The following is a 57,671-nucleotide window of genomic DNA, read 5'->3' on the forward strand; positions in this document are numbered from 1 at the left end:
ATCGCATTACGCTTGCTCAGGCCTTGATGACCACAGGGGATGTAAACAACTTAGAACGTGCACAATCTATCTTATTGGGCTTGCTAAACGACAATCCAGCAAATGATAATCTTGCGTTGATGATGGCGGTGGTCTCTGCTCAACTTGGCGACCTTGAAAATACTCAGCGTTTTTATAAGCAAGTTGAAGGCAAGTTGCCAGCAGATAGCGACATGGCGCAGCGTTTAGTTGCGCGTATAAAAGAGCTACAAGGGAATGCCAGTGTAATGGCAGCACTACAAAATACAGCTGCTGAAATTACTGATACATCAACAGCGCAAAATGCCAGTAGCGAAGCGAAAAATGCTAGTAGCGAAGCTCAAAGTGATAGCAGCGAAGCGCAAACCGGCTTTAATATTACGGTGAATTTATCTGACGACGCTAATACAAAAGCGCCTAAAGAGGGTTTTCTGATAGTTTTCGCTCAAGACGCAAACTCTGACAACAAAATGCCCGCTGCTGTAGTTAAACTGCCCATAGAAGACTTCCCTGTTTCCGTTACTCTAACCACAGAGAACGCAATGATGCCACAATTCACGCTAGCAACACTGTCTGATGTGGTGGTTACCGCAAGGCTATCTAAAGATGGTAATGTGGCAGTTGCAAAAGGCGAATGGCAAGGCAGTGTGAGCGCAAGCGTTACTGCCAACGAAATATCTTCACTAAGCGTTATTATTGATAAGGAATTATAAGTATGGAACTGTCTAAATCACTCGCCACTGGGTTGATTATTGCCGCAAGTCTTTTAGGTGGCTGTGCGAGTAACCATACTCAAGATCAGGCTCAAGCGTATTCTCAAGACACTGGGGCGAGCGCGGCTGTAGTGGATACTTCAGACCCCCGCGACCCGTTCGAGCCGGTTAACCGTGAAATCTGGGATTTTAACTGGGATGTGTTGGATGCCTATATCTTACGCCCAATAACGGTTACCTACGTGACGGTAATGCCTCAGCCTGCGCGAACTGGTTTGGTGAACATCACGGACAACCTACAAGAGCCTGCTAACTTTTTGAATAATATGTTTCAAGGTAAGGTTGATGATGGCTTAGATAGCATGGCACGTTTTTTAATTAACACCACGGTAGGGTTAGTTGGCACGTTTGATGTTGCGTCTAAAATTGGTATTGAGCGTAAACGTGAGCAGTTTGGTGAGACTCTGGCTGTGTGGGGATTAGATACCGGGCCTTTCTTAATGCTGCCGTTTTTAGGCCCAAGCGATCCGCGAAGCTTTACCGGTGATTATGTCGACGGTTTTGCCTTTCCAATGTCGTTACTTGAAGGTTCTGTAAACTTAGCGCGTATTGGTATTTCGGTACTTGAAACAAGAGCCCAATTACTTGATCAAGAAGCGCAGCTAGAGCAGTCTGTTGATGACTATGCTTTTGTGAAAAATGCTTATTTTGAGAATCTAGAATTTCGCGTTACTGACGGTAAAAGCGGCGATAAAGCCATTGATGATGAGCAGCTAGACGACTTTGCTGATTTTGAAGCGATGTTGGAAGGCAATGACTTTGATAGCTATGAAGAAGCGTCAGAAGAAGCAGTCGAAGAGTCTATAGATTCAGAAGATGCGTCAGCTGATGACAGTGAGAAAACTAAGCTAAAAGAAAAAGACGCCAAGTCGGAAGATGGCAAATAGAGAAAGAGTAATAAATAAAACGATGTTGGATAAAGTTCGGGGCAGGGTTTAGTTATTATTATCTAATCTCACCTTCAACGTCACTCCAGCCATATATGCGCCGCATAAAAAAGCCATGCTCAACAGCATGGCTTTTTAGTTCTGGAAAGTTGAACAGACCTATCGGCAGCGTTCAAATGCAAAACTAGTCCTTTGGATAGCCCATTGGGTTTTGCGACTGCCAATTCCATGTGTCTGCACACATGTCTTCTAAGCCTTTTTCAGCATGCCAATTGAGTTCTGTGGCTGCCTTAGTAGGATCGGCGTAACAGGCTGCCACATCACCGCTTCTACGCGGAGCAATTTTATAAGGTACAGTTTTACCCGAGCCTTTTTCGAAAGCTTTGATCATTTCGATTACTGAATAGCCCTGACCTGTTCCAAGGTTGTACTTATCTAAGCCCATATTGAGGTTCAAGCGATCAAGTGCTTTCAAGTGACCGTTGGCTAGATCGACAACATGGATATAGTCTCGAACACCTGTGCCATCAATTGTATCGTAGTCGTCACCAAACACGCTTAGTTGCTCTAGCTTACCGGTAGCAACCTGAGAGATATAAGGCATTAAGTTGTTCGGAATACCGTTGGGATCTTCACCGATTTGGCCAGACTCGTGTGCGCCCACCGGGTTGAAGTAGCGAAGTAATACAATGTTCCAGTCATTATCGGACACATAGAGATCACTAAGCATATGTTCAACCATAAGCTTCGACATACCGTAAGGGTTTGTCGGGTGGCCTGTCGCCATATCTTCACGTAGGGGTAGTGAAGCAGGATCGCCGTAAACCGTAGCAGAAGAACTAAACACAATGTTCTTTACGTTGTGCTTTTGCATGGCTTTACATAACGTTAGTGTGCCATAAACATTATTTTCATAGTAAGAAAGCGGCTTTTGCACAGACTCGCCAACGGCTTTTAAGCCCGCAAAGTGAATAACGGCATAAATGTTATGCTCGCTGAATATGTCATCTAACACGGCGGTATCGCGAATGTCACCTTGAACAAACGTAACCGTCTTGCCTGTTAATGCTTCTACGCGACGAAGTGATTCAGCACTTGCGTTTGCAAGGTTATCCAATACTACAACACCGTAGTTTTGTTCAAGTAACTGTAAAACTGTGTGACTACCTATATAGCCTGCACCACCAGTGACTAAGATGGTCTTCATGCATTCTCCTTGCTAGACGGTTGCGCAATGTATTTAGCGCAGATGGAATATTGAATAGGTTTTACAACCAATGGATAAACTAAAAATACCACAAAAGCCCACAGTAACGAGGTCCAATTTGACGCGGTTTGAAGAATAAGTGCGAATACGGGGACAATGACGAGTAATTTTAGAACATTCAGTAAGGTTTTCTCTGGTACAGAAAGGCGCTTTGCGGCCTGGTCGAGCAATTTAACGCGCTCTGTCAATGGAAGACCTTGTAAGGCAGGAATGTCTCTTGTAGAAAAATAAAACTTCATAGGTTTATGAAAAGCCCTTAATAAAAAACCGCCGGAACGTTACGTTGCGGCGGTTATTGTAGGGTAATTGGTCAGCACTTAAAACATGCTAACAATAAATTACGCTTTTTGTTCAATGCCTGCTTTTTCCCAGAAGCGAGATTTAAAGCTCATTAAACCAATCACGATAGCAATGGCAATGCTAAATAGGGCAATTTGAAGATACAGGTCTGGCATTTGCTCTACGTTCTCAGGGTCGAAGTTACCTGAAAGTAAACCAGCAATGATGTTACCAATAGAGTAAGTCAGTACGAATACCCCCATCATTTGCCCTGCGAAACGCTTAGGCGATAGCTTACTTACTGCACTTAGTGCAACCGGGCTCAGGCACAGCTCACCAACAGTGTGTAAGAAGTAAGTGGTAACAAGCCACATAGGCGCAACTTTAAGGCCTTGTGCAGCATATTGAGACGCCATAAACATTACCAAGAAGCCCGACGCCATAATAACGATACCAATGGCACACTTAATTGTGTACGACGGGTCGATCATTCGTTTCGCAAGGTTAATCCAAAGAGCAGCGAAGAAAGGCGACAAAATAATGATAAATAGCGAGTTTGAAAGCTGGAACCATACCGTTGGGATAGCGTCCATCCCAAACCAAGAGGTAAGTAGCGAGCCGCTTTCAAGTACGCGGTCGGTGTAGTTCTGAGCGAATAAGTTGAGTGAAGAGCCAGCTTGTTCGAAACCAGACCAGAAACACGCTGAAGCAACACACACTAAAAACAGCGCCCACATGCGCTTCTTCTCGTTGTCGCTTAGCTGACCTTTGAAATAAATAAAACCAAAGTAAGCGAAGAAAATAATGGTAAATACAACGGCAACTTGTTGAGCAAGAGCTACAGGCTCAATAACGATAGTGCCCATGTGCGCAAGCACAATTACCACAACAGCAAGTGCAACCACAGCCCATACGCCCATCCATGCGCGCTGTTTAGCTGCACCTTGATATGGATTTGCAGGAGCAACAGAATCAGCCGATAACGAACGGTTGCTGAAGTAATACTGAATTAGGCCGATTGCCATACCAATGGCAGCTGCTCCAAATGCGTAGTGCCAGCCCCAATTTTCCTGTAAATAACCGGTAACTAAATAGGCAATAAGTGAACCGATATTTATGCCCATGTAGTACAGTGCATAACCACTGTCACGACGGCCATCGTCGTCACCATATTGCTGGCCAACCATTGCTGAAATGTTAGGTTTAAGTAAGCCAGTACCTGAAGCAACAAGGATAAGGCCGACAAAGAAAAGGTTTTGCAAGTCTATGGCGAGTACCACGTGGCCTGCGAAGATAATAATACCTCCGTACCATACGGCGTTCTTACCACCAATTAAGCGGTCCGCTAACCAGCCGCCCGGTAAACCTAGGAAATATACCGCACCTGTGTATAGGCCGTAGATAGCGCCAGCGGTTGCAACAGTAAAACCTAAGCCTTGTGTCTGTAAGCTCGCGGTCATGAAAAGAACGAGTAGCGCGCGCATTCCGTAATAACTCATGCGCTCCCACATTTCTGTAAAGAATAGCGTTCTTAGGCCCCCTGGATGGCCGAAAAAGCTAGTATCGTTAGATGGTTTCATAATTATATTTTAATTCCATATTGCTTATGGTTGTTATTGTAGAGCACTTATAGGATAGGCTCTTTGATAGTAGTCCGTAAGGCGGATAGCTTCTTATACTAGAGCTTGCTTAAAGACACAAGATTTGGGCGACAAACTTCATTAAAGCTGTGTCAATCGGCTAAGTCTTGTACGACTTAGCCGATTGAATAATGATTTGCTAAAGAGATGGAAGCACTAAAGCTCGCGGATAGTAGCTACTATAATTCGCACTATTCCATAGATAAGCAACAATGAAACACCAAACAGTACAAGGTTGTAAATTACGGTGGGGTAAGCATTGTCATCTGGAAGGGTAGGCGATTCTACTGTTACCAAATGTTGTAGTTTTTGATATGCCTCTACTCGCGCATTTTCTAAAGTAATCAGCGATGAAGAGTACGCTTGAATGGCCAATTGAAGCTGAACCTGAAGGTTACTGTATAGCGCCATAAGCTCACTTACAGACAGTGCCTCACTTTCTCCTTCAGCAGTACTAATTCGCTCCTTCTGCTTTTCTACTTCTTTTTGTAGTGCAGCTATTTCACGCTTAATGTTAATCACTTCTGGCGCGACGTTAGACATCATGGTCGACATAGTGCTCAGCTCAGCTTTTTTCTGGGCGAGGGTTGCCTCTAATGAAAAAGCGATTTGCTGAAACGCTGCACCTTCGGCAGTAGGGTCGAGCACGTTGTATTTGGATTGAAAGGCTAAAATTTCAGTTTTTGCTTGTTGAAGCTTTTGTTCAACAATCTCATGTTCACCTTTCGCAAAAGTAAGCTTTGATTTCGCTAAGTTGTTATTGATGTTATTAATAAACTCTTCCGCTTTATCAACAATAGCTTGGTTTATTATTTGCGCATATTCAGCGTCGAAAGCGCGAGTTCGCAAACTAATGACAGAAGACGCCGAATCCACGCTAACGTCAATATGGTCTAGATAGAACTGGTAAAAGTCTTCTTGCTTATGTGAAGACGACAAACCGCTAAACATATCAGCTTTGTCCGACATGTAGTGCTCACGAAGCCCTATGGTTTTATCGAGATACTTAATCATGTCGGCAGATTGAATGTAAGCTTCAACAAGCTGACTTTCTGTACCACCTGACGCGCCTGAAACACCGGCTGCCATAAGCAGGGATGAAGGGTCGAAGCTGCTGCCGCCGTCACTTGACTTAACAATAAGTTGGCTTTTACTTTCGTACTGTGGCGCAGCCCATAGAACAAGGTATACGGCGTAAAGTACCCATGGAAGTACAAGCAAGAGCATCTTGTGCTTGCTGAGAAGGGCATTGAGCTGTGTAAGAGATTTTTCCACTGTGATTTGAACCTATTTAAGTGATTTCTTATTGTCTGCATCCTGCGTATAAACGTCGATGCCTTCTTCGAGATCGTGATAATAAGTAAGTTTGCCTTCATCTATGATAACGGCAGACGTACAGAACTCGCGGATTTGGTCGAGTTCATGGCTAACCATAATAACGCCCGCTTGTTCACTTTTTTCTTTTAGCGACAAACGTGCTTTTTTTCTGAATAGCGGATCGCCCACCGAGGTTGCTTCATCGATAAGGTAAATATCAAAATTGATATTCATACAGCACGCAAACACGAGTTTGGCGCGCATACCTGAGGAGTATGTGCGCACGGGAAGGTCGAAGCGTTTACCTAACTCGGCAAACTCTTGCACTCGCTCTTCGTATTCTGTAAGCGATTTGACGTTGTTAATTCGGCCCACAAAACGCGTATTTTCTCGCCCTGTCATTTGTGGGTGAACACCTGTTTGAAGCGCTACAGGCCAAGACATAGATTTGTTGGTTAAAACGCGCCCTTTGTCAGGGTATTCACTTTTCGCTAGCATTCGGAAAAGGGTGGATTTACCTGCACCGTTTTTACCTAAAATTGCGACATTATTTTCCGTTGGGAAATCAAAATTCAAATTTTTGAAAATATATTGGGGGCCCATTTTACTGGGGTAGCTCTTAGTTAAATTCTCAATTCTTATCATCGTGACAACACCTTCTTCCATGTGATGTGATACATCGAAAGACTTAGAAAGAGAAAAATAATGGTAATCTCAATTACAAAACCTAATGAAACACCATTAGTGCCATAGGATTCGAAACAAGCGTAACGAGCTAGTTCATTAAAATGAACAAGAGGGTTCCAAGTTAAGTACGGCCAATATTCTTCGGGTAAGTCTTGAAGGCTGAAAAAAACGCATGAAATAAACATTAGTGGGCGGGTAAGCATTGATTTTATCTTATCCACTTCCGGCACGAATGCGGCAGCGATAGCAAAAATCATCCCTATGGATATTGAAAATACCCACAAAAGAAGAAACAGAGATATCAGCAGCAACGGGTCATTTACCGTAAAGGTCTCGCCCATCAGGTAAAGCGCAAGACATAGTAATGCGACAACCACTACCTTTACTGAAAACTCGAGGAAGCCCGCTGTGAGTATCGCTGAAATAGGTTGAACCTGTCTGAACGCATAGAGCGGCTTATTTCTGCGCACAGAAGTTGATACTGACTGGAGGCATGTAGTTAAAGACTGCAGCCCGACCATTCCGATCATCATAAACAGAAAAAGAGGAATAGAGTGGATATCATCGCCGCTGATCAGTCCACGAAGGTATGACAGCGCGAAGATAAAGGCAAAGGGCTCTAAAAATGCCCATCCCAAACCAAATTTATCGTTAAATTTACTTTGAAGCTCGCGCAGGAAAAGCGCGAATATCACGCCTCTCCATGCGTAGAGCTGGTCTTTAAACGTTACCATGTTTAATTAGTAGCTACGTTGGCTGCAATAGCAATTTGATAAACAATTTGAGTAATGTCTTTAACTGCTTGCAGTAGCTTGGTATCGATAGCAGGCAATACGATGATCTGATCGCCTGGTTCTAACTTACTATCGTTGCTTGCTAGGAATGAGCTGTTGATGCTAGTAAAGGTAACATTACCATTCTTACGAACAATAAGGATTCGTTCGTCTTCAGCACGTTCAGTGAAACCGCCCGCCCAAGCAACATAATCTTCAGTCGTGGCTTCTGGGTTAAAGACTACTGACTGAGGAAGTAACACTTCACCACCTACGTGCACTAAGTCAGTTACCTCTGGGATGACAATGGTGTCATTCGGTTCTAGCAGAATGTTTGCGATATCACCATTTTCAGAAACTACGACTCTGCCTTGAGGCTCAATTTGGCGAGCACGTGCGATAAAGTCAGCGACAAGCTGAGCTTCTTGGGCACGGATGGCTCCTTCACCCGTAGAGCTAATGGGAGCGGTATACATGCTCCGCTCAAGACGCTGAAGACCTTCTTCGATGATTTCTTTTTGCTTTACAGCAACGCTTTCTCTTAACAGATAAATGTTCTGGGTATCAGAAAGGGCTGTATCTGATTCGATGTGATCTAGTACATCGATAAGGCGTGTGCCTTTATCAACCATAATCTGAGAGGCACCAGCAAATGCGCCAGCCACATTAATGCGATAGATTTGGGGCTCGTGGTCAGCAAGGTATTCAACCGTGTCGCCTGCACTTAGTTCAAGTGAAGCAAATTCATCCAAACTCAAGTAGCGAGCAAACTGTTTGTTATTTCGAATACCAGATACCGAAGCATGGGAGGAAAACTCACCTGGTCGCGCAAAGTAATTCACCACGCCGCCGTTCAATTCTTCGTTAAGAAACTCAAAGGTGAAGCTATTTCGAGCGCCTGTTTCAACGACAATAGTGTTGCCAATTGGGTGCACTAATATGGTATCGCCATCTTTAAACGACATCTGAGGCAACTTACCATTTCTGAAAAATGCATATAAATCGGCAGTAGCAACGACATTACCATTGCGCACTACGTCTATCTGTCTAAAACTTCCGCGCTGAAAATCAATACCACCGGCGCGTTTTAGGTAATACAGCACGCTATCTGAGGCGAGGCCTGCATATTGACCTGGTCTTAGCACCGGGCCAGAAACAAAAATTGACACGGGCGTTGACGTAAGGAGGTTTACGTAAACATTTACATCGTTTGTATAAACCTGTCTGATTTTTGCAGTAACGGTTTGATTTACACTGCCAGCAGGTGTATTTGCAACACGGATAGGACCAATGTTAGGAATAAAAATATTGCCTTGATTATCAACAGTTACTACATCTGAAAAGTTAACTGCGCCCCATAGCCAAATTGAAATTTTATCGCCCGGTGCGACCAGATAGTTGTCATTAAGGCCTGAGCTACGCTCTGATTCAAAACCACCAATAAATAAATTGGCTGCGAACGGAGGATTCTCCATAGGCGCTTGCGCAGGGAAAACGGTATCTATTGTCGGTTCGCCAGGCAAGTTCACACCATTGCGGGGTTGGGTTGAAAATTGACCCATGGTGTTCGCAGAACTGCTAGCGCCTGGAAGCGTTCGCTGGGTTGAAATACTCAGTGGCGATACGGACTGATTAGCAATGCCGCTACTCTGGCTCTGCTGAGCTCTTTCTCTTAATTGCTGCAATTGTTCCACGCTTTGCGCGCTTGCAGTGCCAACATAAGCGAAAAGAAGTGACGTTGCACAAGCCGCTAGCGTCAGGCGCTTTAAAGTTTTTTTGATGCTGGTTGACTGCATTTATCTATTCACCTTGCACTGTTGCCGAAGCTACTAAGGGAGTAATTACTCGCCATTGACCGTTTCGCTGACATGTCGTCATTTTACGCTGAATATCAGAAGACGCTGTTTCACCGTCTTGTAAAGAAAATCGGATACATTTATTGCCTGTAGCGGATATATAGTGCTTCAAGGACTCGTATTGGTGGCCATTGAAGCGTATTGAAAATGATTCCTGCGTATCATGATAAATGTTGGCTTTTGGAATATTTATTGCAAGCTCTTTGTCCGGTGCAAGGGAATAAGCAAGAGAAGAATGCACCAAAGGAATGTCAGCCTTAGTGGCGGTAGGAGTGTTAGAACACCCAGCTACGCCTACCGTAACTACGATAGGTAAAATTAGACGAGATAATTGTTTGAACATTAGCTTTCATATCCATATAGCAATTTCGCGCTAGGATAACATAAGTTTTAAAAAAAGCATGTTCGCTATCGCAGTTGCTGAATTGTCTGAGTCTTCACCAAGACCGCAATATAGAAGACAAGTTCATATCAATAGTGTAACTCGATATGTTTTTGGCATTGCAAAGATTGGAAACTGGAAATAGACGAGTAAGTTAACAGGTTAAAGGAATAAAGAAGTTATTCAATCGTTACAACAGAAGCTGAGATAGTTCGAGAGAGGCGGCGAGAAGACGCACAACAGGTTCTCTTTTTAGCGGTGATTGAGGTTATTCTCGCAACAAATGAGTTTTTGACACGTTTTGATACGTTATTTATGCATGAAGGGTGGTTACTTAGACAAATGTTTTATATTATATCGAAGTTTTCTATCCGCATACTCATAACAAGATGCCCTCATCGCGCTGGAAGAAATGGAAGTTGTAAATAAATGGAAGCAACATTTAGTTTTTTATCAAAATTTGCATGTGTATTGACAGAAACTACTACAAATAGCTGTGTTTTTGTCGGTAACGCGAGGTTGTGTGTTTTATGCTAGCTTATTTGCAGTTTGTCCCGCTTTTTACTGCATTTTTCGTCGCCCTTATTCTCTTGGTGGTCATGACGCCTTTAGCGCATCAATTTGGTTTGGTTGACCAGCCATCAGCGCGAAAACGTCACGCCGGAATTGTACCTCTAACAGGTGGTGTGGCTATTTTTATGGCCGTGCTTGTTGCCAGCGTCGCGACAGATGTGTGGATGAAAAACAATCCTCTGTTTTTCACCGCATCAGCATTTGTTGTGTTACTTGGTATGCTAGACGACCGTTTTGACCTGAGTGCCAAAGGTCGCCTTATGTGCCAATTTGGTGTTGCAGCAATCATGGCATGGAGCGCGCAAAACTATATTACATCTTTGGGTAATATCTTCGGAACAGGTGAGGTATTTCTCGACCTAGGTGGGTATTTCTTTACGATCATTTGTGTGGTCGGTGTCATAAATGCGTTTAACATGATAGACGGTATTGATGGATTAGCCGGCGGTATGAGCCTTGTTATTCTGTTAACAGTTGCGGGCTTTTTGATCTTTACTGGTAACGGAGCCTCCATCATGGAGCCGCTTATCATCGTTGCAGCTATTGTTCCGTTTCTTGCTTTTAATTTGAGTTGGAAAGGGTTTAAAGGCAATAAGATATTTATGGGTGATGCTGGCAGTATGTTCGTTGGGCTCACTATCGTTTGGTTGCTTGTTGATCACACTCAAGGTGAATCTGCCGCATTTAGACCCATTACTGCGGTGTGGTTAGTCGGACTTCCATTAATGGACATGGCCGCGATCATGTATCGCCGTGCACGGAAGGGGCAATCAATGCTCAAACCTGACCGTCAGCACCTTCACAATATCTTTATGCGTGCAGGGCTTAGCAGTAGAAAGTCACTTGTTGCTATCCTTTTGCTCGGAGCATGTTATTGCTTAATCGGTATATTAGGAGAAGTCTATCAGGTAGCTGAAGCCGTCATGTTCTGGGGCTTTATTGGACTACTCGTCGTGTACAGTCTTGTTATCCAACATATTTGGAGTGTACTGCGCTTTGTGAAGCGATTAACCGCATAGTTTGAGTAAAATCGTGGCAGGCTTAGTAAAATCTCTGTAACATGCCAACAAATAAAAGCGCACAATTAAGGCGCTTTTATTTTCTTTGTTACTTTTTTACGTTGGTAAAATTCTTGATAAATCAATTCTCTATTCTTCAAAATAACAATAAAAAACAGCATGTCGAATCGATAATTGCTATGGCGGTTTACCAAGCTGACAATGCGAAGTGGCTTCGCGAAGCCATTGAAAGCATGACTGAGCAGTCTTACACAGATTTTCTTTTCGTTATTGTCGCCGACGGACCTGTACCTCAAAAAATAACTCGCGTACTAGAGGATGTAGCAAGTAAAGACGACAGGGTAATAATAGCGTCGAATAGTCACAATGTGGGGCTAGCAAGTAGCATGAACTCAGTTGCTGACTTCGGTATGCAGTTTAACCCATCGTTTTTCATAAGAATGGATGCGGATGATATTTCTGAAGAAAACCGCCTTTTACGTCAAATCACCTACCTTAAAAAGCACAGCAATATTTCTGTATTAGGATCAGCGCTAACAGAAGTCAACGAAAGTGGTGTTAAAGTTGGCGCGCGAGTAATGCCCGCTTCGCACAGGCAGATCGTTCGTATCTTGCCGAGACGATGTTCGCTAAACCATCCAACAGTAGTTATTCGTTACAATGTATTTAATGATGGGCATCGTTACGACAGTGACTTGTTAAACACACAAGACTATTTTTTCTGGATAACCTTAGCGTCTAAGGGATATATCTTTAGGAACTTAAAAGATCGACTTTTGAAGTTCAGACGAGTTAATAACTTTTATAAACGTCGAGGCTTAAGTAAGTCGCTCAATGAGTTCAGAGCACGTTTATATGCCATACGTAAATTAAAGCAACTTTCACCCTATAACTTTTTTTATGCTTGTGGTGTTTTAGCATTGAGGTTAATGCCTGGAAAAGTGGTTAAACTTGCCTATAAACTTGATAGACATTTACTGGAAAGGTTTGGTAAACATTGAGCGTCGGCGTTGTTGTTATACTATTTAATCCTGATGTTGAGCACGTGCGTAGTCTCATCGATGTGTTTTGTGCCCCTGACTGGAACGTCATCTTAGTTGATAATTCTCCAAGTCCTCAGCAGGCTCTTTTAACAACTGATGTTACTTATCTTCATTACCCCTCAAATATTGGTATCGCCCACGCTCAGAATGTCGGCTTGAAAGTGCTCTTTAATGAGGGAAGCGACTACGCCTTTTTGCTTGATCAAGATAGCTTGTTTTCTCCCGATATTGCTGTTGAGTTAGTCAGGCAATTCCAAGACCTTGAGCAACGTTCCCCAATTGCAGCCATAGGCCCTTCTATCTATTGCCAATTTTCAAAGTGTGTCGATCAGGGTGTTCTGCAAAAAGGGAAGCAGGTTTCCGAAAAGTTAAAAACAGTAAAGCAAATCATTGCCTCAGGCATGTTAATTTCCAAACGTGCTTTTGAACGCGTGGGTGAAAAAGAAAATGAGCTCTTTATCGATGGCGTTGATCACGAATGGTGCTGGCGTGCTCGAGCCAAGGGCATGGTTATCTATCAGTCGCTCAGTGCATGTATGCCTCATCGACAAGGCGATGATAGAGTGAAAGTTTGCGGTGTGACATTCAAGCAGGGCGCACCGATAAGGCTCTACTATCAGTTTCGTAATGTACTCATTTTAGCGCGCCGCCATTACGTACCTCTTTACTGGAAACTTCGTCATGTTTGTGCAATACCTCTGAGGTATCTTGTAAACAGATATTGCTTTGAGCAAGGCAAAACGCGAGGCGCTTTCATGTGGGCAGGACTCAAAGACGGATTAAAACGCAAAACCGGCCCCATAGAGCATGCACTAATTCCAAAAAGTAGTGTGAAAAAAAGCGACACTTGATGTGTAGGAAAGGAAGGACAAGCCATAAACGCTTTCACTATTATGGTGCATTAGATATTATTTATCCCTAATTTTGTGCTTTTATCGGTGGTTTTGAGCTGTTTTGCCCATTTTCAATACACAGACGCTCTAAAAAGGTAATTGGAACATCGATTGCATTAGTCTTGCGAACAACAGTGAATATATCTCAGCTTAAGGAATAACAAACGGCTGAAAGTCGACTTAGGCGTGTATTTAGGATTTTAAAAAAGGATATTAACTATGAGTCAGGTTAAAAAAGCGGTAATCCCTGTAGCGGGCCTTGGGACGAGAATGCTCCCAGCAACGAAAGCTATTCCAAAAGAGATGTTGCCAGTGGTTGATAAGCCATTGATCCAATACGTGGTAAGCGAATGTGTTGCTGCAGGACTAAAAGAAATTATCCTAGTAACGCACGCGAGTAAAAACAGTATTGAAAACCACTTTGATACCTCTTTTGAGCTAGAAGCCACACTAGAAAAGCGTGTAAAACGCCAACTGTTAGAAGAAGTTCAGTCAATCTGTCCAAAAGATGTAACTATCATGCATATTCGCCAAGGCGTTGCGAATGGACTTGGTCACGCAGTACTTTGTGCTCGACCTCTGATTGGCGATGCGCCATTTGCGGTAGTACTACCTGACGTCATTATTGATGATGCAGCAAGTAATCCTAAGAAGGATAACCTTGCAGACATGGTTGCCAAATTTAACACCAGCCGAGTAAGCCAGGTCATGGTTGAGCAGGTTCCAGACGAAGATATCTCTAAATTTGGTATCGCAGACCTAGACGGCGCGGCAATTGCGCCAGGTGAGTCAGCGAAGATTCACAAAATGGTTGAGAAGCCGCCTCGCGACGAAGCACCTTCTGACCTTGCCGTTGTAGGCCGATACGTTCTGTCAGAAAAAATCTGGGATCTGTTAGAGTTCACGCCTCCAGGCGCAGGTGGTGAAGTTCAGCTTACTGATGCTATTGATGCATTGATGAAACTTGAACAAGTTGATGCTTACTACATGAAAGGTAAGAGTCACGATTGCGGTAGTAAGTTGGGTTACATGAAAGCTAACGTTGAATATGCGTTACGTCACCCATCGTTAGGCGACGAATTTAAAGAATACTTAGCTTCTGTTGTTAAATAGTCTTACTAGGGCTTGTTGATCTTTAGTGTAGATGAAAGAACAGCAGGCCTAAGGCAATTAAATAGCTTTAAACGATTAAAAATGCGCCCTTGCGGCGCATTTTTTGTGTGTGGAGCCAGCGTACCGCCTTTCGCTTTAGTCCTTCTATCTTACCTGTACATAGCCTTCAATTTTATTAAGCATCTTTTCACCGATACCTTTCACTTGAGTTAATTGTGCGACCTCAAGAAACGGGCCTACTTCTTCACGATATTTAATAATAGCTTTCGCTTTAGATTGTCCAACGCCGGGTAGGGTAATTAATTGCTCTACGGTCGCCGAGTTTAAATCGATACGTTGTTGTTGGCTTGTACCTTCATTAGCTTGCGAATTTTCTCTATCCGCTGGTTGAGCGTGAACCGCTGGCGTTTGAATGGCTAGTGCAGATAGTACGAGTAAACCTGAGATTAATTTTTTCATCATCTTTCCTTGTATGTTGCTAAGCGCGCCATAAAGCGTTATCGGCGCAATATTTAAGTAAATGGGTTTAAGTCATGTACCAAAGCGCGCTGACTTTTGTAACCTAGATGCAAGCGGAGCAGGCCTCTTTAAAAATTTCCTGTCTTCTGTTGTGACCAAGTTACAAAGCTCAGCACACTTCAACGTGTACAAAGGAAATAATAAAGGTGAACGAGAAAAGCGGTAGTCCAGTTTTAGTACAGTTTAAAGCAGGGGAGTGATTAATAGAGGCATAAAAAAACGGGCTATTAAGCCCGTTTTGAAATAATTGAAAAGTGTAAGCTCAAACGCTTATAGGCGGTCAAGAAGCGCCTGAGTGAACTCGGTTGTACCTGCTTCACCACCAAGGTCACGTGTTGTGCGATCGCCAGACTCGATAACGTCTTTTAGTGCTGCGCGAATTTTCTCTGCTTTATCGCCCATGTTTAAGTACTCAAGCATTTGCGCTGCTGCCAAGATTACTGACGTCGGGTTAGCTAAGTTCTTACCAGCAATGTCTGGTGCAGAACCGTGAACGGCTTCGAAGATTGCACAATCTTCACCGATGTTTGCACCTGGTGCCATACCAAGACCACCAACTAGACCAGCACATAGGTCAGATAGAATGTCACCGAAAAGGTTAGTCGTAACGATAACGTCAAACTGATGCGGGTTCATCACAAGCTGCATACAGCAGTTATCAACGATCATTTCAGCTGACTCGATGTCAGGATAGCGCTCACCAACTTCACGGGCTACTTTAAGGAAAAGACCTGATGTTGACTTAAGGATGTTAGCTTTGTGAACAGCTGTTACTTTCTTACGACCTTCACGGCGCGCTAATTCATAAGCAAAAACAACGATTTTTTCAGCGCCGTCACGAGTGATCTTACTCATTGCTTCAGCTTCGTTACCGTCTTCTGATACAACTTGGCCAAGACCAGAGTACATACCTTGCGTGTTTTCACGAACGGTAATGATATCGATGTCTTCGTAACGTGCTTTTGTACCTTTGAATGACATCACAGGACGAAGGTTTGCGTACAGTTTGAACTGCTTGCGAAGACTAACGTTGATTGAAGTAAAACCTTCACCAACGGGGGTCGTTAAAGGACCTTTAAGCGCAACTTTGTTTTTTGCGATTAGGTCTAAAGTTTCTTGAGGTAGAAGCTCGCCATGTTCTTCCAGTGCGACTAGGCCAGCATCGGCATAGTCATAGGCAAAGTCACAGCCAACCTTATCTAAAATTTTTGTGGTTGCATCGATAATGTCCGGGCCAATGCCGTCACCGCGAATGACTGTAATACGTTGCTGAGTCATGTGGAGGGATCCTCTGGTAATTCTGTTGTCAAAATCGTTAGGTTTATTCAATTTGTAGCTTGGCGTTTATGAGCCAATTTCTGCCTGCTTACTTATTATAATGGAAAATGTAGGGAAAAAGGGTTAAGCACTGCAAAAGTTGCCGTATTTTATACGATACCTGGCGCAAGTTATAGCCATTCGTAAAGATTAATTAAATAGCCGAGTACGATGTTTAGGAGTAAATGGCGTTACTGCGCGAGCGGACAGAACAAAAGTGACCCATTAGCGTCTAGCGCGTTTACCACATCATCTCGTCGAATACCTAGGATATTTAAAAGTGTTTTGATACTGATATCCTGAAGTAATGAATAAATATCCTGATTAAATAAGCACGCTTTGGCGAGAGCGAAGCTCAACACCAGAATTGCTTGTTCCTTTTGAACTGATCTAGGAACGTCCGTACTTACTTTACTACATTGGTGTATAACGGCACGCCACGTCGAGCTTTGATGCCAACTTCCAGCAAGTTCAGAAGCGATTGCTAGCCAAGGCGTGTCAGGTTTGACCTTGAATGCGCTATTAATGGACACAGCTTTGCTGAGGTCGACGGGTAATGCTCGTGACACTTTAAACCCTGGTAGCGTGAACAAGGGAGTACAAACAAAGGTCATAGTCAATGCGGCAGATTGCGGCGAAAACTTCGAATCGGCGAGTTGTGCGAAATAGCTTGCAAATGAACAAGCCAATAAAGTTAATTGCTTGCACATGCCCATCAGTGGAAATTGGTTTTGCGTTAGCCGTTCTAACAGCGCAAATTGAATAAGCATGTCACCCACACGTTCAATGCCGTAGGTCAAAACCGCCTGTTTAATGCTTTTAACCGGAAGCTGAAGACGGTTGTCCTGACTCGCAGTGTGCATCAAAAAGTGATTAAACGTGGGCACGCTTTCAATTTTTTTGCAAAGTTGTTCAATATCTACATCGCGCTTTTGCAGCTCATCGATAATAGTTATAAGAGCTTTAGGGGGATGCTGAATTGCGAATGTAGAAGGTAAAAATGGTGTGCCGCCATGATTTACTCTCACAGTGGCGGTATCAGTGTAATGAGCAACAAAGTGCTCAAACGGCATTGATAGTGAAATGGGAGAGCGTATTGACGATAGAGGAAGCCACTTTCCATCTTCATCGCCTTGGCTAAGCATAAATACGTAGCCGTGATTTTGCTGAATGTCGACTAGCGCGCCCGGTACGCCGTTTGCGTAAACCTTTGCGCCAGGTAGCACACCATTAAATAGGTTGATAAGTGGTGCAATAGGGGGACGATGATGTGCTGGAAGGCGTAAAACGATCTGAGTGAAAACCTCACGATAATCTGCTTTTTTTGTTTTAGTAGCGAAAACATTTGCTAGGAGACAAAGCCTTTGAACCATATTAAGCCGAATGTCTGCAACGTAGTTTATGGGCTTGTCTGACCGAAATGCTTTTTGAAGTTTAATGATATCCAGCCAAATCGAGAGATTGTGTTTACGCAAAAAGCGAATGATATTGGCCGTTTGGTCGCTTGGTGTTCCTTTACTTGAAAGCCAGAGGGATGCGAGTAAAGACGCAAGCACATGTTGTAAATAGTGGTCGTTTAATCGGCAAAGCTTGCCAAACAGCGCCAATAATAAAAGATGTTGAGTATCTTTGGGAAGGTCATTATCGATGTGTAACGTTGCTGCAGCAAGCGCTGGATTGGCGTTTACTAAAGTCAGGATCCGTTTAGCGATTTTCAACCAATGGTTTATACGCTGCTCGACAGAAAGTTCAGTGTTACCTAACTGAACCAGGCGTTTAAGCGTGGAAATGATGTCGCTCACTCCCCATCCTTCTAACTTTTTTGGTAACTGGAGTAAGCCCCTTCACCCCATGCAATAAGTTTGTCGTTTTCAAAAAGCAACGGTGTACATTCATCTTGCGTGGTTAAGCCGTCAGCGCGCACATGTTGTGTCCTAAAAAACATAACTTGAATAGCTGTGGCACCCTGTCGCTTGGCTTCTGTAATGTCAGGTGAGCCCAGTAACGCCAAAACTTCTTCTCTTGTACTGCCTAACTTTAACTTGGTTATTTGGACACGGTTATATTCTTCACGGTCTTTCCAATCCATATTCTCAGGCTTATCGGGATAGAACGCGATAACCATAAAAACAAACACCGCATAAAGGGCGATGCCAGCTAAAATTAGACGAATAACCTTGGTATTCATGACCGTTACTTCTCGTTTTTCTTTACTTGAATGCTACTGCAAGCCAAAGCCCGACATTGTTCGGGAGCCGAGCATAGGCTAAATGTGCACTACATTCATTCGTTAAACAATACTCTCTAATAGTGTACCGCAAAACGACTACTAAACATAAGTAGTAAACGTAAGCAAATGCGTCTTGCCACGGTCTCGTGTTATTCGCTGTTTCTCTTATCGTTCTTTACAACGTAACATGGTTCGTACGCGCTACCAGGCAGCTTCATTCTATGCTGTTTTACAAACGACTCGAGTAGTGTATCAACCTTCTCCATCAGTGTACTATCACCGGTGAGCTCAAACGGACCATGTTTTTTGATCTGAGCAATGCCTTCTGCTTTTACGTTACCCGCAACAATGCCTGAAAACGCTTTGCGCAAATTGGCCGCTAGATCACTTTTACTTTGATCTAAGTGCAGTTGAAGGTCGGCCATACTCTCATGCGTTGGAATAAAGGGCTGTTGAAAGTCTTGTTCAATTTTTAATGACCAATTAAAGCTGAATGCGTCACCCATCGCACCTCTGAACTTCTTCACTTTTTCAAGGTGTTTATTCATGGTGCGTGCTACTTCTTCTGGGTCATCCACAATGATTTGATATTTTGACTGTGCTTCTGGCCCCAGTGTTGCACCAACAAAGGCGTCTATGGCTTCAAAGTATTCTTCGCTACCAGCTGGCCCTGTTAGAATGAAAGGAAAAGGTTGCTGCGCATTGCGTTCATTCATCAAAATGCCAAGCAGATAAAGTAATTCTTCGGCAGTGCCTACACCGCCTGGAAACACGATAATGCCATGTCCGAGTCTAACAAACGCTTCTAAACGCTTTTCAATATCAGGCATGATAATGAGCTCGTTGACAATGGCGTTGGGCGGCTCGGCGGCAATAATACTCGGCTCAGAGATGCCAATGTAACGGCCTGTCTTGTGGCGTTGCTTTGCATGGCCGATGGTGGCGCCCTTCATTGGACCCTTCATCGCTCCAGGCCCACATCCTGTGCAAATATTCATGTCGCGCAAGCCGAGCTGATAGCCCACTTCTTTCGTGTATTTGTACTCAACTTGATTAATGGAATGGCCGCCCCAGCAGACAATTGTGTTTACGCCATCGTTCCCTTCAAGCGCTTTAGCGTGGCGTAGCATGTCAAACACCATGTCTGTGATGTCGTTACCTTCAGCCGGTGCGGTTTGGTGAAGAAATGCGTACTTGTTACCCATATAAAGCAGGTCGCGAAGGACCGCAAATAGATGTTCGTGTACACCACGAACGAGTTTTTCGTCAACGAAAGCCACTTCAGGAGGGTTCACGAGTTCTATTTTTACGCCCCGTTCACGACGAATGAGTTTTATTTCAAAATTTTCATAAGGAGCAAAAAGTGCTTCGAAATTGTCTTCGTCAACGCCGCTGTTCAATACTGCTAGGCAACAGTTTCTGAACATAGCAAAGAGCTCGCTGTTGGTGGCGTCTTGAAGACGAGAAACTTCTACTTGTGATAGCTGGCTCATCCAGCCAACAGGGTTAAGCTGCACTTTCTTCATATTTTTACTTCCTATAAGTCAGTGCTTAAATCAGTGACTACGAGGTTGCGGCCGTTTCGTTTTGCTTTATAGAGGTACTCATCGGCGCGTTCAAACACAGTTTCAGTAGTATCATTGTCATTGAAACAGGTTGCGCCAAAAGATGCGGTGATTTTTACTTTTTCTTGCTTGAATTTAAACGGCATTGCAGCAAGTTTAGTTCTAACTTCATTAAGCTTTTTATCTATATCTGCCATCTGCGCCTGAGGCAGTAGCATTACAAACTCTTCTCCTCCCCACCTGGCAATAAAATCATTTTCGGACAAGCTTTGTTTTAAGAATTTACTCACTACCTGAAGGGTTTTATCGCCTGCTGCGTGCCCGAATCTATCGTTGATTGACTTAAAATGATCAATATCCACAACGGCGACCGCAAGCAAGTCACCATTTTCTTTAAATTTAGTGAAAGCAGCTTCTAGTCTCTCATTATACGCCTGCCTGTTTGGAAGCCGAGTGAGGGGGTCGGTGCGGCTTTGCATTGCTTGTTCGGCCAGCTTCTTTTTATAGACGCTGGTTTGCTGCTGAAGTGTATCTATTCGCGATTGCATAGAGGAGAGCAGTGCCATTAGCGCTTCTTGACCTTGCTGATCGTTGCTTTGTTGCTCGCTTAACGTAGTCACAAGCTTTTCTACGCGAAACTGTGTCTGCTCCTTAAGTGCTTCTAGAGAACTGCTTTCCGATACGGCTTCTTCGATGTGAATAATGTCACGTTTAAGTTGCTCATTACCAGCTTGGCGCTGCTCGAACTGGGCTTGGCTGCCTTGGATCGTATTGCTGACGTCGCTACTCACTTCACCTAATGAACGGTGCAGACTCTGAATCACTTTTCCTGTTAAGCTCGCCTCTGACATAGCGTCTTGAACGATCATGCGCAAAATTACAACGCAGCTTTTAAGCAGCTGGTCTTCATCCATGCCTTCATCAAGACGTTGCTTTATATCATTGAGTTGCTGATCGTTAGGTTTTTTTTGCGCATAAGAAGCAATAAGGTGATTAAGCTCAACCAAAATAGAACGGTAGTGAGGGTTATCATCTTTAATCGAACGAGCCGATGTGCTTTCATTGTTGGTGGACTTAGTTTCTGTGTTTTCAGATGGCTCAAGTCCAACCATTTTCTTGTTAAGCGCAATGCGGTGAAGCGCAATGGCTTTTGAGTAAAGTTTATAAATACTGAAGATATCACCTACAGGTTGATTTAGCTTAATCAATTCCTGCGTGGTTAACCCTTTTAATTCAGTATCTTCAAATACAATTTTCTGCAGCTGTTTCATCGCATCTTCTAGCGAAGATACAGTATCAACGCTGTATTTTCTCAGAGTTATTTCTTGGTGCTGTAGAGATTTATTAAGCTTTTCAATACTGACCGCCGCTAGGCTGAAATTTGGTGTGCCAGATAGATGGCCACGCAATACCTTGAGTTCAGTATCTATTTTATCGGAGAAGCCCTCGTAAAATGCTGAGAGCTTCACAATAAACTGGCAAAGAAGCGCATTATTTTGTTTTAAAGTTTGTAGTTGTTTTGCTTCCATAATCTCGTCTTAGTTCTAATTCACTGTTACCGCCGCGGCTGTGTTAGCTTTAGGGGTGTACTTCACCGTAATATTACTGACGTGCTTGACGATGATTGGCATAAGGCGCTTCATAATTCGAACGGAAGGGGTTGATGTCTAAACCGCCTCTTCGTGTATAACGAGCGCACACCGTTAACTTATCTGGCTGACAATGTTGCATTATGTCGTTGTAGATGCGCTCAACACACTGCTCATGGAACTCATTGTGTTGCCTAAAGCTAATCAGATATTTCAAAAGCCCTTCATGTTCAATAGCTTTTCCTTCATACCTAATTTGAATACTAGCCCAATCTGGCTGACTTGTGATTAAACAATTAGATTTAAGTAAGTGGGAAATAAGCGTCTCTTTTACTTCTGCACCACTCTTAGCCAGAGCTAAAAACTGGGTGTTGGGGGAGTATTGTTCGATTTCTACATCAAGACTATCTAACAATGTCCCTTCAAATTCTTTAAATTGCAAAGAGGTAAACTGCTCGGGAAGAATTAGCTTTACCTCAATAGTCTCGCCTGCACATGCTGATAAATCAGCCTGTAGCACCTGTCGTACGTCCTCTGCCGAGGCAAACTTTGTCTGATTGAAGCTATTTAAATAGAGCTTAAATGATTTTGATTCAATTAAGTTTTCTGAGGTGATAGGGACATGGCATTCTAAAATAGCAACATTGGGCTTACCTTTTAAATTAAGCCAAGAAAGTTCGTATCCAGTCCAGGTATCTATACCGTCGAAAGGTAGACTAGAGTTAGCGAGATCCAATGTGTCGCGGCTTAAACTGCGCGGGACGCCTTGCAACAAGCCGGGGTTATATTCAAATTCGTAGTCAACCTGTTTACCCAAAGAGAGGTCATCAGGTGCAGTGATAGTAATTTTTTGAGGTGAATTGTCAGTCGACATGTGAACCTTTTATCCATCTACGTGGGGTTTGAATAAGAGAACTGCAGTGGCGAACTAATGTCGTGCAGTATAGTCGAAACAACCCCAGTATTGACTTAACTGTTTAGTTGTATAGTGTACCCCAAAAATACGCAGGTAACGTCATAATGGCTCTAACAATTTCCGCACAATTAGATAAATTTGTATCATCTTATGTCGAACACACCAAGGGAGAAGGGTTAAAGATCGTATATGATAGCGAGTGGCCCTCGCCGTGCTATGAAAAGACGGCGCAAGATGGGGAGTTTGTTAGATGGACACCAACACTGCAGTCGCCCCCGCAGTCTTTCAATAACGTTGAAGAGGCGCTATCGCTAAAGCTAAATCCAGAATACTGTGAATACTTCACTCGTTACTACAGCGATAATTTAAGGGCTGCCGCCCCTCAAGGTCGCTGCGAGCTTCTACAAGTTTTCAATAGCGAAGACTTTGAGCGACTACAACAGAACTTGATTGGCCATTTGCTAATGAAGCAGAGGCTGGGGCAAGCGCCAACGTTGTTCTTTGGGTTGACTGATGAAGAAGATTTTATCTTAACGGTTGTCAATGAAAGCGGTGAAGTTGCACTCGAGCAGGTAGGTAAAGAGCCTTCTCAAATTCTTGCTCCGTCTCTTGCGGCATTTTTGGAGCAACTTACGCCCACTATGTAAGCTGTTTATTTAATTACATTGTCTGGCAGGTATAAAGTAGCCTGCCGGCAAAAGTCATTACTACTTTGCGCTAATTACCTCATTTAGCACACGTTTTAGTTCTGCCACTTCTTTTTCTAACGTCTCTACTCGTGCTTGCAGACTACTAACTTGCCCCGCGCTATTAGTTGAATTTTGTTGCGAGTCTTCTTTTTCGCTTGGCACATCTAATTTAGGTTTATGCGCGTTAAATCGCTTAATTGCCTCAATGGCTTCGGTTACCGATACTTTAAAAGGAGCCCTAGCACGTAAAATCCCCACCGACGGTGTTTTACCTTCTTTATGCATTTGAAGGCATAAAATATGGAGCTGCTGTAAATTAGAATTACTCATAATTCGAAAATGATTCAATGTCGTCAAAGTTAGCAGTGTAGCTTGTGTGTATAGTCAATTTCACTAATAAGTTACTTATCTCACTACTTTTTTTTAAGAGTTCAATACTGGTGAAACTATAATTTATATAAATATCAGTATCTTATATTTTGGCCTTATTCTTGTTTATTCAGTCCTAAATTACGTTATCACTTGTGCATACAATGGTTACTTTTCTCGCGTATTTATGTCTATTCAGTGTCGGTTCACAAAGTAGACGTAGTATCAAATAAAAACAACACACATAATTTAAGGAATACACATGAAAACGGTTCTTCTTTCTTTAGCTTTAGCATCTTCAGTTTTACTTTCAGGCTGTGTGGTATCTGTAGGTGGAGGGTCAGATAGTCACTATGGTGCCGATTGGGAAGATAGAGAGTTTAATAATCGCAAACACATTGCGAATCTTGAGACAGGGACAAGCTACGAAACTGTGCTGAGAAAAATGGGTGTTGCTGACTTTAACGAATTGTTCGAAAAGCAAGACGGCACTTATCGCGTACTTTACTACCGTACTCAAAAAACAATGGGCGACGGTATAACTACAAAAGACGAGTGCACCCCATTAGTTTTCAGAAACGGCAATTTGGTAGGTTGGGGTGACAGCGCCTATAGCTTGATGCACTAAACACGCTTCAATTTTAGTGACTAAATATAAAAGCAGAATTTATCTTTACTTTTAAATGTTAATAAAAAGTTAACATGTGAGGGGTTTTCGAGTAGGCTAAAGTTTGAACAGCTTGTGAGGTGGTTGGCGCAATGTTAAATGCGGCCGCATTTTTATCCACCTTGCCCATCTTATTTGAATGGGCATTTGCAACTAACAACTTTGCGTACAAGGAGCCCCTGATGAATACCGATGCGATTAATAACGCAATAGCCCCCTTGCAAGATACGGTTAAAGCTATCTACTTATCTGTTGATGACCTGAAAGTTGCTGCCTCCATTCTTTACAATGCATACGTAGACGACCCCCTTTTCATCGACATTTTTCAAGCAGAGAAAGAAGGCTATGAAAGCCGCCTTCGTTCCGCGATTCGCGAAGAACTCAACGCATTCTGGGTTGCAGAACAACCCATGATAGGTCTGTTTGATGACGACAGGCTTATCGCTGTGGCGTGTTTAACCGCACCCGATGCGGCATTTGGTTCAGGACGTTACTGGCATTGGAGATTGCGAATGCTTTTGACGGCCGGATTATTTGGTACTAAGCAAATGTTAGAAAAAGAAGAAAAAGTACGCGCCTTAGTACCCGCCGACAATTTCCATATGTTGAGCTTTATCGCAGTACATCCTGATTATCAGCACCATGGTCTTGGACATATTTTATTAGGTGCAATTGACAGCGTTGTAGAAGAAGACGCCAAAAGCGAAGGCATCGCGGTTTTTGTCACCGTGCCTTCCCATCGTCACTTCTTTAACGACGACAATTATCAAATCGTTAGTCAACTTCATTTGTCACATATAGACGGCGATATAATGTTTAGGAAAAAACAAAACTAGTATATTGCCAGGACACCTATACTGAGGTTCTAAAATGGGGTCTAATTTAATGCGTTCAGAATTGAACGCATTAAACAAAACACTGTTTACCTTTCGGACAGTACGTAATCGCGGAACTCGTGACTTTTCGGAGTTACAATTCTCGCCGGTAAAGGGCCGGTATAACTCGATTTCATAAATCTTTGTATATTATCGATATCCGCTAACGAGCCGTTGATTCGATCGATAACTTTTTGAGTGACTAAAATGACACCTTCTCGGGTAACTGTGAAGCCTTGTTGTTTTGCTATAGCGGTATCAGCAATTACGAAGTTAGGCGAGATGTTTACCCCTTTATCAACAATTACATTAGCTAACTTGGCTTCACTGCCTACATTTACCTCGGGTAGCAACACGCTTTTATCTATTATTGACCCTGTGCCAATACTAACATTTGATGACAAAACTGACTGACTCACAGAGCAACTGTTTAACTTACAGCCTGAACCCACTAATACTTGTTTAAGTTCACAGCAGGTCGAGTGGTTACCATTAGTAATTTCGGTGGGCGCCCGTGAAAAAGAGCTTCCCCAAATAGGCCACGTGGGATCGGATAGGTTTAATAAACTTGAGTTATTCAGCAAGTCCATATGAGCTTGCCAATAGCTGTCCAAGGTGCCCACATCTCGCCAATAGGGAATTTGCGCACCATTGGGGCTACGAAAGCGATGAGCGAAAACTCGATGCTGAGCAATAATTGAAGGGATGACGTCTTTGCCGAAATCATGCTCAGAGTTAAGCGAGCCAGCATCTTCGGTGAGTAATTTGAACAATACATCAGCGTTAACTACATAATTACCCATGGAAGCCAAACAATAGTCAGGAGCATCGACCAGTGCATGGGGAACGCGGGGCTTCTCATCAAATGCGGTAATTTGACTATTGCAATCAACCTTTAACACCCCCAACTGATTCACGGCTAACTCAGTAGGCACTTCGATGCATGACACTGTCATTTCAGCATTACTCTTCACATGGGTAGTTAAGAGTTTACGGTAGTCCATGTTATAGACATGATCTCCTGAAAGAATCAAAACGTATTTCGGAGCCACCGACTTAATATAACCCATGTTCTGATAGCACGCGTCTGCCGTTCCCTGATACCAGCTTTCAGACCGTTGTTGTGATGCCGCTAAAATATCCAATCGACCGCCAAAGCTGTTGTTCAACGGGCTCCAATGCTGCATCAAATGGCGAATTAAACACTGTGACTTATACTGAGTCAGCACGGCAATTTGCTTTAGACCTGAATTAACACAGTTCGATAATGGAAAATCTATAATACGACAGTGGCTCCCAAACTCTAGTACAGGCTTAGCGCGCATTTTGGTTAATTCTTTCAACCTTGAGCCCTGGCCACCGGCCAAGACTAAAACTAAGGTATCTTTCATTATCTGGTAAATATCTGTTTCAGCATTCATATCAGGCTCCGAATTCAGCCGTCCCTGGCGCTATTTGTATCTAGTCTGTTATCTCAATCTTACGCTGTAATTCCTGTGCTTTAGCCGATTTAGGAAGAAGTATCTTGAGTACTCCTTTCTTAAAATTTGCGTTAATAGCATCTTGCTCTACGCTCACAGGTAACCTGAAACTACGCTGAAAACTGCCGTAACTACGTTCCATCACGTGTATGTTGTCTTCTTTATCTTCATCGCTTTCATACTTCTTCTCCCCGCTTATAGTGAGAATGTCGTCTGACAGCGATAGTTTTATGTCCTTACTCTCTAACCCCGGTAATTCCGCAGTCAATTCATAGCTTTTTTTACGCTCAACAATATCGACCTTGGGCGTAACGAAATCTAGTTTGGTGTCTATAAGACCGGAGAACTCTTTTGAAAAGGGAAAATGACTAGAAAAATCTTGAAAGAAGTTATCAAGGGCCTTTTGTCCAAAGAAGCTAGACAAGAAGCTGTTTGATTTACTGTCACTGGAACGATTAGTTATGGGTAAATTACTCATAATAAGTCTCCTATCGCAATAATAAGTAGATTATGGTGAGCCGAACTACCTAAGCTTTGACTTATCAGCTGCTAATAGTTAACAAGATTTAATCGCTAATGATATTGATCCCAGTCAATATAAGAATAGTTTATTTTTTAATCGATAGTGGAAAAGGTATTGCAAATTTTCACCGCGCTTTAGACAAGCGTAAACGGAGCACGATTAGATATTCGCTCTTATATGCTTATAACTAATATGTCGTCTGCATTGCTATGCCATTGAGGAAAAGTACCGTCCATTAAACTTGTAGTCACAAGCTTAGCTTTCAAAGTAACTCAAGATGTAGGTAAACTTTGTTAACGCTTTCTTGGTTGTCCTCTCGTTTCCTAGCATATTTACAAAAATGCATTTTTGCCTCATTCGCTTGTAAGACATTTCCTACAAACGCTGTGAGTGATCTTACCTAAATTCTGAAAGAAAAAATTATACTAAAGTATAAAGTCTTTGATTCTATTGCATATTTTTAAAAGTAGTCGAAAGTCGTACAAAAAACTTTCTTAAATCCCTGTAATTCAATATGGCGGTAATAATTGGAAGGGATACTATGAACATGTCACAAGGAAACACGACGAGTCACGGATTGAGTAAGGAATCATCAACGGAATAAGTTAGGACAACTTAAGGATGAGACTCTCACAAGGCAGTGAGTAAAGGGAAGAGAAAGCAGATAGGATGCTGCATTAAACGGACGTTGAAAACGGATTTGATAGGGAATAAAGGAATTCAAGGACGAGAAACGTGATAGGACATCACAAACAGGACGTTGCAGGGATAAAGGGACTAAAGCTAGCAAGGAGCTAGAGGCAAGGAGCCAACGGCAGGAGAGCCATCAAGGAATTTCTAGTTTGCATGGACGAGCAAACCAAGGATGAAAGAAGGACATGCTAAAGGATTAGCAAAGCTGTAGCAGGATGTGCAGCGAAAAATGGAACGAAGGAAGGGATCGTCAGCGGAGCCTGACAAGGACAGCCTCAGGATGAGGAACACTGCATGTAGGATGTGCAGTAATTTAGGAAAAAAGGAAAGGGACCTACGCATGGAAGTGTAGCTCGCACAGGAAGGCGCGAGAGTAGATGGAAAGGGGCGTATACGGATTTTAATCGGGAAGATTTTAGTCGCAAAGGATCGCGGAGAAGGATACTCAAAATTCCAGGAAAAAGGGGAGCCGCTAGGTTCCCCTTTTTTTTGCGTTGTTTATTACCAATCCGTATGCACTTGTTATGTAAAACCTGACCTAAATGGTGAATTAGGAGCCGTTCACGCTCTTCGACATAGAAGCTTAAACCCTATGCGGCGGCACCTCTGTTCGCATAACCCTTACACCTATTAATTCAACTTCCCCAGTATATCGATCCTCACCATTACTCGAGAACTCAAAATGGAATAAGCTGTGCCAGTCAGGCTTTCCATATTTAAATGAAAATCGTGTTTTAGCTCTTGCCACACTCAACAGTTGTAAACCGTGTTTATCGCAGTATTGTTTGAGGTAAGTGTTTGTTTGCTCAGAAATGGCTCGAATGCGCCAAAACTGATAGCCAGTAAACCCAATAACCATCCACACCACTAACTCAAGTAACGTCATTTACTTTCTCGCTTGTGCAAACAATTGTTGAAATGCATTGCTGAGAATTTGAGGGTTGGCTTTGGAATGCAGGAGTGTTAGCACTTGTCTGCGTAACTTCGGGACTTGAACCAAATCTGAAAAGAACCCTGCGAATAAGGCGCCTTTATGACCCTCTTTTTCATCAACGTTTGCCGCCTGCTCTAAAAAGGCACTAAGCAGCAGTGGTTCCATTTGTTCGAAATGGCGCGCTGCAATAACGCTTAAAATATCAAGTCTCTGCGACTTTTCGCTTTTTAATAATTCGAGTAGTTTACTGTTGATGGTCGGGTGGAAACTACCTTCTGACGTGCCTCTCAGCGCCGCTAAATTGATGTCGTCACTTTTATCTATCTCAATTAAATACGCCGCTAATAGATTTTCAGCTAGAGAAACGCTTTCGCTCATTTCCATCAATGTGTTAAGAAAAACCTGTGAGTAGAGTGAAATGTTGGTTTCAATTGCTTGCGTTAATCCGTCTTGTTTGGGGTGTTGGCTTAGGCTTTGTACAAAGTCGGCCACGCTTTGCATGGATATTTGCTGCCAGTCAACCAGTTGTGGGGCTTGAATGTAGGCCTCAACTTTCTGCGCCTCTTCACTTAAAGGTTGGTTTAGGGTGCGTTTAACTAGTGCGTTAAATTGAGCGAGCTGCGATTGATTGGGAACAAACGAATAAGGATTATCAGGCAGAGTTTGCGCGTTTTCAGTATCTTCAGCAACAGACTGACCTAGTGCATCAACAATAACCTCTAGAAAATGATTTCTTGCTGCGGCAACCACTAAGCCTTGCTCATCAAGCGGCAGTTTCACAAACCAAATATAGTGTTGAGTAGAGGCAGTTTTGTTCCAAAAGACGATGCCGAACCACGCGTGCTGCTGACGAGGGTAGGGCGCGTAAGCACTGCCGTTTTCTATTTCTAGAAAGGATTGACTATCGGTGGGTTCAAGGCGACGACCTAAATCAAAAACCTGATATTCAGTGCCTGCATGTAACAAAAACTCGCTGATAGAATTAATACTGTTAGCGCTCATAACTCGTTCCAAAATACTGCTTTAATCATAATTTGCCAGGCTGTCATATCTATTCAAAGGGGCACGTCGATGAGATACCGCCAACAAAGACGGACAATGGTATCACAGCAGAAGAAATTCAACGATAAGACACGCGGACTTATGTTGACCTTTAGCCCCTGATATACTGCGCGCTTCGAAATAGAAGCGTTTTTGCGGAGTTGTTGTGAGTAAAGTGAGTAGTACCTGTCACATTGCACTTGGTAGGGCATTGGAGCAGTTAGAAACTGTTATGGAACAAGAGGGTGTTTGGCCTAAGAAAATGCCTGCGGAACAAGACCTAAATAATGCTATGGAAAGTGCAGTTCCTTTTGCGGTCGACTTTTTAGCGTTTGAGAGTTGGTTGGCTTTTATTTTTATTCCAAAAATGCGCATTTTGTCGAAACAGGAAACGCCTTTACCACCCATGCAAATTACGCCTGCAGCAGAAATATATCTGTCATCGGCGCATCAGCGCACTCTGTCCCAGCTTCAAGTTATTGATAATATTGCCAATGAAGACATTGGGTGAGCAAACACAACGCACTATGCAGAACGATTTAAAAGGCCAATTAACTGTGCATTCAGATGAGCAAACAATAGGAAAGGTAGACGTTGGTGAGGAAGATAGTGTTGACGCTCTTCATTTACCTGTGTTGTACCAAGATGAACATATCATCGCGATTGAGAAGCCGCCAGGCCTACTAGTACACAGAAGCCCGATTGATAGACATGAAACGGTGTTCGCAGTACAGACACTTAGAGACCAAATAGGCCAGCACGTCTATCCTGCTCATCGTTTAGACCGACCCACTTCAGGTGTGCTGGTGTTTAGCTTTAGCTCAGAAATTGCAGCAAAGCTTGGACAGCAGATGATGGACAAGCAGGTAGTAAAAACGTATCACGCTATAGTTCGCGGTTTTGTGCATCACACAGGGTATATCGATTACGCCCTAAAATACCGATACGACAAAATAGCCGACAAGCATAAGCGCCCGCAGCAGCCGCCACAACCAGCATCAACTATGTATCAGTCAGTGGCAAAATTCGAAGTGCCTGAGCCTGTGGGCAAATACCAAAGTGCACGATATTCGCTAGTTAAGCTTTCTCCTAGTACCGGTCGTAAACATCAGCTTCGTCGGCACATGGTTCATATTCGTCACCCCATTATCGGCGATACTACCCATGGGGACGGCAAACAAAACAAATTCGCCAAGCAACACTTTAATTTTAACAATTTGGCCTTAAGTTGTACCCAAATGGGCTTTTCTCATCCTATCACTGGAAAGTGGGTAACGATTAATTCACAGATGCACGGTGAAATGCGACTATGGCTCGAAAAACTAGCGCCGTTTTGCGTTTAGGTTGATAAAATAGTAAGAATTTCCGCCTGTCGACAAAGGCGACGATCATTGGTTTAAGAGGTAAAAATGGCAACATTGAAAATTATTGCGGGTACAGTTTACGGCAATGCGCAACACGTAGCTGAGCAGGTGGAAGAGAACTTAGCTGAACAGGGCGTGGATTGCTCACTAGAAAGCGACCCGTCGGTTGCAGATTTTACTGATGCTGACGCACTTTTGATCATTACCTCTACAACAGGACAGGGCGATGTACCACCAAACCTTGAGTTTGTGTTTTCAGATCTGAAAGACGAATCGCCTATGTTAACCGGCAAGCGATTCGCGGTAGCAGCGCTAGGCGATAGCAGCTATGGCGATAGTTACTGTGGTGCGGGTAAACAGTTTCATGCGTTACTGACCGAGCTACAAGGTAACGCAGTTGCCGATATGTTAGAGGTTGACGCGATTGAAACCCTAGAGCCCGAAAAAGACGTAGTAGAGTGGGTAAATACCATTAAAGATAAGCTGTTGGCTTAAGTCTTATAAATGTTCTTATTCCGAAAAGAAAGAGGCGCATACGCGCCTCTTTTAATTTGTGAGTCTTTTAGCATGTGGCTTGGCTAATTGAACTTAACCCGAGCCATTAGCGATAAGCCAGAAATAGTGCTTATTCTACGCCGCGAAGTAGCGCGTTGATACCTACTTTCGCGCGGGTCTTCGCATCTACTTTCTTCACGATGATAGCGGCGTAAAGGCTGTATTTACCATCTGCGCTTGGCAGGTTACCCGACACTACTACTGAACCTGCTGGTACACGGCCATAGTGAACTTCACCGGTTTCGCGGTCATAAATACGAGTGCTCTGACCGATGTAAACGCCCATTGAGATAACAGAACCTTCTTCAACAATTACGCCTTCTACGATCTCAGAACGCGCGCCGATAAAGCAGTTATCTTCAATAATGGTGGGGTTAGCCTGAAGTGGTTCTAATACGCCGCCAATACCCACGCCACCTGAAAGATGAACATTCTTACCAATTTGCGCACACGAGCCTACCGTCGCCCACGTATCAACCATGGTGCCTTCGTCAACAAATGCACCAATGTTTACATAAGAAGGCATAACAACCGCGTTCTTACCTACGAATGTACCCGTACGTACCGCTGCTGGTGGAACAATACGCGCGCCGTCAGCCGCAAACTGTTCAGCAGTATAGTTTGTATACTTAAGCGGTACTTTGTCATAAAACTTACTTTCGGCGCCTTCAATCACATCGTTGTTGTGAAGACGGAAGAAAAGTAGAACAGCTTTTTTAAGCCATTGATGGACTACCCATTCGCCAGCAATTTTTTCTGCAACGCGCGCTTTACCTTTGTTCAAAAGGTCAATAGCTTGTGCTACTGCATCTCTTACTTCATCAGGTGCAGATGAAGGGCTAATGCTATCGCGATTTTCGAAGGCGTCTTCAATGATGGCTTTCAATTCATTCATGGTATTGTGATATCTTCAAGTTGGTCGAGTTTGAACAGGATACGCTTTTTAAGGTTCACCTGTTGTTCTTGGGTTAATGCTTTGCCAGCCTCATTGCTGACGATAAAAATATCTTCGGCTCGCTCGCCAATGGTGGCAATTTTCGCAAGCTTAAGCGTCATATTAGTATCAACGAATGCGTGACCAATTTTAGCTAAAATGCCCGGTGCGTCTAGGGCTTCTAACTCAATAAGCGTGGCTTCATCGTTGATATTGAAAAAGCGTACCTTAGTAGGCACGTCCAGTTGTTTCATTTGCCGTGGCAATTTACGCTTATTTTCGTGCGAACGCCCCGGCTTTTCAAGTTGGGCAGAAATAGCATTTTCAATGGACGCAATGCGAGACTCTGAGCTTATTCGACTGCCGTCATTTTCAAGAATAAGCATGCTATCGAACACATAGCCATCTCTGGTCACGGTAACGTGGGCGTCGTGAATTGAACAGTTGCGACTGTCCAGCACTGACGCGACTTGCGCAAACAATGCTTTTCTATCTTTGCCGTAAACAAACACCTCAGTGCCACCTTTCGCACTGTTATCATTTGCTTTTACTAACAGGCCATCGTGCTCTGGTGTAAGCCATTCATTCTGAGCTTTAATAATTTCATCAGTATGCCACGCGATTTGCGTAGGCTTAAAGCGAACAAAGTAATCGTCGTCCAGGCGGGCCCACAATGCATCAATAGCAACAGGCTCAATAGCGCGCTCTTGCAAAATTTGCCTTGCTTGGTGTTTGTGAGTAGTTACTCGCTCGTTCAGTGTTACCTGGCACTGTAGTCCATTATCTAATGCCTTTTGCGTCATTAAATATAATTCGCGAAGTAAAGATGCTTTCCAGTCGTTCCAAAGATTGTCATTGGTGGCACGAATATCGGCAAGGGTGAGCGTATAAAGCAAATTAAGGTGATTGTGGCTTCTTACCGCGCCAGCAAACTCACTTATAACGTCAGGGTCATAAATATCACGGCGTTGGGCTACCACTGACATCAGTAGGTGGTTTTCTACAAGCCATGCAATCATTTCAGCATCGTCGCTGGGAACATCGTGTTGCTGACAGAACTTTGCTACATCCTGGGCCCCTAGCGTGGAATGATCGCCATTTCTACCTTTGGCGATGTCGTGGAAAATAGCAGCGATATAAAGCACTTCTGGTTTATCGAGGTTTCTGCAAATTCTGCCGCAGCGCGGGAAGTCTTTATTTGCCTTTGAGAAAAAGTAGTTAACATGCTTCACTAATCGGTGAGTGTGCTCGTCCACCGTGTAGGCGTGAAACAAGTCGAACTGCATCATACCCACAATCGCATCCCATTCAGGAAGATAAGCTTGTAAAATGCCGTATTGATGCATGATGTCCCATGCAAAATCAAAGAACTCAGGCTGTTTCATTAAGCGCATGAATTTTTCGCGGCACAGCGGGCGCTCAACATAGTATTCTGCTTCAAAAGCGCGGTGAGCGTTGCGCAGCTGACGTATGCAAATCGTACTGAGGCCTTGTACTTCTGGCGTGTTGGCCACCAAATGCAGAAAGTCCAAGATTGCTTCGGGAGAAGAGAACACGGTTTCGTGTCGTGGCGATATCATATTATCGAGCAGCTCGAAATCTTCGTTTATGATCACGCTTTTCTGAACGCTTTGGTTCAGCATGTCGTACTTGAAGCGCTGAAGCAGCATTTGATTCAGTTCAGACACCCGCGCCACGGTGCGGAAAAAGTCCCGCATCATTTTTTCGACAGACGATTTACCTTCTTCACCATACCCCATCATTTTTGCAACGTCAGGTTGGTAATCAAACAGCAGTCGGTTTTCGCTTCTGCCTGCAACCAGGTGCAGTGCACAACGCATTTTCCAAAGGTGCATGCGACAAGCAATTAATTCACTGTGCTCTTGTTCTGTAAAGTAGCCGTGGCCTACTAAATTCCAGCCGTCATATTCTTTAAAATGCTTTTTGGCGACCCAGCCAATAGATTGAATATCACGCAAACACCCGGGGTTTTCTTTGATGTTAGGTTCAAGGTTATAAGCGGTACCGTTGAATTTGGCGTGGCGTTTTTTTTGCTCGTCATACTTGGCTGAGAAAAACGCTTTGCTCGACCATGAGTTTCGACCGTTAACTTCATCCCACAATTTATCAAAGGTGGCTTCACTGCCGCAAAGTAATCGGCTTTCCACTAAATTGGTCGCAATCGTAATATCGTCTTTTGCTAGCTTGACCGTTTCTTTGATAGTGCGAACTGACTGGCCAACATCTAATTTGATATCCCATAAAAGGGTGATGAACATGCCAATTTTTTCTTGTACATCGGGCTTAAGCTTCTTTTTACTAACTATGAGTAAATCGATGTCTGAATGAGGTTGCAGATGACCACGGCCGTAACCACCAACGGCGCAAAGCGATAATTCGTCGACGGTATCTAAACCATAAAGTTGCCAAAGATGACAAAGCAACGCATCGACGAACTGTGCACGACCGGTAACGAGTTGATTAACCGGCGTAGCGTCGAAGGACTCCGTTATCCAGGCATAACTGGCTTCCACGCACGATTTAATGGCGGGGATTTCATCAACAGAGCTAATTGTGTCGATATTCTTTATCAGTGATTGCAGCGTCAAAATACACCTTTGAAATAGACTTCTTTTTAGACGCTAAGAACAATAGCATGAATTGCTAGTAGTTCGCAGTAGCAAATTAATGCATAAGTTAGGTTGAATTGTGAATATTTATGGTTTTTTGTTATAGGTGTGTAGCGCAGTAAATATGAGGGGAGTGGGCACACGATGCCGAACTTTGATAGTTGGAATTTGAGCTAACGAGCCAATAAAAAAGCAGCCGCGAATTCAACGGCTGCTTTGCATAATTCGATAGAGTCAATCTTCTGAAATCATATTTTTAACGCGATTATTCGAAACGTTATCAATATTGTCGAAGTCGATTTATCCGTGAGAAATGATGCGTTCCAAGGTTTCTTCTTCGCGAAGCGTAAGAATCTCAACGCCGGTTTCAGTGACTAATAGGGTGTGCTCCCATTGGGCGCTTAAACTTCTGTCTTTAGTTACCACAGTCCATTGGTCTGGTAGCACTTTTGAGTAGCGCTTGCCTGCGTTTACCATAGGTTCGATGGTAAAGCACATGCCTGGCTCTAACACATCACCCGTCCCTGGCTTACCGTAGTGAACAATTTGTGGTTCTTCGTGGAAACTAGCGCCAATACCGTGGCCGCAGTATTCACGAACTATTGAATAGTTATGCGCTTCAGCATGGGTTTGACAAATATGACCGATATCGCCAAGACGCATGCCCGGTTTCACTTGCTCAATAGCTTTGTATAAGCATTCTTGGGTAACGCGAATTAGGCGTTCTGCAAGAATAGAAGGCTTACCTACCACAAACATTTTTGACGTATCGCCATGATAGCCATCTTTAATAACTGTCACGTCGATATTAATGATGTCGCCGTCTTTCAGTTTCTTGTCAGAAGGAATACCGTGGCAAATACAGTGGTTTACCGACGTACAGATAGACTTTGGAAAAGGCGGGTGGCCGTAGTTTAAAGGCGCAGGTACCGCTTTTTGCTCATTTACAATGTAGTCGTGGCAAATAGTATTTAGCTCATCTGTGGTAACGCCTTTCTTTACGTAAGGCCCTATCATAGTAAGCACCTCGGCTGCCAATTTACCGGCTACGCGCATTTTTTCGATTTCTTCTGGGGTTTTGATAATAGCTGTCACAGCGCCTCTCAAATCGTTTGAAACTAGTTTGATGAAGAATTTTGATTACTTACGCATTATAACACTATTCAGGTCATTCTTAGTAAGGTGATGATATTGTTGGTTTTTATCTGCTAAAGGCAGAAGTGGAAAGCGAGCTCATTAAGGGTTCTATACTTTCTTTAACCTAAATACTTCAAATTGTCGCTTTTTACCCTCAAAACTTGAGGCTTAGGTGGTATTGTGGTATAAAGCGCGCGCCCTGACGGAAAGCTCATTTTGCCACGTGCATTTGGCACCGTTTTAGAGGGTAAATTTATTTTATTAAAACACACATATACCGACACTTCGTATCGGGGTGTTCAGTTCAATTTAGGTTGGTCTGAATCGATACAAGGGGTATATGGAGGCCTAACCCCAAGAGGAAAATAAAATGGCTAATGTTTCTATGCGTGACATGCTGAAAGCAGGTGTGCATTTCGGTCACCAAACTCGTTACTGGAACCCAAAGATGAAGCCTTTCATCTTCGGCGCTCGTAACAAAGTTCATATCATCAACCTTGAAAAAACGGTTCCACTTTTCAACAACGCACTTAACTACCTTTCAGGTGTTGCGTCTAAGAAAGGTAAAATCCTTTTCGTTGGTACTAAGCGCGCAGCTGGCGAAGCAGTTAAAGATGCTGCTCTTAAGTGCGACCAGTACTACGTAAACAAGCGTTGGTTAGGTGGTATGCTGACTAACTGGAAAACAGTACGTCAGTCAATCAAGCGTCTTAAAGATCTTGAGCAGCAAAGCCAAGACGGTACGTTTGAGAAGCTAACTAAGAAAGAAGCACTTATGCTTCAGCGCGAAATGGACAAGCTTGAAAACAGCCTTGGCGGTATCAAAGACATGGGCGGTCTTCCAGACGCGATCTTTGTTATCGACGCAGATCACGAGCACATTGCTGTAACAGAAGCTCGTAACCTAGGTATTCCTGTTGTTGGTGTTGTTGATACTAACTCTAACCCAGACGGTGTTGATTACATCATCCCTGGTAACGACGATGCTATCCGCGCTATCCAACTTTACTTGGATGCTGCTGCAAACGCTATCAACTCAGGTCGCGAAAGCAACCTTGAAGTACAAGCTGAGCAAGACGACTTCGTAGAAGCAGCAGAGTAATTCTGATTGCTTACTGTCATATCTTAATAATATGGCAGTACTACAATACGAAACGTATTGAGAGGGGCGACATCGCCCCTTTTACCTAACGAATTTATATTTAATGCTGAGGAATTGAAAAATGGCAGTGACTGCAGCACTAGTTAAAGAACTGCGCGAACGTACTGGCGCAGGTATGCTGGATTGTAAAAAAGCCCTGGTTGAAACGGATGGTGACATTGAGTTAGCCATTGAAAACATGCGTAAATCAGGCCAAGCGAAAGCGGCTAAAAAAGCAGGCCGTATCGCAGCTGAAGGTGTAATCCTTACTAAGGTTGAAGCAGGTCGTGCGACTATGCTTGAACTAAACTGTGAAACTGACTTCGTAGCACGTGACGAAGGTTTCCTTAAGTTTGGTAACGAGCTACTAGAAGTAGCTGCTGCTAACAACATCAACGACATCGAAGCGCTTAACGACGCAGACATGAACGGCGTTAAAGTTAGCGAAGCGCGTGATGCACTTGTTGCTAAAATCGGCGAAAACATCTCTCCTCGTCGTGTTATCAACGTTGAAGGCGATACACTAGGCGCGTATGTACACGGCGGCCGTATTGGTGTTATCTCTATTCTTACTGGCGGTGACGAAGAGCTTGCGAAAGACGTTGCAATGCACGTTGCAGCTGCAAGCCCGCAGTTCGTTAAGCCTGAAAACGTTCCAGCAGAAGTTGTTGAGAAAGAGAAAGAAATCCAAATCGAAATCGCTATCCAGTCTGGTAAGCCAGCTGATATCGCTGAGAAAATGGTTGCAGGCCGCATGAAAAAGTTCACTGGCGAAGTGAGCTTGACTGGTCAGCCTTTCGTTAAAGATCCTTCAATCTCTGTTGCTGAGCTTCTTAAGAACAACAGCGCAGACGTAATCAACTTCGTACGTTTCGAAGTTGGTGAAGGTATCGAGAAGAAGACTGAAGACTTCGCTGCTGAAGTAGCTGCTCAAATGGCTGCTGCTAAGAAATAATTGAGTGTTTATCTTTTGCATTAAGCAATAGTTAGATAAACTACAAAGCACCTCTTAGGAGGTGCTTTTTTATAGCTGAACGTCTTTAGTGTTGCCATTGCAATGCGTAAGTGTGAAGCTAGGCGAGATTAAGTACGCGCCTGCCTGACAAACGAAAGCGCTTTGTCCTATGTTTTTTACATCAGTGGCTTGTTGAAAGACATAGGACAAAACGGGTTTACGAGGACAATTCAAACTATGAGTATCACACCAAAATCAGCATACCGACGCATTTTGTTAAAGCTTAGTGGTGAAGCCCTAATGGGGGCGGAAGGCTTTGGCATAGACCCTAAAGTGCTAGATAGAATGGCGCAAGAAATTAAAGAGCTGGTTGAACTTGGTGTTCAAGTTGGTCTTGTTATCGGTGGTGGTAACTTGTTCCGTGGCGAAGGCTTAGCAAAAGCGGGAATGAACCGCGTTGTTGGCGATCACATGGGAATGCTGGCTACCGTAATGAATGGCTTAGCCATGCGCGATGCGCTTCATCGTGCATTTGTAAATGCGCGAATGATGTCAGCAATACCGCTAAACGGTGTTTGCGATGCCTACAACTGGGCAGAAGCCATTAGCCTTCTTAAGTCAGGCCGTGTTGTTATCTTCTCTGCCGGTACAGGCAACCCTTTCTTCACCACAGACTCAGCGGCTTGTTTACGCGGTATCGAAATTGAAGCCGATGCGGTATTGAAAGCGACAAAAGTTGACGGTGTTTATAGTGATGATCCGGTGAAAAACCCAGAAGCAACGCTTTACGAAGAACTGACTTATCAAGAAGTACTAGAAAAAGAACTTAAAGTGATGGACTTGTCAGCGTTTACTTTGGCGCGCGATCACAGCTTGCCAATTCGCGTATTCAACATGAATAAGCCAGGTTGCCTGAAGCGTGTTGTGATGGGCGAAAAAGAAGGTACTGTTATTCGCCACGCTGACAACGATTAATTAAGAACAATAGGATACAAATCGTGATTGATGAAATTGAATTAGATGCGCAAGAGCGCATGGAAAAAAGCCTAGTTTCTCTTAAGGGCCAATTCAGCAAAATCCGCACAGGTCGTGCGCATCCAAGCCTTCTAGATGGCATCATGGTACCTTATTACGGCGTAGACACGCCGCTAAAGCAAGTGGCTAACGTCGTTGCAGAAGACAGTCGTACTCTAGCGTTAACTGTGTTTGATAAAAGCGCCATTCAAGCGGTAGAAAAAGCCATTATGCAGTCTGATTTGGGTTTAAACCCAATGAGTGCAGGTGGTTCAATTCGTATTCCACTTCCTCCTCTTACTGAAGAGCGTCGTAAAGACCTTATCCGCGTTGTTCGCAATGAAGCGGAAGGTGGTCGTGTCGCTATCCGTAACATCCGTCGTGACGCGAACGGTGACATCAAAGATCTTCTTAAAGAAAAAGAAATCAGTGAAGATGAGAGCCGCGCTGCTGAAGAGAACATTCAATCTATTACTAACGATTTCATTAAGAAAGTTGACAGCATGCTTGCTGACAAAGAAAAAGAACTAATGGAAGTATAAGTAAGTATTATGATTGGAAAGCGTTTAAGCGCAGCCAAATCGACAAAAGCAGAGGTGCCAGCAGAATCTGCTGGCCCGAAGCACGTTGCAATCATTATGGATGGCAATGGTCGATGGGCGCAAAAGAAAGGGAAAATTCGTACCTTTGGTCATAAAGCCGGGGTAGAGTCTGTTCGTTCTGTTGTGCGCTTTGCACGTCAAAACGGTATTGAATCACTTACGCTATTCGCGTTTTCAAGTGAGAACTGGAAACGTCCTGAGGAAGAAGTCAGTGTCTTAATGGAGCTGTTCAATCTTGTCCTCAATAGTGAAGCAAAAAGACTACACAAAAATGGTGTACGTCTACAGGTTATTGGTGATGTTGAGGCGTTTGATGCCAAGCTTGTCGAAAAAATTCGTAAAGCTGAAGACATGACCAAAGACAACAAAGATTTGGTCTTGAATATCGCCGCAAATTACGGTGGTAGATGGGACATTGTAAACGCGGCTAAGCAGCTTGCTACGCAAGTGAAAAGCGGCGAACTTGATGTGGAAAGCATCTGTGAAGACGCACTGAATGCGCACATTTCAACAGCTAACCTTCCTGAGTTAGACCTTCTTATTCGCACAGGTGGCGAACACCGTATTAGCAACTTCTTGCTGTGGCAATGTGCCTATGCAGAGTTGTACTTTACCGACGTACTATGGCCCGACTTCAACGAAGACGTGTTTCAATTGGCCGTAGACGATTTTAACGTTCGCCAACGTCGCTTCGGTTTAACCGGTGAACAGGTAGTCACAGCCGATGGTTAACACCATACAGGCAATTATCAGGCTTGCCCTGGTAACGATAGCCAAGGGCAAATTATGCTAAAACAACGAATAATAACTGCATTAATCCTCGCGCCACTGGCGCTTTACGCTATTCTTTTTCTTCCTATTTTTTGGTTTGAAATAGCCATTGCTGGTGTTGTCGGCATTGGCGCTTATGAATGGGCGAATATGTCGGGCGTATGTGAACGTCCTAAAAAGCTCATTTATATGGCAGGTGCCTTTGCCATATGTATAGCCTTGTCTCTTATTGTTGATTCCAGCACGATTTGGTATCAAGGCCAATTACATGGTTTATACCGTGCCATATTAACGGTTGCCGTATTATGGTGGATAGCGTCTTTATTTATGGTGCTAGCCTATCCCAAATATTCCAAGTTCTGGAAAGACAGTCGCAGCGTTAGAACCCTATTTGGGGCACTTACGCTTATACCCACATGGGTAGCGGTTGTTGCGCTTCGTACGAGCTTGCACGATGTTGATCCTTTCTACGGTGCTTCACTCATCTTCTATGTGCTGGGGATTGTTTGGGCTGCAGATATAGGTGCATTCTTTGTTGGCGTAAAATTCGGACGCCATAAGCTACGCCCTAACGTATCGCCAGGTAAAAGTTTAGAAGGCTTGTTAGGCGGTATTGCAGCTTCATTCGCTATTATCGCTTTTGCGGCCCTTCACTATCAGGTAGAGCCTTCGCGTATTTGGCTTCACCTTGCTATTGGCGGTATTACGGTGGCTGTTTCCGCCCTTGGCGATTTAAACGAAAGCATGCTTAAGCGTTGTGCGGGCATTAAAGACAGCGGCAAAATTCTCCCTGGGCACGGTGGTGTACTCGATAGAATCGACAGCTTAACCGCGGCATTCCCTGTTTTTGCGTTTTGCTATGTAACCTGGATGGCGTAATGCAAACAGTAACAGTGTTAGGGGCCACAGGCTCGATTGGTTGTAATACACTCGACGTAATAAACCGCCACCCAGACAAATATCGCGTATTTGCTATTACTGGCAACTCACAGCTTGAATTGCTTATGGAGCAGGCTCAAAAGTGCGCGCCGCGCTATGTGGTAATTGCAGATGACGCTCACTACAAACTAGCCTGTGAGTTAGCATCTCAGTACGGTGTTGATGCAGAGATCCTCGCTGGCGCTAAGGCGCTGGAAGAAGTATCGAGCGCGCCTGAAGTTGATGCTGTAATGGCAGCCATTGTGGGTGCAGCAGGGCTTTTACCCACACTGGCGGCAGTAAAGGCGGGTAAACGGGTTTTGCTTGCCAATAAAGAAGTGTTAGTCATGTCTGGTGCTTTATTTATCGAGGCTGCGAACCAAAGCGGCGCTGAAATTCTTCCTATTGACAGCGAACACAACGCCATATTCCAGTGCCTACCGCACGATTATGAATACGGTAACTTTGCCGCATCCGGCATTCGTAAAATTCTCTTAACGGGTTCTGGTGGTCCGTTTAGAGAAAGACCGCTTGATAGCTTCTCGTCAATTACAATCGATGAAGCCAGTACACACCCTAACTGGTCGATGGGCAGAAAAATTACAATCGATTCTGCAACTATGATGAACAAGGGGCTGGAGTTCATTGAAGCCTGTTGGTTGTTCGGTGCTGGTGCAGATGATATTGATGTGGTTATTCACCCGCAAAGTATTATTCATTCTATGGTGCAATATGTTGATGGCTCGGTGATCGCACAAATGGGTAACCCTGACATGCGTACCCCTATTGCCTATGGTTTGGCGCATCCTGAGCGAATCGAAGCGGGCGTGACGCCGCTCGACTTTTCTGACATTGGCAATTTCAGTTTTCAAACCCCTTGCTTTAAACGTTATCCGAATTTGAAGCTGGCTATTGATGCGTGTAAAGAAGGGCAATGTGCAACAACGCGAGTGAATGCGTCAAATGAAGTGGCAGTCGAGGCCTTTCTAGAAGGCAAAATTCAGTTTTGCGATATTGCTAAAGTAAATGACGCCACGCTTAATGCTCTGCCCAATGTGTCGGTGAATTCTATTCAGCAAATACTAGAGCAAGACAGCCTTGCAAGAGCAAAAGCTAACGAGATTATTCGAGGTAAATTCCAGTGCTAGCATTTTTATGGAGCCTTGGTGCATTCATTGTAGCCTTAGGTATTTTGGTTGCTGTACATGAATGGGGGCACTTTTATGTGGCTCGTAAATGCGGTGTGCAGGTAGAGCGCTTCTCAATTGGTTTTGGAAAGCCTATATGGCGTAAAACAAGTAAATCAGGCACAGAATATGTCATCGCTATGATCCCATTAGGTGGATACGTTCGCATGCTCGATGGACGCATTGATGACGTACCGCCTGAGTTAGAAGACAAAGCGTTTAACAATAAACCCGTTTTGCAGCGCATGGCGGTTATTGCTGCTGGCCCTGGCGTTAACTTTATTTTTGCGTTTTTCGCATTGTGGTTGATGTATTTAGTAGGCTTAGAAACCGTGAAACCTGTGGTTAAAAGCGTTGAACCAGAGAGCATCGCAGCCATTGCTGGTGTACAACCTGGCGATGAAATTATCAAAGTAGGCGACAGGAATACGCCTGATTGGGAAGCGGTAAATCTGGAAATAGTTTCTAATATTGGTGCCGAAAAAGCCAATGTCACGGTTAAAAATTCGTCAAATGTTGAAAAAGAACTGACTTTTACACTGGGTTCTTGGAACTTTGACCCAGATAGTGAGTCTCCTTTAAGCAGCTTAGGGTTAACCCCTTATCGTCCAGATGCAACGTTAACCGTTGGGTTTGTAGGTGAAGGAAGCGCGGCTCAGCAAGCGGGTTTAAAACCCGGTGATGAGCTTCTTGCATTAAATGGCGCTAAGTTGTCATCGTGGGAGCGATTAGTTGACGTTATTGTTGAAAGTCCCGGCGAGAATATCTCGCTTGATATACAAAGGGATGGACAACAACTGACGTTAGATGCCACGATAGCGCGCCGCGATACACCACAAGGGCAAAGTGGATATCTCGGTGTAAGCCCAACATTTGAGCCTTGGCCAGAAGGGTATGTGTTTACGCATCAATATGGCATTATAGAGGCTATTGGGAAGGCGCTAGATAAAACATGGCGTCTTATGACACTCAGTGTCGAAATGATAGGTAAGCTCATCACGGGCGACGTGTCAGTGAAGAATTTGAGTGGGCCTATCTCAATTGCTCAAGGTGCGGGAACAAGTGCTGGGTATGGACTTGCGTACTTTTTGAGTTTTCTTGCCTTAATAAGCGTAAATTTAGGCATAATAAATTTATTACCCTTGCCCATGCTTGACGGTGGTCACCTCATGTTTTTTATCGTGGAGTGGATCACAGGCAAACCTGTGCCTGAAGCGGTGCAGGAATGGGGTTACAGAATAGGTGGCGTGCTTCTGTTTATGATCATGGGTATCGCAATTTTTAACGATATCGCTCGCATAACCTGATACAAATCAGGAAGTACAAAACAGCTAATACAAAACGCGGCCAGGAAAAGAAAAATAGATGAAGTTAAAACAGTTAGTAGCAGCCGGAGCCATTCTTTCCAGTGCTAGCTTTGCCAATGCTGCGGCGCAAGACAGTGAATTTGTCGTTGAAGACATTCGCGTAGAAGGTTTGCAACGAGTTGCACTTGGTGCAGCCTTAACCTACTTGCCCGTTCAAGTTGGCGACGAGCTTAATACATTCAGGGTAACGCAGCTTATTCGCTCGTTGTACTCTTCAACTCACTTTGAAAATGTTGAAATTCTTCGTGATGGCAATACGCTTGTCGTGCGTGTCGCTGAGCGTCCTACCATTAGTAATATCATCTTTGAAGGCAACGATGATATTAAAGATGAGCAACTTCAGGAAAGCTTAGACGGAAACGGCGTTCGTATTGGTGAGCCGCTCGATAAGACCGTACTAACCTCTATCGAGAATGGCCTGAAAGACTTCTTTTACAGCATAGGTAAATATAATGCTGACGTGACGGCTATTATAACGCCGCTACCGCGTAACCGTGTTGACTTGAAATTACTTTTCGAAGAGGGCGACGCGGCTGAAATTGAACAAATCAATATTGTAGGTAACGAAATCTTCTCAGACGAAGAGCTGATGGAGGCTTTCGAGCTACAATACGACACGCCTTGGTGGGATTTCCTGTCGGAAACTCGCTACCAGCAGCAAACGTTGCAAGGGGATATGGAGACCCTGCGTAATCACTACCTTAACCGTGGCTACCTTCGTTTTAATGTTGACTCTACCCAAGTATCAATGACACCCGAAAAGTCGGGCATCTACATTGCTATGAATGTAACCGAAGGTGAGCAGTACACTATTTCAGAAGTTGAATTAGTAGGTGATGTACTTGGCCATGAAGAATATATTGAGCGCGTGCTTCCGCTGACAGAAGGTGAGCTATATAACCAAGCCGAAGTAACCTATACAGAAGAGTTCATCAGTAAATATCTTGGTCGTTTCGGATATGCTTATCCAACGGTTACTACCGTTCCTGAAATTAATGACGAAGACAAAACAGTTAAGTTGACGTTATCTGTTGATCCGGGCAAGCGTATTTATGTTAACCGCATTAAATTTAACGGCAACGTAGTAACTGCCGATAGTGTTCTGCGTCAAAATGTCAGCCAGATGGAAGGCACGTGGCTTTCAAATAACTTGCTAGAGTCTTCCAAGAACCAGCTTTCTCGACTTACTTATATGGAAGAAGTAGAGTATGAAACTGTACGTATTCCTGGCTCTGAAGATAAGGTTGACGTTAATTATAACGTTAAAGAGCAGCCTTCTGGCTCATTTAATGCGGGTATCGGCTATGGTGACAGAACCAAGTTAAGCCTACAGGCGGGTATCCAGCAAGATAACTTCTTGGGTACAGGTAAACGAGTTGGCCTTAACCTAAGCACAGTTTCATATCAGCGCAGCGCACAGATTACTTATAACGATCCTTACTTCACGATTGACGGGATTAGCTTGGGTGGTAGTTTAGGTTACAGTGAGTTTGACGGCTCAGACTTTAACGTTATCCAGTACAATTCTAAGCGTTGGTCAATTGGTGCGAATGTTGGTTATCCAATAAACGAATTCAACCGCATTAATTTTGGCTTAACCTATAGTAACGTTGAGCTATACAACCGTGGTTACTACGAGCAAACTGAGCAGTTTTATAACCAGTTTACGAACGGTGAAGACCCAGATGCAGCGATTAAATACGATAGTTACCTGGCAAGCATAAGCTGGAGTCGAAGTACGCTAAACCGTGGTTTGTTCCCTACTGCTGGTTCGTCTCAGCGTGCGTCATTCAGCATTACCACGCCTAACTCAGACGTGAACTACTTCAAGACAGTATTTGACGGTAAGTGGTACTTCCCATTATCTCGTAACCAGCGCTGGTCTTTCCTAGCGCGCGTACGTCTTGGCTACGGGAATGGTTACGGTGATATTAACGGCAATGAGCAAATATTACCGTTTACAGAGAACTTTACGGCAGGTGGTTCTGATTCACTACGAGGATTCGAGAATAACACGGTAGGTCCTCGCGGTGTATTCCTAGGCAATACGGGCACTATAGTTGGACCTGATGGCGAAGTGTTCCCAGGCGATCCAGCTGATGCGCAGCTGTCTTGGTCGACGCGAAGCCTAGGTGGTAACGCGATGGCACTTGGCGGTATCGAGCTTATTGTTCCTACGCCATTTGTTGAAGAAGAAATGGATAACTCAGTTCGTACAAGTTTGTTTGTGGATGTGGGTAACGTGTGGGATACTGAGTTCGACTATGACTATTACCGTCAGTTTGACATAGCATCTACACAACGCGGTGAGCTATTGGACTATTCTGATTGGAGCCTGTATCGTAGCTCGGCAGGTATATCGGTCCAATGGGTATCGCCAATGGGACCGATGGTATTCAGCTTCTCGAAAGCGATACAGCAACGTGATGGTGACGATGCGAGATTCTTCACTTTCAACATTGGTCAAACTTTCTAAGACATTAAAGCGAGCGCGTTTTTAGGCGCGCTCTATAATAAGATTCACAAAAGGAGTTCCCTTTGAAACAGTTGGTTAAACATATCGTTGCAGGAGCAATGTTGGGTAGCGCTTTAGTTAGTACATCTGTAATGGCTGAGCAGAAAGTTGCAGTTGTCGATGTGCAAGGTATTTTCCAAGCGATGCCTCAAGCGGCTGAAATTCAAAACGCTATTCAGGCTGAATTTAAAGATCAGCTTGAAGAAGTGAATCAACTGCAGCGTGATGGTCAGTTCTACGCAGAACGTCTTCAGCGCGACGCAGCGACAATGAGCGATGCAGAGAAGAAAGAACTAGAACAAAAAATCTTGTCAGTACGTGAAGAGCTAGCTAAAAAAGGTCAACCTTTGCAGCAAAACATTCAACGTCGCAGCAACGAAGAGCGCAACAAGCTTCTTGGCCTAATCAAGCAAGCTATTGACTCTGTTGCAGCAAAGCAAGGTTATGACCTAGTGCTTAACGCTGGTGCGGTTGCGTTTGCAAAAGAAGAGCACGACTTATCTGAGCAAGTTCTTCAGCAAGTAAGCAAAACTAACTAATAACTGCACTAGTCAGTTGTAAAATTTATCAGACCAACTCCCCAAAGGTGTTGGTCTGATTTGTTTTTTGCGCTTAACAGCGTATGGTTGCCGCCGTTTTTAGTTTTTACGGCGAGTTTGACCAGAATGCCAATCAATCATCTGTATTGGTATAAAATAGTTGTAGGTCATGCTTGTATACAGGAGAAAGTTTTTGGCCAATTCACTTAATACCATCGAAATTCAGGAAATATTGGAACTGTTACCTCATCGGTATCCATTCCTACTTGTTGATCGTGTAACAGACTATGTTCTGGGTGAGTCTGTAAAGGCTTATAAGAATATCACTATCAATGAGCCGTGTTTCATGGGGCACTTCCCTGAACAGCCAATTTTCCCAGGGGTATTAATTCTTGAAGCTATGGCACAAGCTGCCGGTGTTTTAGGATTTAAGACAATGGGTAACAATGATAAGTTATACTTGTATGCAGGGATTGATAACGCACGCTTTAAGCGTCCTGTTGTTCCAGGTGACAGGCTTGAGTTTGATGTTGCTCTAGTTAAAGAGCGCAGAGGGATTTGGAAATTTAAAGGCACTGCAAGCGTTGATGGCGATATCGCTTGTGTTGCAGAGTTTATGTGTGCGATGAGAGAGATAGCTTAACGTGATCCATCCAACTGCGGTAATTTCAGAAAGTGCAACGATTGGTGAAAATGTCACCATTGGCCCATTTTGTGTCGTAGACGACAACGTCACCATAGGCGATGGCTGTATTCTGAAATCACATGTGGTGGTACGCGGCCCAACGCGTATCGGTAAAAACAATAAATTTTATCAGTTTTCTTCAATTGGTGAAGACTGCCAAGATAAGAAGTATGCGGGCGAGCCTACTGAACTTGTCATCGGTGACGATAACGAGTTTAGGGAAGGGGTAACCGTTCACCGAGGCACTATTCAAGACAACAGCATTACTATAATCGGTTCTCGCTGTTTATTTATGGCCAATTCTCATGTGGCCCATGATTGTGTTCTTGGCAACGACATTATTATTGCAAACAGTGTTGCGATTGCAGGCCATGTTCACATGGACGACCACGTCATTGTTGGCGGTGCTGCAGGTATTCACCAGTTCTGTAAGATTGGAGCCCATTCGTTCTTGGGGGCTGGCGGCATTATTCTGCGCGACGTGCCTCCCTTTGTTATGGTCAGCGGCCAGAAAAATATTCCTCAGGGTATTAATTCTGAAGGACTTAAGCGTCGTGGCTTCAGCAAAGAAGAAGTTATGGCCATTAAACGCGCTTACAAAGCAATATACCGTGAAGGCAATACCGTAGACGAAGCCATTGAAAAACTTGCCGAACCCGCACAGGAGTTCCCTGGTGTGGCCCTTATGGTGAAGTTCTTACAAGACTCTGAGCGAGGCATTATTCGCTAATTATGTCTAGGCCTATCCGTATCGGCATGGTTGCCGGAGAGCCCTCTGGTGACGTGCTTGCCGCCGGAATGGTTGCAGAGTTAAAACGCCAATACCCTGATGCGGTTATCGAAGGTATTGGCGGTCCAAATATGATAAACGCGGGTTTTCATAGTCTGTTCGATATGGAAACCTTGTCGGTTATGGGACTTGTTGAAGTTCTCTCCCATCTACCTGCCATCTTGAAAGTTAAAAAGCAGCTTCTTGCTCACTTCGAGCAAAATCCGCCAGATATTTTTGTGGGTATTGATGCGCCTGATTTTAATCTGAGAGTAGAAAAAGCGCTTAAAGCACGCGGTATCAAAACCATGCACTATGTGAGTCCTACTGTGTGGGCGTGGCGTGAAAAGCGCATCCATAAAATAGCGAAAGCGACTAATCGTGTGTTGGGTTTATTTCCTTTCGAGCAGCAGGTTTACGATAAATACCATGTTCCCTATACCTTTGTGGGACACACAATGGCTGACGCTATAGCAATTGAGCCCGACCAAAATGCGGCGCGCCAAGAATTAGGTGTAGATAGTAATGCTTCCGTATTGGCTGTACTTCCCGGCTCACGCAGAGGCGAAGTAGAAACGCTACTTCCAGTATTTCTGGAGACCATAGAAGCTATTCATGCTAAACGCAGCGACATTCAATTTCTTATCCCTGCTGCTAACGAACATCGTCTTGCACAAATAAAAGCACTCTTGCTGGAAGCCAATAATGCAGAGGAACGTTTACCCATTCAGGTAACGCAAGGCACATCGCGAGATGCGATGATAGCTAGCGATGTTATCTTGCTTGCTTCAGGCACGGCTACCTTAGAGGCCATGTTATGCAAGCGCCCCATGGTGGCCGCTTATTTACTTGCACCACTCACGTATAAAATTATGCAGCGTTTGTATAAAGCGCCTTTCTTCACGTTGCCAAATCTATTGGCTAATGAAGCTATTATTCCTGAATTACTCCAAGAAGAGGTAAACGCAGAGAATATGAGCAATCAGTTACTTAACTTTTTCGAAAGTGATAATTCTGCCCTGATTTCCCGTTTCACCGACCTCCACCATACGCTAAAATGCAATGCTGATAAAACAGCAGCAAAAGCTGTCGTGGAGGAATTGTTTGCATAAGTTAATTGCCGGCGTTGATGAAGTAGGTCGCGGCCCTTTAGTAGGTGATGTGGTCACCGCCGCGGTCATTCTTGACCCTGAAAATCCCATTGAAGGGCTTACAGACTCTAAAAAACTGAGTGAAAAAAAGCGCGTAGCCCTTGCCCAAGAAATTCGTGAAAAAGCACTCTACTGGAATATTGGTAGAGCGAGCCCAGAAGAAATAGACAAACTTAATATACTGCACGCTACCATGCTCGCCATGATCCGCGCAGTGGAAGGTTTACCTGTAAAGCCTGACTTTGTGCGCGTAGACGGCAACCGGGTTCCGGCGTGGAATTTTGAGTCTGAAGCGGTAGTGAAAGGCGATAGCCTGCACGCAGAAATTTCAGCGGCTTCCATTATTGCCAAAGTAGAGCGAGATAACGATATGATTTCGCTCCACGAGGCCTACCCGCAATATAACTTTGCCGGGCACAAAGGTTACCCCACAAAAGCACACTTTGAAGCCATCGCTGAATATGGCATCTTAGATTGCTATCGAAAAAGTTTTAAACCTGTAAAAGCGCTACTCGAAGAGAAATAACATCATGTCATCGCCATTTATTCATTTACGTGTTCACAGCGACTTTTCGATGATGGACGGCCTGAATAAGGTTAAACCTATTCTAGGTAAAGTGGCCGCGCTTGGCATGCCTGCCGTGGCGATCACCGACCAAATGAATATGTGTGGCTTGGTAAAGTTTTATTCCGAGGCACATAACTTAGGTATTAAGCCCATCATCGGCACCGATTTTTGGGTGACCAATGAAGTCTTTGGCGATGAACCTTTCAGGCTAACCCTTATTGCAATGAACAATGAGGGATATAAGAACATTACAATTCTTATCTCCAAGGCCTACCTTCGTGGACACTTGGCACACCGTGCGGTTATCGATCAAGAATGGTTAGCAGAGCATAGTGAAGGTGTGATTGTTTTATCGGGTGCACAGCAAGGCGATATTGGCGTAGGTTTAATGAAAAACAACGCCAAAATTCTAGATAGTGCCCTTGAGTTTTATCAAACCCATTTTCCTGACCGCTTTTATTTAGAGCTGATTAGAACCGGTAGGCAAGGTGAAGAGGATTACTTACACCTTGCCGTAGAGCTTGCTGAGCAGCGCGGGTTACCCGTAGTAGCCACGAACGAAGTATGCTTTATTGACCAAGAGGGTTTCGAGGCTCACGAAATTCGAGTGTGTATTCACGACGGCTATACGCTTGATGATACCCGCCGTCCTAAACGATACAGCGACCAGCAGTACCTTCGCACTGCTGAAGAAATGGTTGAGTTATTTAGCGATATTCCTGAAGCCTTAGAAAATACGGTTGAAATTGCTAAGCGCTGTAACGTTACTGTACGGTTAAACGAATACTTCTTGCCGCAATTTCCAACCGGCGGCATGACCACCGAAGACTTCTTGGTTAAGGTGTCTGAAGAGGGGTTGGAAGAACGTCTAGAATTTCTATTTCCCGATGAAGAAGTGCGCAAAGCGAAACGTCCAGAGTACGATGACCGACTTCGCATTGAGCTTGAAGTTATCAACCAAATGGGTTTCCCAGGCTACTTCCTTATTGTAATGGAGTTCATTCAGTGGAGTAAGGATAACGGAATTCCGGTAGGGCCAGGGCGGGGTTCTGGTGCGGGTTCACTGGTGGCTTATGCCCTAAAAATTACCGACCTAGACCCGCTTGAATTCGACTTGCTATTCGAACGTTTCTTGAACCCAGAGCGTGTATCCATGCCCGACTTCGACGTCGACTTCTGTATGGATAGACGAGACGAGGTAATCGACCACGTTGCTGAGCTTTACGGACGTCAGGCGGTATCGCAGATCATTACGTTTGGTACTATGGCGGCAAAAGCGGTAGTACGCGATGTTGGCCGCGTGCTTGGTCACCCTTACGGCTTTGTAGACAGAATCTCAAAGCTTATTCCACCTGACCCTGGCATGACGCTTGAAAAAGCGTTTAAAGCTGAGCCACAGCTACCAGAAGTGTATGAAAGCGATGAGGAAGTGAAAGACCTTATCGATATGGCGCGAATACTTGAAGGGGTTACCCGAAATGCCGGTAAGCACGCCGGTGGCGTTGTTATTGCGCCAACCACTATCACAGATTTCTCGCCGTTGTATTGTGATGACGAAGGTAAAAACCCCGTAACCCAGTTCGACAAAAACGACGTTGAAACGGCGGGCTTGGTAAAATTCGATTTCTTAGGTCTTCGTACGCTGACTATTATTCAGTGGGCAATAGATATGATCAAAGAAGGGAAGAACGTTGATGTAGATATCAGCGCTATTCCGCTTGAAGATCCTAAGAGTTTCAGAACCCTTCAAAACGCCGAGACAACTGCGGTATTCCAGCTGGAATCTCGTGGTATGAAAGAGCTAATTAAGCGCCTTAAACCTGACTGCTTCGAAGATATTATCGCACTGGTGGCCCTGTTCCGTCCGGGCCCGCTGCAATCAGGCATGGTAGATAACTTTATTGATCGTAAGCACGGACGTGAAGAAATTTCCTACCCCGATGCTGAATATCAGCACGAGTGCTTGAAAGAAATTCTAGAGCCTACCTATGGCATTATCTTGTATCAGGAACAGGTAATGCAGATAGCCCAGGAAATGGCGGGCTACTCATTGGGTGGCGCTGACTTGCTTCGTCGTGCCATGGGTAAGAAAAAGCCTGAAGAGATGGCCAAGCAGCGCGGCACGTTCGCCGAAGGTGCGAAGGGCAATAATATTGACCCGGACCTTGCGATGAAAATCTTCGACTTGGTAGAAAAGTTCGCGGGTTACGGTTTTAACAAATCTCACTCTGCCGCTTACGCTTTAGTGTCTTACCAGACTTTGTGGCTGAAAGTGCATTATCCTGCGGAATTCATGGCTGCGGTAATGTCGGCAGATATGGATAACACCGATAAAATCGTGACGCTTGTCGATGAATGTGAGCGCATGGGCATCGAAATACTGCCGCCAGATTTAAATGCGGGTAAATACAAATTTACCGTCGATAGCGAAGGTCGCATTGTTTACGGTATCGGTGCGATTAAAGGGGTAGGTGAAGGCCCGATTGAAGCGATTATTGAAGCGCGGGAGACCCAAGGGGCATTTAAGGATCTTTTTGATTTCTGCGCCAAGATAGACATTAAACGGGTAAACAAGCGAGTGCTAGAAAAGCTAGTACTAGCGGGGGCAATGGACAACTTAGGACCCCATCGCGCTAGTCTTATGGCGAGCTTACCCGAAGCCCTTGCCGCCGCTGGACAGCATGCAAAAGCTGAGTCTTTTGGTCAGTCAGACATGTTTGGCCTACTGACTACCGAGCCAGAAGACGTGAAGCAAGCGTTTGCCGACGTCCCTGAGTGGCCTGAAAAAGTATGGCTAGAAGGTGAAAAAGACACGCTAGGCTTGTACTTAACCGGCCACCCCATCAATCAGTATGCGGAAGAACTGCGTTACTACACCGACGGCCGGCTAGTTGATTTAAAACCAACCAACAAAGATCAAATGGCCAGTGCAGTAGGATTGGTACTTGGCGTACGCGTAATGACGAACAAGCGGGGTCGTCGCTGGGCCATAGTGACACTGGATGATAAGAGTGCCAGAATAGACGTACGTTTCTTCCCAGATATGTACGAACAGTTCGAAAGTGTGTTAGAAACTGACAGAATATTGCTTATAAAGGGACAGGTCAGCTTTGATGATTTCTCTGGGGGCAATACAATCACCGCCCGTGATGTAATGGACATTGTTCAGGCACGAGAGAAAAACGCGAGAGCGCTGGCACTTAATATTGATACCCAGCTGCTTGAACCGAAGAAAATGAGTCAGATGCAATCTATCCTGCAGGCATTTAACGGCGGAAGTTGTCCTGTTCAGTTAGCGGTAACCCATCCAGACGCGGAAGTAACCTTGGCGTGTGGTGCAAGATGGTACGTTACCCCTGAAGACCAACTTTTGCACGATCTCAAACAATGTTTGGGAGACAAAGCCGTTTCAATTCTCTACCATTAGGGGCAAGAGGTCGATAGATTGGACATCTCGCGTTTGCATAGACGAGCGTAGTACGAATAGGACATGAAATGAGTATACAGTTTTTGGACTTTGAACAGCCAATAGCCGAACTAGAAGCAAAAATTGAAGAGCTTAGGTTGGTGAATCAAGGTGGCGAGTTTGACGTTGGTATTGAAGAAGAAATCAATAAGCTTCGCGGTAAAAGCGCAGAGCTGACTAAAAAGATCTTTTCTGATCTTGGCGCATGGCAAGTTTCTCAACTTGCACGTCACCCAATGCGTCCTTACACGTTAGATTACATTCCTCGTATTTTTACCGAATTCGACGAGCTAGCTGGCGACCGCGCGTTCGCTGACGATAAAGCGATTGTTGGTGGCCCAGCAATGCTTGATGATCAGCCTGTGATGATTATTGGTCATCAGAAAGGGCGTGACACCAACGAAAAAATTAAGCGTAACTTCGGTATGCCTAAACCAGAAGGCTACCGTAAAGCTTTGCGTCTTATGAAGATGGCTGAGCGCTTTAACATGCCTATCATCACTTTTATCGATACGCCGGGAGCGTATCCAGGTGTTGGCGCTGAAGAGCGCGGCCAAAGTGAAGCAATCGCGAAAAATTTATTCGAAATGGCTGAGCTTACTGTTCCAATCGTGTGTACCGTAATCGGTGAAGGTGGTTCAGGTGGTGCACTAGCGATTGGTGTTGGCGATCGCGTTAATATGCTCCAATATTCTACGTACTCAGTTATTTCACCAGAAGGTTGTGCGTCTATTTTGTGGAAAAGCGCAGAAAAAGCCCCACTTGCTGCTGAAGCGATGGGCGTAAGTGCGCCACAGATTAAAGAGCTAGGCCTGATTAACAGTATTGTTGAAGAGCCTTTAGGTGGTGCACATCGCGATCACAATGGCATGGCGGCTAATTTGAAGGCCGTGATTAAGCAGCAGCTTAACCAGCTTAAAGAACTAGATAAGACTAAATTGATGGAAGAGCGTTACCAGCGTTTAATGTCGTTTGGTTATTGCTAATTTCATTAAGAAAACTAGCATAAAATTGCATTTAGCCGCTATGTACACCTGCGCTCTATCAGTTTAGACGCTTGATATAAAATCTCGCGAGCGGTGGCTTAATTCATGTTGGTTCATGTAATGTGGCATAAGAACATGGGGGTTGTTTACCATAGGTAACCAACCCCTTTGTGTTATTAGAAAGTGTGTTATTAGAAAGCCAGTGCTAAGCCAAGTACCCCTAATAGAAATTGAGTTGAAAGAATAAGGTATTACCGGTCTGTGACCCCTCTACAATCCCCAACAATCGAACATATCGTTAGCCGCATAGCGACATCTCTTACCGATGTAAAGCTACCACTTCAAACGCCACTCGTCGTTGCTTACAGCGGTGGTGTGGATTCGACCGTTCTGCTCCAAGCCGTTATTGCGTATAGGGAACAGTTTGATAGCCCAATTCATGCTGTACATGTACATCACGGTTTAAGTGATAATGCCGAACAGTGGGCAAAGCACTGTGAATTACAGTGTCGTCTTGAAGACGTAGCATTTCATTTGTATCGAGTTGATGTTGATACGGGGTCGAGAAAAAGCCTAGAAGCAGAAGCGCGTAAGGTTCGATACAACGCGCTTATAGAAGTGTGTGATCAAATTGGCGGTGTGCTGTTATTAGGGCAACATGCCGAAGATCAGCTTGAAACCGTATTGCTTCAGCTTAAACGCGGTGCTGGTCCTCAGGGCTTAGCGGGTATGGGAGAAGTTCAGTACCGAGGTGACACCTTGATAATGCGCCCTATGCTAGCACTAGAGAAAGCCGAGATTGTGGCTTATGCCGAAGAAGAAATGTTGCAGTGGGTTGAGGATGAATCTAATCAGCAAAATAGCTTTGATAGGAACTTCTTAAGGAACGAAATTATACCTCACTTGCTGGCGCGATGGCCTAAGTTAACCAAAACCGTGAGGCGCAGCGCCGAGCTTTGTGCTGAGCAAAGTGCACTAGTCAGCGATTCTGCCCAAAAATATTTTGAAGATTGTAAACGCACAGATCTCAGGCTCGACGGGCAACAACTCGCTGCATTGTCTTTACCTTGGCAGGCTATGGTCATTCGCGCGTGGTTTCGAGCTCAAGGCGAGCTGTCGCCCTCAAAAGCGCAGACAGACCAAGTACTTGCTATGTTAAAAGCAAAGCATGATGCAACCCCTGAAGTGAACTTTAAATGGGGCAGGGTTATACGGTTTGACCAAGACCTTTATTGGGTGGTGAACGCTACTCATGAAGTACCGCAAAACTTAAAATTAGTGCCAAACCAAAATATCGCGCTTCCTTGGCTTAGAGGTCATATTCGAATTGCAGTACCAAAGGCGCGAGAAAAAGATACCGTTTCTCTGCAAACTAATGCTCGCAACCTTAAAGTAAAGCCAGAAAATGCGAACGTATCTAAGTTGCTGAAAGAATGGTTTAAGGTATGGCGCGTGCCAAGATGGGAGCGAAACGGCGTGCCGGCAATCTTGATTAACGACGAGCCTGTCGCACTGATTGTTGAAGGACGTTGTGTTTATCTGCAGCCCAAAGCGCCAGATATAGAAATAACCTTTAGTCTCGACTGAATCTATGTAGCACTAAAAGTGCCGTTTTTTGAAAGGGCTAGATACTCTTGCTTATGGTATCCATGGCAATAATGTGCAAAAGCGGCATTGCTTTGCCGCCATCCTGATAAATTCGAATCGCGACGTTACGCTGCGTGATAGCTATTTTTTCCAGAATTTTTCACGCGATACAGGGCGTTGTCAGCACGGTCAAATAGGCTACTCATCGTATCGCCGTCGCGATAAATCGCGCCGCCAAGGCTGCTTGATACGCCTAAGCGAGATAAGTAGCTAGAGCTATTGATACTCATTTGAATACGCTGGGCTGCACAAGCTAGCTGCTGTTGCGACTGACAGTCTAGCAAACAACAAAACTCATCGCCGCCATAGCGAAATGCTTCGTCTTCGTCTCGCAGGACGTTAGATAAATGTGATGCAACATGGACAAGTACTTTGTCACCTTCGCCATGACCAAAATTATCATTCACATACTTAAAGTTGTCTAAGTCGATCACCAAAAGTGCGAAAGGATCATCGTGTCTTTGCGCCCAGCCGAGTTGTCTTGTCATTGACTGCTCAAAGCCCGCTCGGTTACCTAAGCCAGTTAACACATCTTTAGTCGCCATCTGTTGCACACGCATCAATGAAAGAGCGTGCTTTACTTGTTTTCCAAATAAATCATGCAGTTGGAATAGACTCTCCCGTTGCGATAACGACAAGGGTGAACTAATGTAATAATAGACATGAGCTTGATCGCCATTAACGGCATTGGCACCTTGTAGTGGTAAATCAATGAGTGTTGACGATATCTTTGCATTACCGTACACCCAACGCGAGTCAAAGTCAGACAAGCTAAACCCGACAATAGGTAACAACGTGTTTAGCTGCTGAAAATACACGCCACCTAGCTCTTGTAGTTCAAG

General features: G+C 44.2%; 53 protein-coding genes (2 of these 53 cut by a window edge). 29 read left to right on the forward strand and 24 right to left on the reverse strand.

All coding sequences use genetic code 11. The annotated features are described in order from the left end of the window. Both ccmI and ACFI6J_RS00275 read left to right on the forward strand, forming a co-directional pair. On the forward strand, positions 1 to 731 hold the 3' portion of the coding sequence (ccmI, locus tag ACFI6J_RS00270) for a c-type cytochrome biogenesis protein CcmI (protein WP_156086029.1). Its footprint begins 601 nt before the window's first position; 731 of the gene's 1,332 nt are visible here — the last part of the coding sequence; its start codon lies off the left edge, out of view; it ends in the stop codon at positions 729 to 731. A 2-nt stretch (positions 732 to 733) separates the two neighbouring features. Further along, positions 734 to 1,678 (forward strand): MlaA family lipoprotein, encoded by a 945-nt coding sequence (locus ACFI6J_RS00275; protein ID WP_156086030.1) that lies wholly within the window; start codon positions 734 to 736, stop codon positions 1,676 to 1,678. Between the two features lie 184 nt (positions 1,679 to 1,862). Here the strand turns inward: ACFI6J_RS00275 and galE are convergent, their stop codons facing one another. The 8 genes from galE to ACFI6J_RS00315 form a co-directional block, all read right to left on the reverse strand. Next, the gene (galE, locus tag ACFI6J_RS00280; protein ID WP_156086031.1) at positions 1,863 to 2,885 is read right to left on the reverse strand and encodes a UDP-glucose 4-epimerase GalE; all 1,023 of its coding nucleotides are present in this window, start codon (positions 2,883 to 2,885) and stop codon (positions 1,863 to 1,865) included. Continuing rightward, positions 2,882 to 3,184, reverse strand: a complete 303-nt coding sequence (locus ACFI6J_RS00285; RefSeq protein WP_014997537.1) for a DUF6170 family protein — start codon at positions 3,182 to 3,184, stop codon at positions 2,882 to 2,884. The genes galE and ACFI6J_RS00285 overlap by 4 nt, the downstream gene beginning before the upstream one ends. A gap of 99 nt (positions 3,185 to 3,283) precedes the next feature. Beyond that, positions 3,284 to 4,804, reverse strand: a complete 1,521-nt coding sequence (locus ACFI6J_RS00290) for a peptide MFS transporter (protein ID WP_156086032.1) — start codon at positions 4,802 to 4,804, stop codon at positions 3,284 to 3,286. A 216-nt stretch (positions 4,805 to 5,020) separates the two neighbouring features. Beyond that, entirely contained in the window at positions 5,021 to 6,139 is a 1,119-nt protein-coding gene (locus ACFI6J_RS00295) for a capsule biosynthesis protein (RefSeq protein WP_044556744.1), read from the reverse strand. A gap of 12 nt (positions 6,140 to 6,151) precedes the next feature. Beyond that, positions 6,152 to 6,826 carry an ABC transporter ATP-binding protein gene (locus ACFI6J_RS00300; RefSeq protein WP_156086033.1) on the reverse strand — a complete coding sequence of 225 codons (675 nt, stop codon included), beginning with the start codon at positions 6,824 to 6,826 and terminating at the stop codon, positions 6,152 to 6,154. Continuing rightward, positions 6,823 to 7,602: an ABC transporter permease gene (locus tag ACFI6J_RS00305; RefSeq protein WP_014997541.1), complete on the reverse strand. Its 780-nt coding sequence runs from the start codon at positions 7,600 to 7,602 to the stop codon at positions 6,823 to 6,825. The genes ACFI6J_RS00300 and ACFI6J_RS00305 overlap by 4 nt, the downstream gene beginning before the upstream one ends. Positions 7,603 to 7,604: 2 nt before the next feature. Then, positions 7,605 to 9,437 carry a polysaccharide biosynthesis/export family protein gene (locus tag ACFI6J_RS00310; protein WP_156086034.1) on the reverse strand — a complete coding sequence of 611 codons (1,833 nt, stop codon included), beginning with the start codon at positions 9,435 to 9,437 and terminating at the stop codon, positions 7,605 to 7,607. A 4-nt stretch (positions 9,438 to 9,441) separates the two neighbouring features. Continuing rightward, positions 9,442 to 9,840, reverse strand: a complete 399-nt coding sequence (locus ACFI6J_RS00315) for a hypothetical protein (protein ID WP_014948528.1) — start codon at positions 9,838 to 9,840, stop codon at positions 9,442 to 9,444. 569 nt (positions 9,841 to 10,409) lie between these two features. Here ACFI6J_RS00315 and wecA point away from each other — a divergent pair. The 4 genes from wecA to galU all read left to right on the forward strand — a co-directional run bounded on the left by wecA (position 10,410) and on the right by galU (position 14,520). Then, entirely contained in the window at positions 10,410 to 11,471 is a 1,062-nt protein-coding gene (wecA, locus tag ACFI6J_RS00320) for a UDP-N-acetylglucosamine--undecaprenyl-phosphate N-acetylglucosaminephosphotransferase (protein WP_156086035.1), read from the forward strand. Between the two features lie 113 nt (positions 11,472 to 11,584). Next, on the forward strand, positions 11,585 to 12,472 hold the full coding sequence (locus tag ACFI6J_RS00325) for a glycosyltransferase (protein WP_049585968.1): 888 nt from the start codon (positions 11,585 to 11,587) through the stop codon (positions 12,470 to 12,472). Continuing rightward, positions 12,469 to 13,365 (forward strand): glycosyltransferase family 2 protein, encoded by an 897-nt coding sequence (locus tag ACFI6J_RS00330; RefSeq protein WP_156086036.1) that lies wholly within the window; start codon positions 12,469 to 12,471, stop codon positions 13,363 to 13,365. The genes ACFI6J_RS00325 and ACFI6J_RS00330 overlap by 4 nt, the downstream gene beginning before the upstream one ends. A gap of 261 nt (positions 13,366 to 13,626) precedes the next feature. Further along, a complete protein-coding gene (galU, locus tag ACFI6J_RS00335; RefSeq protein ID WP_014975843.1) occupies positions 13,627 to 14,520 on the forward strand; it encodes a UTP--glucose-1-phosphate uridylyltransferase GalU in 894 nt (297 codons plus the stop codon). Positions 14,521 to 14,664: 144 nt separating this feature from the next. Here the strand turns inward: galU and ACFI6J_RS00340 are convergent, their stop codons facing one another. The 7 genes from ACFI6J_RS00340 to queF form a co-directional block, all read right to left on the reverse strand. Next, positions 14,665 to 14,979, reverse strand: coding sequence for a ComEA family DNA-binding protein (locus tag ACFI6J_RS00340; protein WP_156086037.1), 315 nt, complete (start codon positions 14,977 to 14,979; stop codon positions 14,665 to 14,667). Positions 14,980 to 15,309: 330 nt separating this feature from the next. After that, positions 15,310 to 16,317 carry an isocitrate dehydrogenase gene (locus ACFI6J_RS00345; protein WP_014948534.1) on the reverse strand — a complete coding sequence of 336 codons (1,008 nt, stop codon included), beginning with the start codon at positions 16,315 to 16,317 and terminating at the stop codon, positions 15,310 to 15,312. Between the two features lie 230 nt (positions 16,318 to 16,547). Beyond that, on the reverse strand, positions 16,548 to 18,158 hold the full coding sequence (locus tag ACFI6J_RS00350) for a histidine kinase (protein ID WP_156086038.1): 1,611 nt from the start codon (positions 18,156 to 18,158) through the stop codon (positions 16,548 to 16,550). An 11-nt stretch (positions 18,159 to 18,169) separates the two neighbouring features. After that, positions 18,170 to 18,544 carry a DUF3192 domain-containing protein gene (locus ACFI6J_RS00355; RefSeq protein WP_014948536.1) on the reverse strand — a complete coding sequence of 125 codons (375 nt, stop codon included), beginning with the start codon at positions 18,542 to 18,544 and terminating at the stop codon, positions 18,170 to 18,172. A gap of 191 nt (positions 18,545 to 18,735) precedes the next feature. Continuing rightward, the gene (gene ppnN / locus ACFI6J_RS00360) at positions 18,736 to 20,112 is read right to left on the reverse strand and encodes a nucleotide 5'-monophosphate nucleosidase PpnN (RefSeq protein WP_014948537.1); all 1,377 of its coding nucleotides are present in this window, start codon (positions 20,110 to 20,112) and stop codon (positions 18,736 to 18,738) included. An 11-nt stretch (positions 20,113 to 20,123) separates the two neighbouring features. Further along, positions 20,124 to 21,680, reverse strand: coding sequence for a diguanylate cyclase (locus tag ACFI6J_RS00365; RefSeq protein ID WP_156086039.1), 1,557 nt, complete (start codon positions 21,678 to 21,680; stop codon positions 20,124 to 20,126). A 73-nt stretch (positions 21,681 to 21,753) separates the two neighbouring features. Next, positions 21,754 to 22,614: an NADPH-dependent 7-cyano-7-deazaguanine reductase QueF gene (queF, locus tag ACFI6J_RS00370; protein WP_156086040.1), complete on the reverse strand. Its 861-nt coding sequence runs from the start codon at positions 22,612 to 22,614 to the stop codon at positions 21,754 to 21,756. A 146-nt stretch (positions 22,615 to 22,760) separates the two neighbouring features. Here queF and syd point away from each other — a divergent pair, with 146 nt between their 5' ends. Further along, the gene (gene syd, locus ACFI6J_RS00375; protein WP_156086041.1) at positions 22,761 to 23,303 is read left to right on the forward strand and encodes a SecY-interacting protein; all 543 of its coding nucleotides are present in this window, start codon (positions 22,761 to 22,763) and stop codon (positions 23,301 to 23,303) included. Between the two features lie 60 nt (positions 23,304 to 23,363). On the opposite strand, the gene ACFI6J_RS00380 is transcribed toward syd, so the two are convergent. After that, on the reverse strand, positions 23,364 to 23,675 hold the full coding sequence (locus ACFI6J_RS00380; RefSeq protein ID WP_049585976.1) for a hypothetical protein: 312 nt from the start codon (positions 23,673 to 23,675) through the stop codon (positions 23,364 to 23,366). Positions 23,676 to 23,976: 301 nt separating this feature from the next. Here ACFI6J_RS00380 and ACFI6J_RS00385 point away from each other — a divergent pair, with 301 nt between their 5' ends. Next, positions 23,977 to 24,342, forward strand: coding sequence for a DUF3192 domain-containing protein (locus ACFI6J_RS00385; protein ID WP_014997556.1), 366 nt, complete (start codon positions 23,977 to 23,979; stop codon positions 24,340 to 24,342). A gap of 221 nt (positions 24,343 to 24,563) precedes the next feature. Continuing rightward, positions 24,564 to 25,217 (forward strand): GNAT family N-acetyltransferase, encoded by a 654-nt coding sequence (locus ACFI6J_RS00390; protein ID WP_044556927.1) that lies wholly within the window; start codon positions 24,564 to 24,566, stop codon positions 25,215 to 25,217. Between the two features lie 86 nt (positions 25,218 to 25,303). Here ACFI6J_RS00390 and glgC read toward each other — a convergent pair whose 3' ends face one another. The 4 genes from glgC to ACFI6J_RS00410 all read right to left on the reverse strand — a co-directional run bounded on the left by glgC (position 25,304) and on the right by ACFI6J_RS00410 (position 29,889). Beyond that, positions 25,304 to 26,677 carry a glucose-1-phosphate adenylyltransferase gene (gene glgC, locus ACFI6J_RS00395; protein WP_156086042.1) on the reverse strand — a complete coding sequence of 458 codons (1,374 nt, stop codon included), beginning with the start codon at positions 26,675 to 26,677 and terminating at the stop codon, positions 25,304 to 25,306. A gap of 40 nt (positions 26,678 to 26,717) precedes the next feature. After that, complete coding sequence (locus ACFI6J_RS00400; protein WP_197044392.1) at positions 26,718 to 27,215, reverse strand: Hsp20/alpha crystallin family protein; 498 nt, start codon at positions 27,213 to 27,215, stop codon at positions 26,718 to 26,720. A gap of 1,321 nt (positions 27,216 to 28,536) precedes the next feature. Continuing rightward, positions 28,537 to 28,839: a DUF3301 domain-containing protein gene (locus tag ACFI6J_RS00405; protein WP_342287148.1), complete on the reverse strand. Its 303-nt coding sequence runs from the start codon at positions 28,837 to 28,839 to the stop codon at positions 28,537 to 28,539. Continuing rightward, positions 28,840 to 29,889 carry a DUF3549 family protein gene (locus ACFI6J_RS00410; protein ID WP_435786978.1) on the reverse strand — a complete coding sequence of 350 codons (1,050 nt, stop codon included), beginning with the start codon at positions 29,887 to 29,889 and terminating at the stop codon, positions 28,840 to 28,842. It abuts the gene before it with no gap. 205 nt (positions 29,890 to 30,094) lie between these two features. Between ACFI6J_RS00410 and ACFI6J_RS00415 the strand changes: the two genes are divergently transcribed. The 3 genes from ACFI6J_RS00415 (at position 30,095) to ACFI6J_RS00425 (ending at position 31,787) form a co-directional block, all read left to right on the forward strand. Next, positions 30,095 to 30,439: a YqcC family protein gene (locus ACFI6J_RS00415; protein ID WP_342313670.1), complete on the forward strand. Its 345-nt coding sequence runs from the start codon at positions 30,095 to 30,097 to the stop codon at positions 30,437 to 30,439. Then, complete coding sequence (gene truC / locus ACFI6J_RS00420; protein WP_342313709.1) at positions 30,432 to 31,271, forward strand: tRNA pseudouridine(65) synthase TruC; 840 nt, start codon at positions 30,432 to 30,434, stop codon at positions 31,269 to 31,271. The genes ACFI6J_RS00415 and truC overlap by 8 nt, the downstream gene beginning before the upstream one ends. Before the next feature lie 66 nt (positions 31,272 to 31,337). Beyond that, positions 31,338 to 31,787 (forward strand): flavodoxin, encoded by a 450-nt coding sequence (locus ACFI6J_RS00425; RefSeq protein WP_342287141.1) that lies wholly within the window; start codon positions 31,338 to 31,340, stop codon positions 31,785 to 31,787. A gap of 130 nt (positions 31,788 to 31,917) precedes the next feature. Here the strand turns inward: ACFI6J_RS00425 and dapD are convergent, their stop codons facing one another. From dapD to map, 3 genes are all read right to left on the reverse strand, one after another. After that, positions 31,918 to 32,742 (reverse strand): 2,3,4,5-tetrahydropyridine-2,6-dicarboxylate N-succinyltransferase, encoded by an 825-nt coding sequence (gene dapD / locus ACFI6J_RS00430; protein ID WP_239238525.1) that lies wholly within the window; start codon positions 32,740 to 32,742, stop codon positions 31,918 to 31,920. Beyond that, positions 32,739 to 35,390, reverse strand: a complete 2,652-nt coding sequence (gene glnD, locus ACFI6J_RS00435) for a [protein-PII] uridylyltransferase (protein ID WP_039224764.1) — start codon at positions 35,388 to 35,390, stop codon at positions 32,739 to 32,741. The genes dapD and glnD overlap by 4 nt, the downstream gene beginning before the upstream one ends. Before the next feature lie 321 nt (positions 35,391 to 35,711). Beyond that, positions 35,712 to 36,506, reverse strand: a complete 795-nt coding sequence (map, locus tag ACFI6J_RS00440) for a type I methionyl aminopeptidase (protein WP_014948551.1) — start codon at positions 36,504 to 36,506, stop codon at positions 35,712 to 35,714. 412 nt (positions 36,507 to 36,918) lie between these two features. On the opposite strand from map, the gene rpsB reads away from it, so the two are divergent. The 17 genes from rpsB (at position 36,919) to tilS (ending at position 56,769) form a co-directional block, all read left to right on the forward strand. Continuing rightward, positions 36,919 to 37,650 carry a 30S ribosomal protein S2 gene (rpsB, locus tag ACFI6J_RS00445; protein WP_014948552.1) on the forward strand — a complete coding sequence of 244 codons (732 nt, stop codon included), beginning with the start codon at positions 36,919 to 36,921 and terminating at the stop codon, positions 37,648 to 37,650. A 121-nt stretch (positions 37,651 to 37,771) separates the two neighbouring features. After that, on the forward strand, positions 37,772 to 38,644 hold the full coding sequence (tsf, locus tag ACFI6J_RS00450; RefSeq protein WP_014975850.1) for a translation elongation factor Ts: 873 nt from the start codon (positions 37,772 to 37,774) through the stop codon (positions 38,642 to 38,644). A gap of 237 nt (positions 38,645 to 38,881) precedes the next feature. Then, a complete protein-coding gene (gene pyrH / locus ACFI6J_RS00455) occupies positions 38,882 to 39,619 on the forward strand; it encodes a UMP kinase (protein ID WP_014948554.1) in 738 nt (245 codons plus the stop codon). A 23-nt stretch (positions 39,620 to 39,642) separates the two neighbouring features. Further along, positions 39,643 to 40,200, forward strand: a complete 558-nt coding sequence (gene frr / locus ACFI6J_RS00460; RefSeq protein ID WP_014948555.1) for a ribosome recycling factor — start codon at positions 39,643 to 39,645, stop codon at positions 40,198 to 40,200. A gap of 9 nt (positions 40,201 to 40,209) precedes the next feature. After that, positions 40,210 to 40,992 carry a polyprenyl diphosphate synthase gene (gene uppS / locus ACFI6J_RS00465; RefSeq protein WP_014948556.1) on the forward strand — a complete coding sequence of 261 codons (783 nt, stop codon included), beginning with the start codon at positions 40,210 to 40,212 and terminating at the stop codon, positions 40,990 to 40,992. Between the two features lie 54 nt (positions 40,993 to 41,046). Next, positions 41,047 to 41,910, forward strand: a complete 864-nt coding sequence (locus tag ACFI6J_RS00470; RefSeq protein ID WP_435786977.1) for a phosphatidate cytidylyltransferase — start codon at positions 41,047 to 41,049, stop codon at positions 41,908 to 41,910. Further along, entirely contained in the window at positions 41,910 to 43,097 is a 1,188-nt protein-coding gene (ispC, locus tag ACFI6J_RS00475) for a 1-deoxy-D-xylulose-5-phosphate reductoisomerase (RefSeq protein WP_435786976.1), read from the forward strand. Before ACFI6J_RS00470 ends, ispC begins: the two co-directional genes overlap by 1 nt. Beyond that, positions 43,091 to 44,443, forward strand: a complete 1,353-nt coding sequence (gene rseP, locus ACFI6J_RS00480; RefSeq protein ID WP_187446670.1) for a sigma E protease regulator RseP — start codon at positions 43,091 to 43,093, stop codon at positions 44,441 to 44,443. The genes ispC and rseP overlap by 7 nt, the downstream gene beginning before the upstream one ends. 58 nt (positions 44,444 to 44,501) lie before the next feature. Next, on the forward strand, positions 44,502 to 46,979 hold the full coding sequence (bamA, locus tag ACFI6J_RS00485) for an outer membrane protein assembly factor BamA (RefSeq protein ID WP_049585986.1): 2,478 nt from the start codon (positions 44,502 to 44,504) through the stop codon (positions 46,977 to 46,979). Positions 46,980 to 47,041: 62 nt separating this feature from the next. Next, positions 47,042 to 47,557 carry an OmpH family outer membrane protein gene (locus tag ACFI6J_RS00490; RefSeq protein WP_014948561.1) on the forward strand — a complete coding sequence of 172 codons (516 nt, stop codon included), beginning with the start codon at positions 47,042 to 47,044 and terminating at the stop codon, positions 47,555 to 47,557. A gap of 193 nt (positions 47,558 to 47,750) precedes the next feature. After that, positions 47,751 to 48,200: a 3-hydroxyacyl-ACP dehydratase FabZ gene (fabZ, locus tag ACFI6J_RS00495; protein ID WP_014948562.1), complete on the forward strand. Its 450-nt coding sequence runs from the start codon at positions 47,751 to 47,753 to the stop codon at positions 48,198 to 48,200. Position 48,201: 1 nt separating this feature from the next. Then, positions 48,202 to 48,972: an acyl-ACP--UDP-N-acetylglucosamine O-acyltransferase gene (gene lpxA / locus ACFI6J_RS00500; RefSeq protein WP_014948563.1), complete on the forward strand. Its 771-nt coding sequence runs from the start codon at positions 48,202 to 48,204 to the stop codon at positions 48,970 to 48,972. Between the two features lie 2 nt (positions 48,973 to 48,974). After that, positions 48,975 to 50,123 (forward strand): lipid-A-disaccharide synthase, encoded by a 1,149-nt coding sequence (lpxB, locus tag ACFI6J_RS00505; RefSeq protein ID WP_014978555.1) that lies wholly within the window; start codon positions 48,975 to 48,977, stop codon positions 50,121 to 50,123. Further along, positions 50,116 to 50,688: a ribonuclease HII gene (gene rnhB, locus ACFI6J_RS00510; RefSeq protein WP_014997575.1), complete on the forward strand. Its 573-nt coding sequence runs from the start codon at positions 50,116 to 50,118 to the stop codon at positions 50,686 to 50,688. Before lpxB ends, rnhB begins: the two co-directional genes overlap by 8 nt. A 4-nt stretch (positions 50,689 to 50,692) precedes the next feature. Then, a complete protein-coding gene (dnaE, locus tag ACFI6J_RS00515) occupies positions 50,693 to 54,157 on the forward strand; it encodes a DNA polymerase III subunit alpha (RefSeq protein WP_348670316.1) in 3,465 nt (1,154 codons plus the stop codon). A gap of 68 nt (positions 54,158 to 54,225) precedes the next feature. Further along, the gene (gene accA / locus ACFI6J_RS00520) at positions 54,226 to 55,182 is read left to right on the forward strand and encodes an acetyl-CoA carboxylase carboxyl transferase subunit alpha (protein ID WP_014948567.1); all 957 of its coding nucleotides are present in this window, start codon (positions 54,226 to 54,228) and stop codon (positions 55,180 to 55,182) included. 261 nt (positions 55,183 to 55,443) lie between these two features. Beyond that, positions 55,444 to 56,769, forward strand: a complete 1,326-nt coding sequence (gene tilS, locus ACFI6J_RS00525) for a tRNA lysidine(34) synthetase TilS (RefSeq protein ID WP_348670317.1) — start codon at positions 55,444 to 55,446, stop codon at positions 56,767 to 56,769. Between the two features lie 125 nt (positions 56,770 to 56,894). On the opposite strand, the gene ACFI6J_RS00530 is transcribed toward tilS, so the two are convergent. Continuing rightward, positions 56,895 to 57,671, reverse strand: the 3' portion of a protein-coding gene (locus ACFI6J_RS00530; RefSeq protein WP_171338240.1) for a GGDEF domain-containing protein. Its footprint extends 123 nt past the window's final position; 777 of the gene's 900 nt are visible here — the last part of the coding sequence; the start codon falls outside the window, past its right edge; the stop codon is at positions 56,895 to 56,897.

It is taken from the genome of Alteromonas sp. G4i13, from assembly GCF_054960505.1.

Coding starts and splice junctions, on each gene's coding strand:
- syd (WP_156086041.1), top strand. CDS start 22,761: ATGGCTCTAACAATTTCCGCACAATTAGATAAATTTGTATCATCTTAT.
- ACFI6J_RS00405 (WP_342287148.1), bottom strand. CDS start 28,839: ATGACGTTACTTGAGTTAGTGGTGTGGATGGTTATTGGGTTTACTGGC.
- galE (WP_156086031.1), bottom strand. CDS start 2,885: ATGAAGACCATCTTAGTCACTGGTGGTGCAGGCTATATAGGTAGTCAC.
- pyrH (WP_014948554.1), top strand. CDS start 38,882: ATGAGTATCACACCAAAATCAGCATACCGACGCATTTTGTTAAAGCTT.
- dapD (WP_239238525.1), bottom strand. CDS start 32,742: ATGAATGAATTGAAAGCCATCATTGAAGACGCCTTCGAAAATCGCGAT.
- ACFI6J_RS00400 (WP_197044392.1), bottom strand. CDS start 27,215: ATGAGTAATTTACCCATAACTAATCGTTCCAGTGACAGTAAATCAAAC.
- glgC (WP_156086042.1), bottom strand. CDS start 26,677: ATGAATGCTGAAACAGATATTTACCAGATAATGAAAGATACCTTAGTT.
- ACFI6J_RS00305 (WP_014997541.1), bottom strand. CDS start 7,602: ATGGTAACGTTTAAAGACCAGCTCTACGCATGGAGAGGCGTGATATTC.
- ACFI6J_RS00410 (WP_435786978.1), bottom strand. CDS start 29,889: ATGAGCGCTAACAGTATTAATTCTATCAGCGAGTTTTTGTTACATGCA.
- ACFI6J_RS00425 (WP_342287141.1), top strand. CDS start 31,338: ATGGCAACATTGAAAATTATTGCGGGTACAGTTTACGGCAATGCGCAA.
- ACFI6J_RS00390 (WP_044556927.1), top strand. CDS start 24,564: ATGAATACCGATGCGATTAATAACGCAATAGCCCCCTTGCAAGATACG.
- queF (WP_156086040.1), bottom strand. CDS start 22,614: ATGTCGACTGACAATTCACCTCAAAAAATTACTATCACTGCACCTGAT.
- ACFI6J_RS00285 (WP_014997537.1), bottom strand. CDS start 3,184: ATGAAGTTTTATTTTTCTACAAGAGACATTCCTGCCTTACAAGGTCTT.
- ACFI6J_RS00315 (WP_014948528.1), bottom strand. CDS start 9,840: ATGTTCAAACAATTATCTCGTCTAATTTTACCTATCGTAGTTACGGTA.
- ispC (WP_435786976.1), top strand. CDS start 41,910: ATGCAAACAGTAACAGTGTTAGGGGCCACAGGCTCGATTGGTTGTAAT.
- ACFI6J_RS00385 (WP_014997556.1), top strand. CDS start 23,977: ATGAAAACGGTTCTTCTTTCTTTAGCTTTAGCATCTTCAGTTTTACTT.
- bamA (WP_049585986.1), top strand. CDS start 44,502: ATGAAGTTAAAACAGTTAGTAGCAGCCGGAGCCATTCTTTCCAGTGCT.
- wecA (WP_156086035.1), top strand. CDS start 10,410: ATGCTAGCTTATTTGCAGTTTGTCCCGCTTTTTACTGCATTTTTCGTC.
- ACFI6J_RS00345 (WP_014948534.1), bottom strand. CDS start 16,317: ATGACTCAGCAACGTATTACAGTCATTCGCGGTGACGGCATTGGCCCG.
- uppS (WP_014948556.1), top strand. CDS start 40,210: ATGATTGGAAAGCGTTTAAGCGCAGCCAAATCGACAAAAGCAGAGGTG.
- ACFI6J_RS00300 (WP_156086033.1), bottom strand. CDS start 6,826: ATGATAAGAATTGAGAATTTAACTAAGAGCTACCCCAGTAAAATGGGC.
- ACFI6J_RS00380 (WP_049585976.1), bottom strand. CDS start 23,675: ATGAGTAATTCTAATTTACAGCAGCTCCATATTTTATGCCTTCAAATG.
- ACFI6J_RS00355 (WP_014948536.1), bottom strand. CDS start 18,544: ATGAATACCAAGGTTATTCGTCTAATTTTAGCTGGCATCGCCCTTTAT.
- ppnN (WP_014948537.1), bottom strand. CDS start 20,112: ATGAAGAAAGTGCAGCTTAACCCTGTTGGCTGGATGAGCCAGCTATCA.
- galU (WP_014975843.1), top strand. CDS start 13,627: ATGAGTCAGGTTAAAAAAGCGGTAATCCCTGTAGCGGGCCTTGGGACG.
- rpsB (WP_014948552.1), top strand. CDS start 36,919: ATGGCTAATGTTTCTATGCGTGACATGCTGAAAGCAGGTGTGCATTTC.
- ACFI6J_RS00275 (WP_156086030.1), top strand. CDS start 734: ATGGAACTGTCTAAATCACTCGCCACTGGGTTGATTATTGCCGCAAGT.
- accA (WP_014948567.1), top strand. CDS start 54,226: ATGAGTATACAGTTTTTGGACTTTGAACAGCCAATAGCCGAACTAGAA.
- ACFI6J_RS00365 (WP_156086039.1), bottom strand. CDS start 21,680: ATGGAAGCAAAACAACTACAAACTTTAAAACAAAATAATGCGCTTCTT.
- tsf (WP_014975850.1), top strand. CDS start 37,772: ATGGCAGTGACTGCAGCACTAGTTAAAGAACTGCGCGAACGTACTGGC.
- lpxB (WP_014978555.1), top strand. CDS start 48,975: ATGTCTAGGCCTATCCGTATCGGCATGGTTGCCGGAGAGCCCTCTGGT.
- ACFI6J_RS00310 (WP_156086034.1), bottom strand. CDS start 9,437: ATGCAGTCAACCAGCATCAAAAAAACTTTAAAGCGCCTGACGCTAGCG.
- ACFI6J_RS00290 (WP_156086032.1), bottom strand. CDS start 4,804: ATGAAACCATCTAACGATACTAGCTTTTTCGGCCATCCAGGGGGCCTA.
- ACFI6J_RS00470 (WP_435786977.1), top strand. CDS start 41,047: ATGCTAAAACAACGAATAATAACTGCATTAATCCTCGCGCCACTGGCG.
- dnaE (WP_348670316.1), top strand. CDS start 50,693: ATGTCATCGCCATTTATTCATTTACGTGTTCACAGCGACTTTTCGATG.
- ACFI6J_RS00340 (WP_156086037.1), bottom strand. CDS start 14,979: ATGAAAAAATTAATCTCAGGTTTACTCGTACTATCTGCACTAGCCATT.